53 protein-coding genes, 3 tRNA genes and 2 pseudogenes (1 of these 58 running past the window's edge) are annotated in these 57,671 nt (G+C 38.0%); 19 read left to right on the top strand and 39 right to left on the bottom strand.

Annotated elements, in window-relative coordinates:
* The 7 genes and pseudogenes from A0F92_RS10060 to A0F92_RS10095 all read right to left on the bottom strand — a co-directional run.
* Positions 1-501: pseudogene (locus tag A0F92_RS10060) on the bottom strand (amidohydrolase); the annotation flags it as partial.
* A gap of 54 nt (positions 502-555) precedes the next feature.
* Entirely contained in the window at positions 556-1,374 is an 819-nt protein-coding gene (locus tag A0F92_RS10065) for an SDR family oxidoreductase (RefSeq protein ID WP_068245209.1), read from the bottom strand.
* Positions 1,375-1,482: 108 nt separating this feature from the next.
* Positions 1,483-2,058, bottom strand: coding sequence for a guanylate kinase (gene gmk, locus A0F92_RS10070; protein ID WP_068245212.1), 576 nt, complete (start codon positions 2,056-2,058; stop codon positions 1,483-1,485).
* 146 nt (positions 2,059-2,204) lie between these two features.
* Positions 2,205-2,396 (bottom strand): hypothetical protein, encoded by a 192-nt coding sequence (locus tag A0F92_RS10075; protein WP_068245215.1) that lies wholly within the window; start codon positions 2,394-2,396, stop codon positions 2,205-2,207.
* Between the two features lie 24 nt (positions 2,397-2,420).
* Positions 2,421-2,972 carry a hypothetical protein gene (locus A0F92_RS10080; RefSeq protein ID WP_167517007.1) on the bottom strand — a complete coding sequence of 184 codons (552 nt, stop codon included), beginning with the start codon at positions 2,970-2,972 and terminating at the stop codon, positions 2,421-2,423.
* Positions 2,973-3,095: 123 nt separating this feature from the next.
* Entirely contained in the window at positions 3,096-3,335 is a 240-nt protein-coding gene (locus A0F92_RS15620; RefSeq protein ID WP_167517008.1) for a cyclic nucleotide-binding domain-containing protein, read from the bottom strand.
* A 644-nt stretch (positions 3,336-3,979) separates the two neighbouring features.
* On the bottom strand, positions 3,980-4,951 hold the full coding sequence (locus A0F92_RS10095; protein ID WP_068245225.1) for a phytanoyl-CoA dioxygenase family protein: 972 nt from the start codon (positions 4,949-4,951) through the stop codon (positions 3,980-3,982).
* 199 nt (positions 4,952-5,150) lie between these two features.
* Here A0F92_RS10095 and A0F92_RS10100 point away from each other — a divergent pair, with 199 nt between their 5' ends.
* A complete protein-coding gene (locus tag A0F92_RS10100) occupies positions 5,151-5,999 on the top strand; it encodes an AraC family transcriptional regulator (RefSeq protein ID WP_068245228.1) in 849 nt (282 codons plus the stop codon).
* A 36-nt stretch (positions 6,000-6,035) separates the two neighbouring features.
* Here the strand turns inward: A0F92_RS10100 and moaCB are convergent, their stop codons facing one another.
* The 18 genes from moaCB to A0F92_RS10190 form a co-directional block, all read right to left on the bottom strand.
* Positions 6,036-6,944, bottom strand: coding sequence for a bifunctional molybdenum cofactor biosynthesis protein MoaC/MoaB (gene moaCB / locus A0F92_RS10105; RefSeq protein WP_068245230.1), 909 nt, complete (start codon positions 6,942-6,944; stop codon positions 6,036-6,038).
* Position 6,945: 1 nt separating this feature from the next.
* Entirely contained in the window at positions 6,946-7,389 is a 444-nt protein-coding gene (locus tag A0F92_RS10110; RefSeq protein ID WP_068245233.1) for a molybdenum cofactor biosynthesis protein MoaE, read from the bottom strand.
* A 3-nt stretch (positions 7,390-7,392) separates the two neighbouring features.
* Positions 7,393-8,478 carry a HesA/MoeB/ThiF family protein gene (locus A0F92_RS10115; protein WP_068245235.1) on the bottom strand — a complete coding sequence of 362 codons (1,086 nt, stop codon included), beginning with the start codon at positions 8,476-8,478 and terminating at the stop codon, positions 7,393-7,395.
* A gap of 2 nt (positions 8,479-8,480) precedes the next feature.
* Positions 8,481-8,708: a MoaD/ThiS family protein gene (locus A0F92_RS10120; protein WP_068245237.1), complete on the bottom strand. Its 228-nt coding sequence runs from the start codon at positions 8,706-8,708 to the stop codon at positions 8,481-8,483.
* A 15-nt stretch (positions 8,709-8,723) separates the two neighbouring features.
* The gene (locus tag A0F92_RS10125) at positions 8,724-9,449 is read right to left on the bottom strand and encodes a sulfite exporter TauE/SafE family protein (protein WP_068245240.1); all 726 of its coding nucleotides are present in this window, start codon (positions 9,447-9,449) and stop codon (positions 8,724-8,726) included.
* A 12-nt stretch (positions 9,450-9,461) separates the two neighbouring features.
* Positions 9,462-10,637, bottom strand: a complete 1,176-nt coding sequence (locus tag A0F92_RS10130) for a molybdopterin molybdotransferase MoeA (protein ID WP_068245243.1) — start codon at positions 10,635-10,637, stop codon at positions 9,462-9,464.
* Positions 10,638-10,648: 11 nt separating this feature from the next.
* On the bottom strand, positions 10,649-11,638 hold the full coding sequence (gene moaA, locus A0F92_RS10135) for a GTP 3',8-cyclase MoaA (protein WP_253810345.1): 990 nt from the start codon (positions 11,636-11,638) through the stop codon (positions 10,649-10,651).
* Complete coding sequence (locus A0F92_RS10140; RefSeq protein WP_068245245.1) at positions 11,619-12,230, bottom strand: nucleotidyltransferase family protein; 612 nt, start codon at positions 12,228-12,230, stop codon at positions 11,619-11,621. Before A0F92_RS10140 ends, moaA begins: the two co-directional genes overlap by 20 nt.
* Positions 12,227-13,330, bottom strand: a complete 1,104-nt coding sequence (locus tag A0F92_RS10145; RefSeq protein ID WP_068245248.1) for an XdhC family protein — start codon at positions 13,328-13,330, stop codon at positions 12,227-12,229. Before A0F92_RS10145 ends, A0F92_RS10140 begins: the two co-directional genes overlap by 4 nt.
* A 17-nt stretch (positions 13,331-13,347) precedes the next feature.
* Entirely contained in the window at positions 13,348-13,755 is a 408-nt protein-coding gene (locus A0F92_RS10150; protein ID WP_068245378.1) for a c-type cytochrome, read from the bottom strand.
* Positions 13,756-13,867: 112 nt separating this feature from the next.
* Entirely contained in the window at positions 13,868-16,069 is a 2,202-nt protein-coding gene (locus A0F92_RS10155; RefSeq protein WP_068245251.1) for a xanthine dehydrogenase family protein molybdopterin-binding subunit, read from the bottom strand.
* A gap of 19 nt (positions 16,070-16,088) precedes the next feature.
* On the bottom strand, positions 16,089-16,550 hold the full coding sequence (locus A0F92_RS10160) for a (2Fe-2S)-binding protein (RefSeq protein WP_068245254.1): 462 nt from the start codon (positions 16,548-16,550) through the stop codon (positions 16,089-16,091).
* 844 nt (positions 16,551-17,394) lie between these two features.
* On the bottom strand, positions 17,395-17,889 hold the full coding sequence (locus tag A0F92_RS10165; protein WP_167517009.1) for a hypothetical protein: 495 nt from the start codon (positions 17,887-17,889) through the stop codon (positions 17,395-17,397).
* A 53-nt stretch (positions 17,890-17,942) separates the two neighbouring features.
* Complete coding sequence (locus A0F92_RS10170) at positions 17,943-18,473, bottom strand: GNAT family N-acetyltransferase (RefSeq protein ID WP_068245261.1); 531 nt, start codon at positions 18,471-18,473, stop codon at positions 17,943-17,945.
* A 142-nt stretch (positions 18,474-18,615) separates the two neighbouring features.
* A tRNA-Asn gene (locus A0F92_RS10175) sits at positions 18,616-18,689 on the bottom strand.
* A gap of 86 nt (positions 18,690-18,775) precedes the next feature.
* Positions 18,776-19,111, bottom strand: a complete 336-nt coding sequence (locus A0F92_RS10180; protein WP_068245263.1) for a Rieske (2Fe-2S) protein — start codon at positions 19,109-19,111, stop codon at positions 18,776-18,778.
* 3 nt (positions 19,112-19,114) lie between these two features.
* Positions 19,115-20,302: a GTPase HflX gene (gene hflX, locus A0F92_RS10185; protein WP_068245266.1), complete on the bottom strand. Its 1,188-nt coding sequence runs from the start codon at positions 20,300-20,302 to the stop codon at positions 19,115-19,117.
* Between the two features lie 108 nt (positions 20,303-20,410).
* Positions 20,411-21,217: an outer membrane beta-barrel protein gene (locus tag A0F92_RS10190; RefSeq protein WP_167517010.1), complete on the bottom strand. Its 807-nt coding sequence runs from the start codon at positions 21,215-21,217 to the stop codon at positions 20,411-20,413.
* A 243-nt stretch (positions 21,218-21,460) separates the two neighbouring features.
* Here A0F92_RS10190 and A0F92_RS10195 point away from each other — a divergent pair.
* A tRNA-Ile gene (locus tag A0F92_RS10195) sits at positions 21,461-21,534 on the top strand.
* A gap of 322 nt (positions 21,535-21,856) precedes the next feature.
* On the opposite strand, the gene A0F92_RS15840 is transcribed toward A0F92_RS10195, so the two are convergent.
* Positions 21,857-22,015 (bottom strand): transposase, encoded by a 159-nt coding sequence (locus tag A0F92_RS15840; protein ID WP_253810347.1) that lies wholly within the window; start codon positions 22,013-22,015, stop codon positions 21,857-21,859.
* A 485-nt stretch (positions 22,016-22,500) separates the two neighbouring features.
* On the opposite strand from A0F92_RS15840, the gene A0F92_RS15625 reads away from it, so the two are divergent.
* Entirely contained in the window at positions 22,501-22,677 is a 177-nt protein-coding gene (locus tag A0F92_RS15625) for a hypothetical protein (protein WP_167517011.1), read from the top strand.
* Between the two features lie 371 nt (positions 22,678-23,048).
* On the opposite strand, the gene rho is transcribed toward A0F92_RS15625, so the two are convergent.
* Positions 23,049-24,785, bottom strand: a complete 1,737-nt coding sequence (rho, locus tag A0F92_RS10205; RefSeq protein ID WP_068245271.1) for a transcription termination factor Rho — start codon at positions 24,783-24,785, stop codon at positions 23,049-23,051.
* Positions 24,786-25,127: 342 nt separating this feature from the next.
* On the opposite strand from rho, the gene asnS reads away from it, so the two are divergent.
* Positions 25,128-26,576: an asparagine--tRNA ligase gene (gene asnS, locus A0F92_RS10215; protein ID WP_068245381.1), complete on the top strand. Its 1,449-nt coding sequence runs from the start codon at positions 25,128-25,130 to the stop codon at positions 26,574-26,576.
* A 125-nt stretch (positions 26,577-26,701) separates the two neighbouring features.
* Positions 26,702-26,777 (top strand) — tRNA-Phe (locus A0F92_RS10220).
* 94 nt (positions 26,778-26,871) lie between these two features.
* Here A0F92_RS10220 and A0F92_RS10225 read toward each other — a convergent pair.
* Positions 26,872-28,677 (bottom strand): hypothetical protein, encoded by a 1,806-nt coding sequence (locus tag A0F92_RS10225; RefSeq protein WP_167517012.1) that lies wholly within the window; start codon positions 28,675-28,677, stop codon positions 26,872-26,874.
* A 131-nt stretch (positions 28,678-28,808) separates the two neighbouring features.
* Positions 28,809-29,183, bottom strand: a complete 375-nt coding sequence (locus A0F92_RS10230; protein WP_068245276.1) for an acyl-CoA thioesterase — start codon at positions 29,181-29,183, stop codon at positions 28,809-28,811.
* A gap of 101 nt (positions 29,184-29,284) precedes the next feature.
* Here A0F92_RS10230 and A0F92_RS10235 point away from each other — a divergent pair, with 101 nt between their 5' ends.
* On the top strand, positions 29,285-29,761 hold the full coding sequence (locus A0F92_RS10235) for a 6-pyruvoyl trahydropterin synthase family protein (protein ID WP_167517013.1): 477 nt from the start codon (positions 29,285-29,287) through the stop codon (positions 29,759-29,761).
* A 38-nt stretch (positions 29,762-29,799) separates the two neighbouring features.
* Here the strand turns inward: A0F92_RS10235 and ggpS are convergent, their stop codons facing one another.
* From ggpS to A0F92_RS10275, 8 genes are all read right to left on the bottom strand, one after another.
* Positions 29,800-32,028, bottom strand: a complete 2,229-nt coding sequence (gene ggpS / locus A0F92_RS10240; protein ID WP_068245279.1) for a glucosylglycerol-phosphate synthase — start codon at positions 32,026-32,028, stop codon at positions 29,800-29,802.
* Between the two features lie 13 nt (positions 32,029-32,041).
* Positions 32,042-33,031, bottom strand: a complete 990-nt coding sequence (locus A0F92_RS10245; RefSeq protein ID WP_068245282.1) for an NAD(P)H-dependent glycerol-3-phosphate dehydrogenase — start codon at positions 33,029-33,031, stop codon at positions 32,042-32,044.
* 151 nt (positions 33,032-33,182) lie between these two features.
* Complete coding sequence (locus A0F92_RS10250; RefSeq protein ID WP_068245284.1) at positions 33,183-34,496, bottom strand: gluconate:H+ symporter; 1,314 nt, start codon at positions 34,494-34,496, stop codon at positions 33,183-33,185.
* Between the two features lie 23 nt (positions 34,497-34,519).
* Positions 34,520-35,503 (bottom strand): glycosyltransferase, encoded by a 984-nt coding sequence (locus tag A0F92_RS10255; RefSeq protein ID WP_068245287.1) that lies wholly within the window; start codon positions 35,501-35,503, stop codon positions 34,520-34,522.
* A gap of 157 nt (positions 35,504-35,660) precedes the next feature.
* Positions 35,661-36,386: a sulfite exporter TauE/SafE family protein gene (locus A0F92_RS10260; protein WP_068245290.1), complete on the bottom strand. Its 726-nt coding sequence runs from the start codon at positions 36,384-36,386 to the stop codon at positions 35,661-35,663.
* 80 nt (positions 36,387-36,466) lie between these two features.
* The gene (locus A0F92_RS10265) at positions 36,467-37,849 is read right to left on the bottom strand and encodes an HAD-IB family phosphatase (RefSeq protein WP_068245294.1); all 1,383 of its coding nucleotides are present in this window, start codon (positions 37,847-37,849) and stop codon (positions 36,467-36,469) included.
* 188 nt (positions 37,850-38,037) lie between these two features.
* On the bottom strand, positions 38,038-39,120 hold the full coding sequence (locus tag A0F92_RS10270) for a mannose-1-phosphate guanylyltransferase (protein WP_068245297.1): 1,083 nt from the start codon (positions 39,118-39,120) through the stop codon (positions 38,038-38,040).
* An 18-nt stretch (positions 39,121-39,138) separates the two neighbouring features.
* Positions 39,139-40,101, bottom strand: coding sequence for a KpsF/GutQ family sugar-phosphate isomerase (locus A0F92_RS10275; protein WP_068245300.1), 963 nt, complete (start codon positions 40,099-40,101; stop codon positions 39,139-39,141).
* 190 nt (positions 40,102-40,291) lie between these two features.
* Here A0F92_RS10275 and recQ point away from each other — a divergent pair, with 190 nt between their 5' ends.
* Complete coding sequence (gene recQ / locus A0F92_RS10280) at positions 40,292-42,592, top strand: DNA helicase RecQ (RefSeq protein ID WP_167517014.1); 2,301 nt, start codon at positions 40,292-40,294, stop codon at positions 42,590-42,592.
* 412 nt (positions 42,593-43,004) lie between these two features.
* Here the strand turns inward: recQ and A0F92_RS10290 are convergent, their stop codons facing one another.
* A complete protein-coding gene (locus tag A0F92_RS10290; protein WP_167517015.1) occupies positions 43,005-43,988 on the bottom strand; it encodes a DUF3089 domain-containing protein in 984 nt (327 codons plus the stop codon).
* A 252-nt stretch (positions 43,989-44,240) separates the two neighbouring features.
* On the opposite strand from A0F92_RS10290, the gene chrA reads away from it, so the two are divergent.
* The 11 genes and pseudogenes from chrA (at position 44,241) to A0F92_RS10340 (ending at position 56,089) form a co-directional block, all read left to right on the top strand.
* Positions 44,241-45,500 (top strand): chromate efflux transporter, encoded by a 1,260-nt coding sequence (gene chrA, locus A0F92_RS10295; protein ID WP_068245310.1) that lies wholly within the window; start codon positions 44,241-44,243, stop codon positions 45,498-45,500.
* Between the two features lie 168 nt (positions 45,501-45,668).
* Positions 45,669-47,588 (top strand): beta-N-acetylhexosaminidase, encoded by a 1,920-nt coding sequence (locus tag A0F92_RS10300; RefSeq protein WP_068245313.1) that lies wholly within the window; start codon positions 45,669-45,671, stop codon positions 47,586-47,588.
* Positions 47,589-47,743: 155 nt separating this feature from the next.
* Positions 47,744-47,954, top strand: a pseudogene (locus A0F92_RS16075) (type I restriction enzyme endonuclease domain-containing protein).
* Positions 47,955-48,107: 153 nt separating this feature from the next.
* Positions 48,108-48,806: an SIMPL domain-containing protein gene (locus A0F92_RS10305; protein ID WP_068245316.1), complete on the top strand. Its 699-nt coding sequence runs from the start codon at positions 48,108-48,110 to the stop codon at positions 48,804-48,806.
* Between the two features lie 71 nt (positions 48,807-48,877).
* A complete protein-coding gene (locus A0F92_RS10310; RefSeq protein WP_167517016.1) occupies positions 48,878-49,147 on the top strand; it encodes a hypothetical protein in 270 nt (89 codons plus the stop codon).
* Between the two features lie 136 nt (positions 49,148-49,283).
* A complete protein-coding gene (locus A0F92_RS10315) occupies positions 49,284-49,718 on the top strand; it encodes a PepSY-like domain-containing protein (protein WP_167517017.1) in 435 nt (144 codons plus the stop codon).
* 138 nt (positions 49,719-49,856) lie between these two features.
* Positions 49,857-50,240, top strand: coding sequence for a RidA family protein (locus tag A0F92_RS10320; protein WP_068245322.1), 384 nt, complete (start codon positions 49,857-49,859; stop codon positions 50,238-50,240).
* Positions 50,241-50,333: 93 nt separating this feature from the next.
* A complete protein-coding gene (locus tag A0F92_RS10325) occupies positions 50,334-51,182 on the top strand; it encodes a 3-keto-disaccharide hydrolase (protein WP_068245325.1) in 849 nt (282 codons plus the stop codon).
* A 203-nt stretch (positions 51,183-51,385) separates the two neighbouring features.
* Positions 51,386-54,031, top strand: coding sequence for an alkaline phosphatase family protein (locus tag A0F92_RS10330; RefSeq protein ID WP_068245395.1), 2,646 nt, complete (start codon positions 51,386-51,388; stop codon positions 54,029-54,031).
* 144 nt (positions 54,032-54,175) lie between these two features.
* Positions 54,176-55,009 (top strand): 4,5-DOPA-extradiol-dioxygenase, encoded by an 834-nt coding sequence (ygiD, locus tag A0F92_RS10335; RefSeq protein ID WP_068245328.1) that lies wholly within the window; start codon positions 54,176-54,178, stop codon positions 55,007-55,009.
* 399 nt (positions 55,010-55,408) lie between these two features.
* Positions 55,409-56,089, top strand: a complete 681-nt coding sequence (locus tag A0F92_RS10340; RefSeq protein WP_068245331.1) for an NAD-dependent epimerase/dehydratase family protein — start codon at positions 55,409-55,411, stop codon at positions 56,087-56,089.
* Positions 56,090-56,175: 86 nt separating this feature from the next.
* Here A0F92_RS10340 and purN read toward each other — a convergent pair whose 3' ends face one another.
* Entirely contained in the window at positions 56,176-56,781 is a 606-nt protein-coding gene (purN, locus tag A0F92_RS10345) for a phosphoribosylglycinamide formyltransferase (protein ID WP_068245334.1), read from the bottom strand.
* 308 nt (positions 56,782-57,089) lie between these two features.
* On the opposite strand from purN, the gene A0F92_RS10350 reads away from it, so the two are divergent.
* Positions 57,090-57,671: the 5' end (the start) of a c-type cytochrome gene (locus A0F92_RS10350; RefSeq protein WP_253810351.1), read on the top strand. The gene runs 654 nt beyond the window's last position; the window shows 582 of its 1,236 coding nt (coding positions 1-582); its start codon is at positions 57,090-57,092; its stop codon lies off the right edge, out of view.

Below are 57,671 nucleotides of genomic sequence, written 5' to 3' on the forward strand. Positions count from 1 at the left end.
ACCATATACTTTTATAGTTCCTTTTAATTGGTTGGAGGCTATTAATTTTTGTATTTCTATTCCGGCAGCTACTGAGGCCGTGCCAAATAAATGATGCCCGCAGCCATGCCCCGCTGCCTGTCCGGCAACCGGCTCTTTTTCAGGAACAGCCTGTTGAGATAAACCGGGTAAGGCATCAAATTCAGCCAATATACCAATCACCGGCTGACCGCTACCATAGGTAGCCACAAAAGCAGTGGGAATATCGGCCACTCCGTTTTCAACAGAAAAGCCTGCATTTTTAAGTTGTTCTTGCAGCAGTGCTGAACTCTTTACTTCTTTATAGCCAACTTCTGCAAAGTTCCAAATTTGTAAGGCTACATTTTTGTAGGTGTTGTACTGGCTTTGCAAATCGGCCATGGCAGTTTGTTTGAGTGCATTGGGTTTTTGCGGTGTTTGAGCAAATGGAGCAGACAGCCATAGCAGGCTGTTAGCAAGCAACAGAACAATAAATTTTCTCATAAGTAGTTGGTTTTGGTTGTAAAAAAATGGAAATGTGCTAATAAAAATATCGATTTATACAAATAAATCGTTGAAAAGTGTGGCACCTGGTACCACAGCATATTTATCTAAATTAGTGATGCCTTCTGCTGCCAATACTGCTTCATCAATAAAGGTATTGCCTGTGCAGTCGTTTGATTTTTTTTGCAGGATGATAGCAGCAGCATCGGCCAGGATTTGTGGCGTTCGGCTTTGGTTAGCCAACGCAACGCCGCCCAATAAATTACGTACCGCAGCCGTATCGATGGTGGTTCTTGGCCACAAAGCATTGGATGCAATACCCAGCTCTTTAAACTCATGTGCCCAAGCAATGGCCATCATACTCATATTGTATTTGGTAATTGTGTAGGCAATATGGGGGGCCAACCATTTGGGTTGCATATTCAATGGTGGCGATAAGGTTAAGATATGCGGATTAGACGCTTTTGTTAAATAAGGAACACAGGCCTGTGTAACTAAAAAAGTGCCCCTTACATTAATGCTGTGCATTAAGTCGAAGCGCTTGGGTTCGGTGGAAAGTGTATCTGTTAATTGGATGGCAGAAGCATTATTGATCAGAATATCAATACCACCAAATGCATCCACCGCTTTTTGTACAGCCACTTGAATTTGTTCTTCAAAACGAATATCGGTTTGCACCGGCATTGCCTTAGCTCCAACAGCTTCCACTTCTTGTGCGGCAGAAAAAATGGTACCTCCTAATTTTGGATTTTCTTCCGTGCTTTTCGCGGCAATTACAATATTGGCGCCTTGTTTTGCCAGTTCTAACGCTATGGCCTTGCCGATGCCTCTGCTGGCACCGGTAATGAATACGGTTTTATTTTGAAATAGCATATCCTGTTCATTTAATCAAACAAGATAGCATAATTGCAGGAAGAAAAAAGAAGGAAGACCAATAATTTTATCCCTGATGTTTCAAGAAGATTCAGGTATTACAGCCTATTACCAGCCCAAAAATTGCCGGATGGCTGTTTCTGCTTGCAAACAGGCCTGCTCTAATTCTCTGTTTACAATTTCTATATTAAAATGGTGCTTAAAAGAAATTTCGTAACTGGCTTTACTCATACGGGTAGCAATACTTTCCGGGGTTTCTGTTCCCCGGCTTTCTAATCTTTTTTTCAATTCATCCAAACTGGGCGCTTCAATAAAAATGGACAAGGTATTGTTGGGGTATTGCTGTTGTACATGAATGGCGCCTTTCACATCAATATCCAAAACCGGCACTTTACCTTCCTGCCAAATTCTTTCTATTTCAGCGTGCAGGGTGCCATAATATTTTCCTTCATATACCATTTCCCATTCAATAAATTCATTTGCTTTTATTTTTTCCTGAAAATCGTTGATAGAAATAAAATAATAATCTTTTCCGTCCTGCTCATTGCTTCGAGGGGAACGGGTAGTAGCGGAAATAGAAAATGCTAACTTGGGATATTTTGCTAAAAGATATCGGGTAATAGAAGTTTTACCTGCACCTGATGGCGCCGTGATGATGATGATTTTTTTTTCCGTTGATTCCATTTGCAAATAAAAGAAGAAAAAATGGAGTGGCGTAATTCAGATTTGATGCATTTCGGTAGAAACCATAAGTTTCCATTTATCGGTTGATAAATACGATAGCTTACCAGCATTACATTAAAAAAACATATCGCGTCGGCCATTTCTGTTCAAATCAATAGTAACCCCGATTTATTGGCCTGAATGGAATAGTCCTGTAATGAGAAATACTGCATGGTGGGTGCAGCAGGAGAGGAGGGTGCAGGTGGCACGGGAGAAACGGGTTTTTTCTGACTTGCGGTGGGAAATACCATCAAAAATAACCCAACAAAAAGGCTTTTGTTGTTGTTTAAATTGCTCATTTGAAAAATTTGAAGATTTGTAGATTATATGCCGGCAACAACAGCAGTATCCGCTTGTTTGCTGATAGCAAAACGGTGTGAAATGATTTGTTCATTGGCATGGTCTTCCGTTAACTCTATCCAGCCATCATATTTTTTATTGTCTTTCATTATCTGAAAAGGCAAATACTTTTTATTGACATTCAACCAATTGCTTTCCCAATAATCAGGAATGGCCATGCTAACAACTTTTTGTATCCATACAACATTGGAGGCGCCATACCATTGATATCCGGCAAAGCCCTCTCTTATAATAATGGTTGCTCTGTCAGCAACCGGCGTTGTTTCGTTTGTATCAACCAGTAATGCCGTATATATATCCGTAACAGCCATAAACTGCCACTTGTTTTGTTGTTGTATTGGATCGCTTAACAACATTACGTTAAATGCAATGTCTATTCTTCCGGCCATATTCAAATCATATACCAATGCAGGCTGTTGAGCTTTCACCACAGCATTATTTAGGTTAACATAGTTCATTGGTGAATGGTAACGGCTTGCTGCAGGCAACAAATAGCATTGCTGTAATTGCGGCATACATTAATTTATGGAAAATAATTATTATTTTTGTTGTATGCTTTGTTCATTTCATTTTTAAAATGATACTGATTGCAAAGCTGCCACTTGAACGGACTATAAATGTTGGTATTTGCCATGATTTTAAATTTTGTAGCCGTTCAATATTTTACTGAAATTGGTAGCATCCATGCCCAGATAAGAAGCCAGATATTTATGTGGAGCATAATTTAACAAATGTGCATTTCTCTCCATTAAGGCTTTAAACTTTTCTTCGTTACTATAGCATTGTAATTCTACTTGCCGAAATAAAGTATCATGTAAAGCCTTTGACTTTGTTAACAACTGCTGTATACATGGGTATTTTGCAATTAACTGCTGCACACGCTCATGATGTATGCGTAAAAAATGACTGGCAGTAATGGTTTCAAAAAAATAATAACCGGGATTTTGAAATAAAAAAGCTATCGGCCATTCCGCTAAAAGAAAATGGGTAACTAACTACAGTGTACTTTCTTTACCAGACTCTGTTAAATAACATATTCTTTGTAAGCCTTCCGTAACAAAATACAGGTAACACTCCGTTTTGCCTGCAACCGTAAGCATGGTTTTGCACCTAACACTAATTGGCTGAAATGCCTCTGCGAAAGCATGCAAGGCCGATTCATGTAAATAATGAAGGAAGGCCTGTATATGAATAATAAATGTTGCATTGCAGGGTTCAACATAGCTATGAATGAAAAAAATTATTGCAAGTGCAAAATTCATCAGCGTTAAACAATATGCAAATCACAACATTGTTGAACGGTAAAATTCAATATATCTGAAGTATTTGAATGTATTAAAAACTAAATATATGAATTGTTTCCATTTTTATTAACATTTACTAATACTGTAGTGTGAAGGTTCTTATAAAAAAGTGTATCATTTCCGAACACTTTGTATATATCATAAAAAACAGCGCAACAAATTGCTGCGCCGGTGTGGGGGATAAAAAGAACAATTTATATTCAGTTAGAAACGCATAACTACCATTTTTCTAAACCCAATAATTTTTTTCCCAATGCATTTAATTGTGCTGTTCCATAACGGGTTTGTTCCCATTTTCGCGGATCACCTGGAAAAGCATATCCCTCCGGAGCAATGCGATTTTTCCAGGAATCAACACGCCAGTTTTTTAATGCTTCATTTTCTTCTTCGGCAGGCATCATGGAAATATATTGTGCGATGCGCACTTTATTTTTACTATTATTGGGCCTGATGCCATGCGGTTGCAAGCTGTTAAAGATGAGCAAATCACCTGCCCCCATTTTTACCTTCACCAATTCAAATCCCGTTATATCCGGTTTAAAATGATCACGGTTGGCTGGTTGTGTGGTTTTCCAGGTATCATAAGTTCTAAATAATTCCGGAACACATTGAAAACCACCCATCTCTTCATCTGTTTGATCGGCCAATGCCAGTACACCCTGCACATTTACCGGTTTTGTTTCCGGATCATAATCCCAATGAATAAAGCCTTTGTATTCAAAACCTGGCCTAATGGGGAAATTTAAATTCGCCCGATCAATGGTTACCCATAATTTTTCCGTTCCCCAAATATCTACAAATGCATCATATACACGCTGTGTCATACGGTTATTCCATAAATGTTGGTGGTTATATACTTCCACCATACCGGTATTAATGAGTTCTTTCATTTGCATGTCGGCGCGGGGTGCCGAATACCAGGTTGCAGGGTTATTGGGATCTTTTTCTTCAAACTCCCATAAAAACTGAGCTGTTGCTAAAGCCTGTTCTCGCGGTACGGCATTTTTAATAACAATATAACCATTGCTTATCCAAAACTGCCAGTCTTCCTCACTAAGTACGCGTAATGATTTACCATTGCTTCTGTCGTTCAGTTTATGTTGACTTGATTTTGTTACAGAAGGGTTCCCGGGAATATCTTTATGTGCGTTTGTGGGCACCATTACTGCTGCCATTGTTTTTTCCTGCATACGTAAAAAATTTTTACAATGAATGAATCATTTTTTAAGTGAATAAACGGTATAAAGTAGTAAACCCCTCAGCAACCGTTATTTTCATGCAATAAAAGTACAAGTGCAGAAGTAGGGTTACAAATAGCCCATTGGCCAATTTATATGCTATATTGATATTTTTTTTGATAAATTACAGTTTGTTTACAAATACAGCACCATGCGGGCTAAAAGAGAAAACTGCGAACCCGGCCCTGACAGTTCATTCCGGATTTTGCAGAATCCTAATTTAAATGATATTTTTTACTGGCATTTTCATCCGGAATATGAAATTGTATATGTAGAATCACCTAAGGGTTTAAGGCATATAGGTAATCATATTTCCAATTATGAAGGCAGTGACCTGGCATTGATTGGTCCCAATATACCACACCTCAATTTTGATTATGGTGTTAAAAACAAAGTAGAAACCGTTGTTATTCAAATGCGGGAAGATTTTTTGGGGAATGGAATAATTTCTATTTCGGAATTTGGTGCTATTAGAACTCTGCTTGAGCTGGCAAAGGAAGGTCTGGTTTTTTATGGCGATACAAAATTGAAGGCAGGAACGCTTTTAAAAGAAATACGAACATTACCAAATTTTGAAAAATTAATCCGGTTATTGCAGGTACTTCAACTTTTAGCAAATAGTGATGAAAAAGAAACGCTGAATGTAAAACCCGTATCTGTTTCAGTATTACAAAAAGAAAATGAACGCTTGCAGCAGGTTTATCAATTTATTGAATTACACTATCAGCAATCGATTGACGTAAAGGATGTAGCCAGGCTGTGTAGTTTAACTACTGCAGCGTTTTGCAGATATTTTAAAAAAGCAACACATTTCACTTTTACTGAATTTCTTAACCAATACCGCATCAATCAGGCAAAAAAATTATTGCTGTATCATCAAAATATTACCAATGTTTGTTTTGAGTGTGGCTTTGGCAATATTTCACATTTCAATAAAACCTTCAAAGCAGTTACCGGAGTAACCCCTTCTGTTTTCAGAAAGCATTATTTAAACAGCTAACATTAAAGCAAGCACTACATTTAATAATGCTGCAAATTAATGTGGCTGATTGTTTTTTATTTCCAAAGCATGCAATACTGCCGGAAACAAAGCTTCCATGTATTCTGTTGCACCTCCGGTAGAGCCGGGTAGTGTTAATACCAAAGTGTTTTTAATAAAACCGGCAACACTTCTCGACAGCATGGCATAAGGCATTCGTTCCTGACCATAACGGCGGGCTTCTTCCATAATGCCCGGCAGTTCCATATCTAATAATGGACGAACAGCATCAGGTGTTATATCTCTTTCTGAAACACCGGTGCCTCCAACAAAAAACAATAATTGAATTTCATCAATGGCATACCGTTGTATTTGTTCCTGAATGTATGAATGCTCATCGGGAATAATACCATAATGCACCGTTTGTATATTGTAAGACTTTAGTATTTCTACCACTGCCAAACCGGCCTTATCTGTTGCTTTTTGCTGAAAGATACTGTCAGAGCAAACAATAACTACTGCTTGTAGGGTTGGGGTATCCAAATTTTTCCGATCAGATTTTCCACCTTTTTTTGAAAGCAGGCGTATGTTTTGAATTTCAATATGTGAATCAATTGGCTTAAGCATATCATACAAAGTTAATGCAGCAACAGAAGCGCCATGCATGGCTTCTACTTCAACACCGGTTTTATAAATGGTATGCACTTCAACAATGATTTCTACCGATAATTCCCGGATAGTAAAACGAACATCGGCAAATTCAACTGGTAATGGATGGCAATCCGGAATTACCTCGCTGGTTTTTTTGATAGCAAATAATGCGGCTACTTTGGCGAATGAAAACACATCTCCCTTGGGCACTCTTTTTTCCTGAATGGCTACGATGGTTTCAGGAGCAGATGTTTTTACGTTTGCAACAGCAATGGCTGTACGTAAGCTGTTTGATTTATGGGTGATGTTGACCATATTAATGATTTTCTTTCCAAACAGTATTTTGATTATTCAAAATTTCTTTACCCCAAATAGGTAATTGAAATTTAATGGCTTCAACCAATTCTTCACAGGCTGCAATAGATGCTTTACGATGTGTTGATGAAACAAATACAAATAAACTGATTTTGCCTGCCGGAACTACGCCTAAACTGTGATACACGTGCATACATGTAAGTTCGTATTTTTTAAATAACTCTTCTCTTATATCATGCATTTGCTGCAGAGCCATTTCTTTGTAAGTGGTATATTCTATTGCCTGCACCCTTCCTCCTTCTTTTTCATCGGCCCGTACCTGACCTAAAAATATGCTGTGTGCGCCAATATTTTTTTGGGTGGCGTGTTGTGCAATGCTATTGGCAATTTTTTGCGGAGCAATGGCGCCTTCCACAAATATATTTTTAATACTTTTTGTTTTCATATACTACTGATTAAAATAGGCAGTTAATCCACCTTTTAAACTATATACTTTTTGTTGGGTGTGCTGTTGTAACTGTGCTGCTGCATACACGCTTCTAATTCCATGCTGACAAATTACACAAATATCTTTATGTAAGGGTAGTTCATAATTGGCGGAAGCGAGTTGAGACGCCGGCAACTGCAAGTCAGCAAAATGAATAGCGGGTTCTTCATGATATTCACGAACATCAATTACAAAAAGTTGATTTTCTTTTTGCCTTTTTTTAAATTCAGGAATACTGATTTCAGGAATAGCTGTTTCAGTGGCACAATGCAATGCATAATCCATGGCTTCAAAAGTAGAACGGTCAATTACAGTAAGCGCCTTATTTTTCAACAATTCAATTTCATAAACCACAGCATTCAAAACATGGTAGGTAAATAATCTGCCATCTAACAAACTGCCTAATTCTGTTATTAATTTAACAGCTTCTGTAGCCTGCATGGTACCAATCATTCCCGGCAACATACCCAGTACTCCGGCTTCTTCGCAGGATTTAATTTCATCTGCTGCCGGTGGCACAGGAAAAACATCCCGATACTGAATATTTTTCCCATTATTTTTTGTGTAATTGAAAACCGTCAACTGCCCTTCATACACGGAAACAGCACCGTATATCAAAGGAATATTTAAAAGAGCACAGGCATCATTCAACATATATTTTGCAGAAAAATTATCGGTAGCATCTATCACTATATCATACCCTGTCAGGATTTGTAGTGCATTGTGATTATTGATGTGAAAGGGGTATACCGTTATGTGTGTTTCAGGGTTCAATGCCTGCATTTTTGCTGCTGCAACGGTTACCTTTTTTTCACCCACTTCAGAAGTATTAAATAAAGTTTGACGATGCAGATTATGCAATTGTATGGTATCCCCATCTATGATACCTATTTCTCCAACACCTGCGCCCACCAGATATTGCAAGGCAGGACAACCCAATGCACCGATTCCCACAATCAAGATTTTTGCCTGATACAGCTTTTGTTGTGCTGCCAAGCCAAAACCAGGCAATATCATTTGCCTGCTATATCGTTTTTGTTCAAACATATTTATCCTCCTGAAAATGGTGGCATCAATGCTACCGTATCTCCCTGGTTTAAAATTGTATTTTCCTGCACCATTTTACCATTTACCGCTATAAAATATTTTGCTGTTTGCAATGGCTGGTATTTTTTTTCCAGCAACTGTTTTAATGTTGCTGTATCAGCAACGCCCTCTATCAATTCTTTAGGCTGCCGGGTAATATCGATGAGATTGCCAAAAAATAGTATTTCCATTTTTTAATCTATTGATTATACAAATAACAGTTTGATGGAAGCCATGATTAAAACTACTGCCAGCATGTACTTCATACTTTTTTCATTGAGTTTTTTTGAGCCTGTATAGGCGCCCAGCCAGCCACCCAATAATACTATCATAACAATATAAATAATTTGAGTACTGAGTGGAAATCCTGTTTTAATTTGACCGATCATGCCCGATACAGAATTTAAAAATATAAAGATAGCACAGATGGCGGCTGTTTGTTTTTGTGTAGACCATCCCATCAGCAACAAAACCGGAGCCAATAATATTCCTCCGCCCATACCAATCATTCCAGAAACCAACCCGATAATGGCACCTATTACAAACAATACATACCATTTGGGCGACGGATTTAAAGGCTTATCAGAATTTTGATACAAAAGCCGAATAATAGAAATGAGTAATACTACCCCTAATAGCTTTTTATAAATTGAATCTGAAACTGGCATTATACTGCCAATAAACGCAAGTGGAATAGAGGCCGCTATTAATGGCCATAACAATTTAGATTTGAAATGACCGGCTCGATAAAATGAAACAAAGGCAATGAACGATACCAATGTGTTGAGCAATAATGATGTGGGCTTCATTACAGCCGGACTAAAACTTAACAAGGCCATTACAGCCAAATAACCACTTGCACCACCATGCCCAATACTGGAATAAAAAAACGCTACCAAAAAAAACAATAGGTACAACCAAATTTCATGCATACAATAATAGTTCTATATAAATAAATATATTTTTACTTCCTGCTGTGCGGCAATGAATGTCCACTCTTCATCCAGCTCTATCCAACAGTTCGCCTTTCCCAATGCACTTAACTGATAAGAAGCCTGTGCTGGCAAAACAGTTACTTCTCCTGATTCATAGTATCCTTTCAGGAATTGTGTAAGTGGAATGGTTTTTTTGAAGGGCGCTTTCAAACGAGCGGTTGCCGAACGAATAGTCTGTGTTCCACTCATTTGTTCAATAGTAGGCAGTACATACTGATATAAACAGGAAAGCACTGCTGCCGGATTACCGGGTAAGCCAAAAACCAATCTGTTTTCGCGAGTACCAAAAAACAAGGGTTTCCCCGGCCTTTGTTTTACTTTATGAAAATGTGGTGTTATACCGGCTTTCTCGCAAGCAGCAGGTACAAAATCAAAATCGCCTACACTTACCCCGCCGGTTAATATCAATACATCAAATTGTGTTACCAGTGCAGCAATTTTTGTAAACGTTTCGTTTAAGTTATCGTTTACATATTGCACAGTTATATTTACAATACCCAATTGTTGCAAATGTGCCTGAATGGAGAAGGCATTAGAATCGTATACCTTCCCAAAGGTTAAGGGCATGCCGGGTTGTACCAACTCATTCCCCGTAATTAGGATAGCCACCGACGGTTTTTGAATAACCGGTACTTGGGTAATGCCTGCACTGGCCAACAAACCAATATGTGCCGGACGCAGAACAGTTCCTGCTTCAATTAAAACTGTATTTTTTTCTAAATCGGAGCCTTTTTCCCGAATGTGATCGCCCAACTGAACTATACGATCGGATTGTATTTGAATAGATTGGTTAATTAGATTTACATATTCTTTTTGTACAACGCAATCGGCACCATCCGGTATAGGGCCTCCGGTATAAACGCGAATGGCCATTCCGTTTTCTAACGTCAATTGTTGTGAAGTTCCGGCAGGTAATGCATCCTGAATGAGCAATGTTTTTTCTTTTTCAACATAATAAATAGCATAACCATCCATAGAGGATTGACGAAATGCAGGAAACTGAATCGGGCTTACGATGGTTTGCGCCAATGCATAGCCTAGTGCCTGAAGAATAGGACGCTCTATTGTTGACAATGTTTTAGAATGACTGTTGATAATTTGTTTTGCTGTTGCTACTGAAATCATATTGCTAGTTATTAACCGCCAATGGCAATCATACTTCTGTTGTGTAATGTATTGGCATCAATTAAATTGAATTGCTTAGAAAATTGTCCGCCCAGCGCTTTGTGTTTGGATAAAAGATTCTGCTGTATAAGTGGTAACACATCCTGCTGATTGCGAAGTGGTGTTAATAAATCAGTTTCCTGTTCTGCAAACAAGCAGTTTTTCATTTTGCCATCTGCAGTTAAACGAATACGATTACATCCTTCACAGAATGGTGCACTCATGGTGCTAATTACGGCAAAAGTACCGGCATAATTTTCAATACAGTATTGTTTACTGGTATCGTGTACATCATTTTGTATGGGGATGATGGTATGTTTTTTTTGAATGGTTTCCACCATTTGTGCCCAGGTAACCAATTTATCGCTTTTCCATTGATTTCCATCAAAAGGCATGAATTCTATAAATCGAACGTCAATGGGGGTATGTTGTGTCCATGCCACAAAATCCAATAGCTCATTGTCATTTACTCCTTTTACCACTACTGCATTTACTTTTACTTTAAAGTTGTGCTGTAACAATGCATCAATATTTGCTTTTACCCGTTTAAATTCATCGCGGCGGGTAAGTTGTTGAAATTTTTCTTTTTGCAAAGTATCTAAACTAATATTTACAGATGAAATGCCAGCCCCTTTAAAACTTTCTATAAATTCATGTACCCGAACACCATTGGTAGTAATGGTTAATGTTACCGGCAGGCTGCTCAACAATTCAATAATTTTTGGAGCATCTTTTCGAACCAGCGGTTCGCCACCCGTTAATCTTATTTTGGTGATGCCTTCATTCACAAAAATTTTGGCCAGTTCTAAAATTTCATTCGGCTGCATTAATTTGGCCGATGGCATAAAAGTATAATCAGCTGCCGGCATACAATAAAAACAACGAAGGTTGCAATTATCGGTCAACGAAATACGTAAATAAGTATGTTTGCGTTGATGGGTATCATTTAGCATTATTTTCATTATTAAGGAGGCAAAATTTTTCATAATCCTCCGGTGTATCAATATCAATTCCCCCTAAAGGAAAAGCAATAGTAGCCAGATCTTTTCGGTATTGATGTATTATTTTTCTGGCACCCATATCTCCTTTCAATTCTAATAACTTTGCAAAATAATGTTCTGCAAATAAAACGGGCGTTCCAAGAATGCCATCATATTCCGCTGCTACAATGCCTTTTTGTGTATGTTGTTGCAAGGTTAACATGTTTTGTAAAAGGATACTATTCAAAAAAGGCTGATCACTTACCAGCAAAAACAAATGTGTGGCGGGTAATGGTGTTAGCATAACGTGCTCAATCCCTTTTTGAATAGAAGTAGCCATCCCCTTTTGCCAGTTTTCATTGTACACAATATCCACATCCTTTTGCCAATTCATTTGTTCCAGAATAAGTTGGTGATAAAAACCGGTAACAATCAGCAAATGTTGCGGCTGTATTTGTTTCACCTCTTGAACCAAATGCAGTAACAGGTTGGTGGATTGATACGGCAGTAACATTTTTGCTCGTCCTATTCGGGTTGCTGCCCCTGCCGCCAGTATGATTACACCGGTACTCATATTGTGGCAGCATGAATGGGGAATGACTTCTCTCTTAAATGAATGGGTGATTGTTGATGCATCACCGACATAATTTCTGCAGCAATGGAGAGTGCAATTTCTGCTGCAGTTTCTGCACCCAAATCCAGCCCCGTTGGTCCATAAATAGTTTGTAGCTGCTTTTCGTTGTAGTGAATACCCTGCAGTTCTAAATCATGTAACATTCTGTTTCTTTTTGTGACTGGCCCCAATAAACCAATATAAGATAATGGTGTGGATTGCAAGGTTGAGAGCACGGCCAAATCATAATTATAATTATGCGTCATTAAAGCAACGGCAGTTTTGGCATCTGTCTGTAATTTTCCTGCTACTTCTTCAGGTTTACTTATCAAGATTTGATTTGCCATAGGGAAGCGTTGATGGGTTGCATGTGTTTTTCTTCCATCAGCTATTACCACATCCCATCCCAGCGTTGCTGCTATCTGCGCCAATGGCATCGCGTCATTGCCAGCACCCACAATTACCAATTGAATGGAGGGCTGTACCCATTGAATAAAAAATTGGTGTTTTTTTCCCTCCCAAGCAACCATCACATGATCCGATTTTTCTGTTGCAATAACCGAGGCAATCGGTTCTGCTAACTGTTGTTGCAATGAAAGTGGCAGAAATTCAGCAGTAGTAGTACCGAAATGCTGATCATTTTCCAGTGCATAACTGCATATCAGTTGCGCAGGTTTTCTGTTGGCCACGGCTTTGCGTAATAGCTGAATAGGGGCATGTTCATTGGTATCGTTGATGCGTAAGGGTTCAAACAATATTGAAACAATGCCATTGCAACCTAACTGAATGCCCAGTTTAGCATCATCTTCATCGGTAGTATCATACACCACTATTTTCTTTTTATCCTGATGCATGGCCAACAATGCTTTTTTCAAAGCATCACCTTCCAAACATCCGCCGCTGATGGCACCGGTTAATTCGCCCGTTTCATTCACCAACATCCTGGCACCGGGCCTTCTGTAAGAAGAACCATCCACATGCACCACAGTGGCCAGTGCTGTTTGTTGTTGCAAACGGCAGGCCGCATCATACGCTGCAATAATATCTTTTATTTCTTTCATGCGGCAGTCTGTTCTGATTATTCACGCAAATGATTCACCTGTTCCGGCGTTACCAATCCTTTTAAGCGATTGCCCCAGGCATTTCTGGTGTAGTTTAAAATATCGGCAATTTGTTCGCTGGTTAAATAATCCTGTGCCGGCATAATATTGTTATACGATACACCATTCACGGTAATTGCACTGGTTTGCCCTTTTAATACCACATTAATTAATTCAGCTATCGGCTTTTGCATAAAATCTGATTTGGCCAAAGGCGGAAAAACGCCCTCCTGTCCCTTGCCATTTTCCATGTGGCAATTTTGGCAATACATGCCGTATGCTTCCTTACCTCTTGCTATGCTTTCTTTCAATGCCTTGTCCTGTTGAAAAGAAACAGCCAAAACGCCAAGCGTTAATAATGCCATGCTACTGATTAGTTTTTTCATGTGTACATTTTTATGTTTCCATTGGTAATTTGAAATAGCAGAATAATTCATCCGGTTAATTTATAACCTTCCACGGAGCAATTTCATGCATAATTGATTTATACTTGAATGCTTAAACAATATGGTTGATATCAAAAGGCAATTTGCGAATTCTTATTCCGGTGGCTGCATAAATAGCATTACAGAGTGCCGGAGCAAAAGGTGGTAAACCCGGTTCGCCCACGCCTTTTATTTTAGGACCGCCATTGGCCATAATGTGCACTTCAACCGGTGGCATTTCATTGATGCGTATCAATGGATTGTTGTTGAAATTACTTTGAACCGTTTGACCATTGTTGAAGGTTATACCATTTTTAATAGCAGCACTCAAGGCCATTACAGCGGCTCCTTGCACTTGCCCTTCTACCGTATCGGGATTTACCACTGTTCCCAAATCAATTACAGCGTATGCTTTTTCTATTTGAATGCCATTGCCTTTTTTTGAAACCTCTACCACATAACCGGCCAATCCTGCAAAAAACTCCCATTGCGCCACACCCCTGCCCCAGCCAGCCGGTAATGGCGTATCCCATTTTGACACTTCTTTTAATTTTTGCATCAGGGTTTTGGTATCTGTGTTCTTGGTCAGCATACTCAACCGAAATGCCATCGGATCTTTTTTAGCAGCTACCGCCATTTCATCTAAAAAGCATTCATGTGCAAAAGCCAGCGTAGTACTGGTAACGGCACGCCAGGCAGCAGTAGGTACGGGTATATAGTGAAATACATACAAATTCTTCATGTTCGGAATCTCATACTTCTGTTCACTGATGCCTTCGGTCATTGTACCATTCGTCTTTGTTTTATCATAATTTTTATTACCATCTAAAGTAGGGGCAATCACTTTGTGTTGAAAAGCTACCGGTTTGCCATCAGCAGTCAGTGCACCTTTAAAAGCAGAAAAAGTCATAGGTCGGAAGGGGCCCATTTTGGTATCATCCTCTCTTGTCCATAATGATTTAACGGGTTTGCCAATTTTTTTACTGAGCTCAATTGCTTCTTCTACATAGTCGGGATACAATCTTCTGCCGAAACCTCCTCCACTAAACAGCACATGGATGGTAATATTTTCTTCTGGAATATTGTATTTTTTGGTAAACTGTTCCATTATTCTACCCGGCACCTGCGTAGATGCCCAAATTTCAATTTTATTGTCATCATACCAATTACATACACAGTTCATAGGTTCAATGGGGGAATGTGACACCACCGGTGTTTCATAAAATGCTTCTAATTTAACTGGTGCTTCGGCAAATGCTTTATCAAAATCGCCGGATTGATGGTCAACGGCTCCTTCTTCTTTGGCCGATTGGCGTAAACTTTCTGCAAAATCTTTTGAATTGAACGATTCATTCCCATCATAATCCCATGTTACCTTCAAGGCTTTTCTTCCCTGAAGGGCAGCCCAGTAATTTTCAGCCAATACGGCCACACCCACAGAATGGTGGCCATTAATGTCGCGTTCACAGGTTTCAACCCCAATTACCCCTTTCACCTTTTTCGTGGCCGTATCATCATACTTCACCAATTTTCCACCAAATACAGGGCAACGTTCAATAGAAGCATACACCATGCCCGGCACTTTTGCATCAATACCAAACATGGCTTTGCCGGTTGACTTTAATGGAACATCGGGACGAGGATACCGTTTGCCCAGTATTTTAAAGTCTTTCGGCTCTTTTAACGTTGGACTTTTGGGTACATCTAATTTGGCTGCAGCTGCCGCTACATCACCATAACCCAAGGTTTTGCCGGATGGGCGATGGATAATTTTAGCATTATCGGCATAACATTCACTTACCGGAACGCCCCATTGCTGGGCAGCAGCCATCAATAACATTTCTTTGGCGGCAGCTCCTATTTGGCGCATTTGTATATAACTGGTTCTTACCGATGCACTCCCTCCGGCAAACTGTCCGTTACCATATTTTTTTTGCCCACCGGTTTGTTGAATAGTTACGCCCTCTAATGGTACCTCTAATTCTTCCGCAATTAATGAAGGCACCGATTGATAAACACCCTGTCCAATTTCGGGACGGGGATTCATGAGGGTAATTTGCCCGGTTGGTTCAATGATGACAAATGGCGATAAATCGTAACCTGTTCCGGTTAGTTCTTGTAGTGTATGTTGCTTTTCTAAATAGGAGTTGGTAATTTTTTCAATTACCGATTCTCCATTTGCTTTTAAAGAAAGGCCAATCATAAGGCCGGTACCGGTAAATCCTGATAATTTCAGGAAATTACGGCGATTTATGGTTGATGTTGACTCTGACATATTCTGATCATTTTATAGATTAAGCATGCATGATTTCTGAGGCACGATGGATGGCAGAACGGATGCGCTGATAGGTACCGCATCTGCAAAGATTTCCCTGCATGGCAGCATCAATATCGGCATCGGTAGGTTTGGGTTTATTTTTTAGCAATGCAGTAGCACTCATAATCTGGCCCGACTGGCAGTAGCCGCATTGTGGAACCTGCAATTCAATCCAGGCCTTTTGTACTGCCTGTCCAATTTGGTTTTCTTCCAACCCTTCAATAGTAGTAATATTTTTACCGGCTGCAGCGGCAACAGGAAAACTACAGGACCTAACGGGACTACCATTTACATGTACAGTACATGCGCCGCATTGCGCAATGCCGCAGCCAAATTTGGTGCCTGTTAAATCAACATAATCTCTAATGGCCCATAATAATGGCATGTCAGGTGCCGCATCAATTGTATAGGTTTTATTGTTTACGGTTAAAGTAATCATGATTTACTTTTTTTATAGATTGAAATATTTTTTACAGAACAATAGCATTGAAACGACTTCATAAAACATGGAATGCTATAATCTCCAAACAAAACGAACATACCGGCCATGTAATAATCAAAGTTTAAATTTAAGCAACAAAACAATAGCTCAAACAAAACATTTGTACTAGCGTTTGAATTTTAACAGAAAAAATTAGACGGAGATAAAATAGTATGCAATGCTTCGTGGGTGAAGACGAACCACTGTTATTTGATGAAACGATTTTTTTTCATGAAAGGTTACAGCATTTGTTCAATTCTTCTTTTATAACCATTAGCCAAAAATAGGTTTCAACTATAACTATACAATTTAGTTATTCAACACCCGTTTTCTTTACAATTGCTTTAGATACTTTATGGGTAAGACCATTTTGCTGCTGTTTCTTTACAAATTAAAGTTTTTATACCCTAAACCCGGTGACAAATTGAAACCCAATATTAAATATTATATTAAATTAGATGTTTAATTTTTTATTACAAAACCATATATTTTAGATATAAATTTACAATTTTTAGTTTTAATTTTTGAATTTTACCTAAAAATAAACTAAAAATTTAAATATTTATTTTAATAATTTATTTTGGAAATCATATAATAATATTTATAAGTAATTGATTAACAAATATTTATAATTATTTTTTTACTTTGGACATCATAAATAGTTATAAATATTTGTTTGTTTATAATAAAAAATACTTACAATTTTACTTAACAGAGGGAACAAGAGAGAAAATATTTTTAAGATTTTTCATATGGCAAGCAATCGTTAGAGGCTATTCTGTTTCTACAGAATGGCCCTTTTTTAATTTAATGTAAAGCCAATTTGTAAATTACCTCCAACTGAAACCGGCACATTATTACCAAAACGTGTTGGAATGGAAACCGAAAACCAATAATCTACATCTTTTGTCTTTAAATATACTTTATTAAATACAGGAGTAAACCCATATCTACCTTGAGTTTCAAAGGCTAAACGCGGAACAAAATTAAATCCATTTTTTCCTCTGAATATTATTCCCGGATCAAATAGTAAATTATTGGTTCTACTAAAAGCTGTTCCACCGGTGGGATGATACCATTGCACCAATGGAGTAATTTCATAACTAACCCCAAACTTTTTGCTATAGTAAACATTTAAACCAATTGGAAACCCTATTGTTGTAAATTTTTGAAACTCTGCAGTGGTTCCATCTTTCGAGAAGGTTACCCACGGAATAATAAAACTAAAATAGCCTTTTACCTCATGATTCGCAGTGGCGGGCTTTTCTATTGTTTGCCCATTTATGGATTCTAACATTATTAATAATATGGCAAACACAACATAAAAACGGTAACTTTTCATTTTTCGGGTCATTTGTTGTTAGATGATATGCTGTACAGCACATGTTCACTTAAATAATGGTGCAAGGGTAGGTTGGGGTGCCGAAAAATTCCCTCTTTCTGCATACCTAATTTCAACATTACTTTTTCGGATGCGCTGTTATGAATAGAGGTAAACGCATAAACTTTTTTCAGTTGTAGTTTTGTAAATGCTTCCAGTAAACACAGCTTTGTTGCTTCTGTTGTATAACCCTTCCCCCAAAATTGTTTTCTTAGTCGCCAGCCTATTTCTACGCAGGGAGTAAAATATGCCTTATAGGAAGGAACCATTAATCCGCTAAAACCAATGAATGTTCCAGATGCTTTTTCTTGCACTGCATATAGGCCAAAACCATTTTGCTGAAAATGAAGTTGTATTCGTTGATATAAGGCCTTAGTTTGTTCTGCATTTAAAATATCGGGAAAATATTGCATCACATCCCTGTCTTCATTCATTTCAATGAATGCTTCCATATCATTATTCTTCCAATTGCGCAGTAGCAGTCGTGGAGTTGTTAACATGCCAGTTAAAAATAGAAAAATTAATTGGAAATAACCTTTAAACAACCTATTTAACCAAACCCTATGCGCTAAATGTATATATAGTATTAACCTTACAAACCGCAATAAAAAAGGTCGTCTTGAACTGACAACCTTTTCTTCGCTCCCGAAACTGGACTTGAACCAGTGACCCTCTGATTAACAGTCAGATGCTCTAACCAACTGAGCTATTCGGGAATACCTTCCGCATTCGCGGAGCGCAAAAATAGGGAAAAATGTATTTCAGCAAAATATCCTTTTAAAAATTATTCGTTTATTGTCGGTTACATTCCTATCCACAACTCAATCCCATCTGTTTTTACAGGATAGGTTTTTAAATAATACCCTTCTCCACTTATATTCCGGCCGGTTTCCATATTAAACTTATAATGATGTAATGGACAAGCAATGCAACCGGAGGCATCTATATAACCACTGGCAAGTATGCCGCCTGCATGCGGACACTTTTTGGCAAATGCAAAATGCCTTCCGTTCCATTGTGCCAGTGTAATATTTTTGCCCCGCACCTCCACCGGCTTCAATGCATTTTTGCCGGGTTCAAAAAATTGGAGTATGGGACCTGCTAATATCCATTGAGGTTCTTTTTCGTGCCCCCACATCTGCTAAAAATGAATGGTTTTATAGGGATATCTTACCCGGTACATTTGCCTTACTTTATCTAATATTTCTGTCCTCAGTTGCTCCACATTCCTTTTTTCTAATGCTGCAATAAATACACAGTTGCCCTCGGTAAGGTGTTGCCATTTATCATACAGTTCGCGTAAAATATCTTCCTTTACTTCCGGTGCCAGCCATTCATCAAAATATTTAGATTCATACAAATCCATTTTATTAAAAATGGTGAGCATGGGTTTATCAAATGCTTTTAAATCCTGCAGGGTTTTTTGAACAGTACCCATTTGTTCTTCAAAACCAGGGTGCGATATATCGACCACATGCAATAAAATATCGGCTTCCCGTACTTCATCTAATGTACTTTTAAAACTTTCTACCAAATGGTGAGGCAGCTTTCTGATAAAGCCCACAGTATCGCTTAACAAAAAAGGGGTATTTTCAAATACTACTTTACGGGTAGTGGTATCTAATGTGGCAAATAATTTATTTTCTGCAAATACCTCACTTTTACTTAACAGGTTCATGATGGTACTTTTGCCCACATTGGTATAGCCCACCAGAGAAACCCGAATCAGTTCACCTCTTTCTTTGCGTTGGGTAAAGGCTTGTTTATCTATTTCCTGCAATCTTTTACGCAGTAAAGCAATTTTATCTTTTACTATACGACGGTCGGTTTCTATTTCTGTTTCACCGGGGCCGCGTGTACCAATACCACCGCCCTGACGTTCTAAATGCTTCCACATACCTTTTAAGCGAGGTAATAAATATTGGTATTGTGCCAGCTCTACCTGAACTTTGGCCTGGGCTGTTCTGGCCCTTCGGGCAAAAATGTCTAAAATTAAATCACTTCTGTCAATGGTTCGAATGCCGAGTGCATCTTCCATATTCGAAATTTGTGAGCCGCTGAGTTCATCATCTACAATGGCTAAATTTACCCCTTTCGACTGTACATAGGCTTTAATTTCTTCTAATTTTCCTTTTCCTAAAAAAGTGCGACTATCGGGATGCGGCAAGCGCTGCACAAAACGTTTTAAGGTAATGGCACCGGCTGTTTCGGCCAAAAAGGCCAACTCATCTAAATATTCTTCTATTTGCTCGGGGGTATCTTCTTTGGTTACTAATCCAATTAACACCACTTTTTCTTCTGTGGCTATTTTCTGGTTCTTATCTATCAACGATACTTTGTTTTAGACAAAGGTATTGCAAATACCCTGCTTTACAAGAAAAGCTCCATCGAGGCCCTGAACCGGGATGGGGCTGATGATTGAAATATATAGCTTGTTTTACAATCCGCTAATTGTAAGTCCAATAGATAGTGTATTCATAACAGGACCTGCATTTTGTTTTAGCACACCCAGTACGGAATAGTCTACATTGAGTGAGATGTTCCCATATCCCGCTCGGGCCGTTGCTGCGAGAAAGGTACCGTTAAAGAATTTTTTATTGCTTTCTTTCTGCACATATTGGGTACCATACAAACTATTGTTGTTAATATCTAACAGATTTTTCCCTTTAAAGTATGCTTTTAATAAAGTGCCCACTTTTACACCGGCAGCAAATTTCCAGGAATGTTGCGGATCGCCAGGGTTGGAATAATAACGCAACTCAATAGGTGCCTGTAAATAAATGGTCGTTACTTTCGATTTTTTAAACCGGGTGGTACTATCGAATGGTAGGGTTGGTCCGGGTGCCCACACTTTTACGTACCGGTGGTCAAAGAAAATATTGCTGGTACCCACGCCTAAGCCATACGCCACACTGAAACGCGGATCGGTTTTAAAGGGCTTGTTCAGCATTACATAAAAATTAAAATGGCGGCTAAACCCTTTGGTACCAATGGTATCGGGATTGGGGCGGCCGGTCCATGTATCGCTTCCAAACTGAATTAAAAAATGGTCTGATGGAACTTTGGTGAGGTCTACTTTACTCCAGTCTTTTTTTACTTTCGGCAGCACCAGCTTTTTTTCTTTAGGTGCTTTGTGGTGTGCAGTAGAATCTGTTTTGTCTTTTTTATGAAACAAGGTAGATAATTGCGCATGAGCCACGGCCATGGTACATACACTAAGCAGTAGTAGGATCGATTTTTTCATTATGTATAAATGCAGGTGGTTTAACCTTTTTTTTAGAATGGAACAAAAATAACAGAATTGCAGCCACCAAAAGGGTTAAAAATTAGCAAAAGCTTAGAAATAGTGAAAATTGTTGCATGAAAAGAAACCGGACAGAGCAGTTTCCATAAAATCTAATGATGAATAGAAGGTATTACTATTTTGAATCGTATTTGGAAAATAGTGGGATTTGGTTATTTTTGCGCCTCTTGAGCCCAAAGCTCAGGGCCTATAGCTCAGCTGGTTAGAGCACCTGACTCATAATCAGGGGGTCCCTGGTTCAAGCCCAGGTGGGCCCACATTGAAAAGTAACCACTTATGTCTCCAATGATATAAGTGGTTTTTCTTTTACGCCAGGTGCAAGCCGGGTTTTGTTTTTTTGTTCAATACAATTGAGTTGAAAATTGTACATTTCCCAACAAAGGCTTTTTTGTGGAGCCTTTCGTTTACAACCTGCCCTTTTTGCCACTTTTCAACCATACTGTTTTTGGGGGAGCTTACAGTTAATGATTTTTTTTTAAAAGTTCATCTTTAAATTCTATCTCTAAGGCCTGCTTAGCTATAATCCTTTTTAAACGCTCATTCTCCTGTTCTAATCCACGAACAGTAGGATCAACGGTTTTATACCGGGGCTTTAATCCATTCATGCCTTCGCCATTTATGAAAAAGCAATTGAGATAAATTGTACTTGCGTAGCCTTTCTTGCAACCCATTCATCTCTACTTCCTGGATGATTTGCAACTTCTGTGCTTCACTCCATTTTCTTTTGGTGGTACTCATATTTTTTAAATTTAGTGACTTTTTAATCAGTCAATCTATTTCTATAAATATCTCCAGCCTTTTAGGGGGCTAATACACAAATAGAATACATTATAATTAATTTTAAATTTTACAATTCAGAATGCCCAGATTTCGAAATTGAAATGAATGACATTTCAATTGGAGTAGAAGTAACAAAATACTTTAGTGATTTTAAAAAGAATGGATCTGAGAAACAAAAGAATTTTTCAAATTGGATAAAAGAAGCTAAGTGTTTTCGAGAGATTCTAAAACAGAAAGATCAAAAATACCTAAATTGTTAAGGTACCTTTCATTTTATAAATCCTAAATGCAATTTCAAAAAGGAAATATTAAAAAATCAGAAACTTTTTGACGAACTTTTATCATTAATTGATGAAACAATCAAAAATAAAAAGATAAACTGGCTATATAAAATTGAAAGAAATAAGTTTCCTACATTAGGAGAAAAATTTGAAAAATTTTTTTTGAGTTATACTGCAAATGACACTTTAGTATGGTGGAGTTCACAGCTTCAATCGGGTGAAGTTATATTTAGCGCTGAAGAACCTATAAAAAAAATAGTTGCTGAAAAAAATTTAAAAGCTAAGAAATATCGAAATGACTATAACCAAAAATGGCTATTGATTTATGCGGATGATTAAGTTTATCAGATATATTTGTAATCCCGGATTTAAATGTTACTAAAATAAAGAGACTTGGGAAGGAGATATATTTTGAACTTATTAGTGAACCGAATGGTAACTTTATAACATCTGATAATAAATTTAATGTAGAAATCTATTCTGACTACTTTACTCATATTTTTATTTGGGACAAGTTTTTTGAAAATTTTTTATGATATATCCCTATCATAAAAAAATTTTTGATGTTGCTGAAGGTAAAATTTGGGTAAACCATTTGCCATTAAAAACGACTTAAATAAGTGGTCTCTATGCTCTAAAAAAACCACCAACCATTTTTCAGTACATTACCTAAAAAATGGATGCGGGTTTTACAACAATATTCAAAAGCATTAACGGTTCATGCTGGCTAAAAACTCTTCATTGTTTTTGGTGCCGCGCATTCTTTTTAATAATTCCGTCATGGCTTCTTCGGTATTCATATCATTCAGGAATAGGCGAAGAATGTTCATCCGTTGCAAGGTTTCTTTATCCAACAGCAAATCATCGCGGCGGGTGGAAGAACCCACCAAATCAATTGCCGGGTAAATACGACGGTTGGCTAATTTGCGATCTAATACCAATTCCATATTACCGGTTCCTTTAAATTCTTCAAAAATTACTTCATCCATTTTGCTGCCAGTATCAATTAAAGCGGTTGCCAGAATAGTGAGTGAACCACCATGTTCAATTTTACGGGCTGCACCAAAAAATTGTTTGGGTTTTTGCATGGCATTGGCTTCCACACCACCACTCAATACTTTACCGCTGGAAGGTGCAACGGTATTGTGTGCCCTTGCCAAACGGGTAATACTATCCAACAAAATCACTACATCATGGCCACATTCCACCAATCGTTTTGCTTTTTGAAGGGCAATGGTAGAAACTTTTACATGTTTTTCTGCAGGTTCATCAAATGTTGAGGCAATTACTTCTGCCCGCACACTGCGTTCCATATCGGTAACCTCTTCAGGCCTTTCATCAATTAAAACCACCATTAAATAGCATTCCGGATGGTTGGCGGCTATGGCATTGGCCACGGCCTTTAACAACATGGTTTTACCCACTTTAGGTTGTGCCACAATTAAACCACGCTGGCCTTTACCAATGGGCGTAAATAAATCCATGATGCGGGTGCTGTAATCGTTGGCAGAAGTAAATAAGTTTAATTTTTCGAAAGGGAATAAAGGGGTAAGATAATCAAAAGGCACACGGTCTCTTACTTCGTCAGGACGCTTGCCGTTAATGGCATCTACTTTCAATAGTGCAAAATACTTCTCTCCTTCTTTAGGCGGACGAACGGAACCGGAAACCGTATCGCCGGTTTTTAAACCAAATAATTTTATTTGAGAAGGAGAAACATACACATCATCGGGTGAGCTGAGGTAATTATAATCGCTGCTTCTCAAAAAGCCATAGCCGTCGGGCATCATTTCTAATACGCCTTCTCCACCAATTACACCATCAAACTCAATATTAAAGACCTGCTGACGCTGATGTGGTCGCTGATGTGGTACCGAAGGTTCGGTTTGCGGATTTTGATTTTCTTCCGAATTTTCTTTTGCTTCTTCACTGCTTTCTGTTCTGGCAGTATTGTCGTTGGTATTTTTTGGAGCCGGGTGATGGTGTTCCCTTGCTGCTTTTTTCTCTCTTGCTGCTTTTTCTTCAGTAGCCTGCAACATTTGTTGTGCCAATAAAGCGGTCTTCTCGTCTAAGCTGCCGGGTTCCTGTACTTTTTCAACAAGTGCTTCTTCCGTTTTTTTGGATTTGCGATGACGCATAATGGGCCTGTTACTGCCTGCATTGTCTGTTTCTGTTTCTTCAGTTTCGGGTTCATCCTGCATTACAATGGCTTCTTCAGTAGTATTGCCGGTGGTGGCTTTTACAGTTGCAGCTTTTTTGGGTTTGCCGGTTGATTTTTTTGCAACCTTTTTATCTTGTTTTTCACTCGCTTCCACAGCCTGATTGTCCAGAATCTTATAAATCAAATCCTGTTTATCTAATTTTTTGGCGTTGGTAATTTTTAAATTTTCGGCAATGTCCAGTAGTTCTGGAACCAGCATGTCGTTCAGTTGTAGGATGTCGTACATAGAATGTGTTAAATAGAAAAATTTTCTTTAGCGTTCTCGATGTGTTTTCAATAATGCAATTGAGACTTGAAAATGATTGGTATTTGCGGAAAAGAGGTAAACTGATATGTCTGCGGGATTGGCGTTCGTGTCAAACCAGTTTGTTTCCGCTGCAATGTTACTGTAAAATGTTCAAAATAAAGAAATATTTCTTTGAAACAGGTATAAAAATAGTGAATTATCATGAAAAGCAGGCAGGATTTTGTTTGAAATTGCAGGTGTAAAGCCATTTGCATTGCCATGAATGGCTGTATCTTTGCAGCCCTGTATTTTTCCGAATACGGATCATTTAAAAGCAACCAAATGTTGAATCAACGCATTAAAATTAAGGCCTTATTGCAACAAGCGCCAATTGGTACCGAAGTAACTGTAATGGGTTGGGTACGTACTTTTAGAAATAACCAGTTTATTGCCTTAAATGATGGCAGTACCAATAATAATCTTCAGGTTGTTGTAAATCTTGGCATGTTGCCCGAACAAACTTTAAAACGCATTACTACCGGGGCATCTTTAAAAGTACAGGGTACTATTGCAGCCAGTGTTGGTAAGGGACAGTCTATCGAACTTCCGGCTTCCTCAATTGAGATATTGGGTGATAGCGATCCGGAAAAATACCCGCTTCAACCCAAAAAACACAGTCTGGAATTTTTGAGAGAAATTGCACACCTGCGTTTTAGAACCAATACTTTTGGTGCTGTTTTCAGAATCAGACATTCACTTGCTTTTGCTGTACACCGTTTTTTTAATGAAAGAGGGTTTCTTTATTTACATACGCCCATTATTACTGCCAGCGATGCGGAAGGAGCCGGCGAAATGTTTCGTGTTACCACCTTGCCTTTTGATGGAACGCCCAGAAATGAAGACGGTACGGTAAATTTTAAAGAAGACTTTTTTGGAAAATCTACCAATTTAACAGTAAGTGGGCAATTAGAAGGCGAGCTGGGTGCCATGGCCTTTAGTGAAATATATACATTCGGTCCCACTTTTAGAGCCGAAAACTCAAATACCACCCGCCATTTGGCTGAGTTTTGGATGATTGAGCCGGAAATGGCTTTTTATGATTTAGAAGACAATATGAACCTGGCCGAATCATTTATTCAATACCTGATTCGTTACGTAATGGAGCACAATAGTGATGATGTGCAGTTTTTAGACCAGCGCCTGGCAGAAGAAGAAAAACAAAAACCTGCCAATGAAAGAAGTGAACTGGGGTTATTGGATAAATTGAATTTTGTTGTGAATAACCAGTTTGAAAGAATTACCTATACAGAAGCCATTCAAATATTATTAGACAGCCCTGCCTATAAGAAAAAGAAATTTAAATATGAAGTAAGCTGGGGGATAGATATGCAAAGCGAGCATGAACGGTATTTGGTAGAAAAACATTTTAAGAAACCGGTGATTGTTACTGGGTACCCCGCCGCCATTAAAGCTTTTTATATGCGGATGAATGATGGATGCGAACCGGGTAAGGAAACCGTTGCCGCCATGGATATTTTAGCACCGGGTATTGGTGAAATTGTTGGCGGTTCACAAAGAGAGGAGCGTTTGGAAGTTTTGCAAAAAAGAATGGAATCGATGCATATACCTATTGAAGAAATGAGCTGGTATTTAGATACCCGCCGCTTTGGAACGGTGCCACATGCCGGCTTTGGTTTGGGTTTTGAAAGAATGGTACAATTTGTAACAGGAATGACGAATATTCGTGATGTAATTCCTTTTGCACGTACGCCCAAAAATTGCTCTTTTTAAATATAAATATGTTGCTTGCAGGTAGAATGTTTTGCTGCAAAAATAAAATTTAGAATAATTTTTAGGGAATCTTGTAATAAAATAATTGTACTTCCCTATATTTGCTGCCCCGAAAGGGCAAGGATGGTGCGGTAGCTCAGTCGGTAGAGCAAAGGACTGAAAATCCTTGTGTCGGCGGTTCGATCCCGCCCCACACCACCAAAAAAGCTTCGAACGAACACTTCGAAGCTTTTTTTATGTGTATTCAGATATCTTCATCGTGCAAATTTTCATAATGAAAATGCAAGAGGGATTTTTACATACAAAGTATTTTCATCGTAGCAATAGCCTGTATCTCTTTTTGCGCTGTAAGCAATGCGGCTTTAAAATTTGTATCCGTGATAAGGCCGGCATTTGTCAAATTAAAATAATAATCAATGCCTTCATACAAATTGTTGATATAGCTTGTAAAATATTTGGTTCTGTTTGTACTGTTTAACTGCTCATCTTCTTCCAATTGTTCCTTTAAATAAGCAATGTATAAATGTAATTCTGCAATAAAAACATGCGGCCTGTTGTTATTGGCTAATATATTGGTTCTGCCATAAATATGGTCTACCATATTTTGCAGTGATACTATTTTTGAAAAATGAGCAATATTTGGCCCCGGGCAAATATTAATTGCTTCATAATTTTTAACAAAACTAATATTGTACACAGCGGCTGCTGCATTACTTAATCCCACACATAAACATTCTTTGTCTAACACCTCTTTTAACCGATGCTCATATTCATGATAAGGTAATTTCAGCGATTGCAATTGTGCAATTTTTAATTGCTGGTATTTAATAGAAGCAGTACAAACAGGTTCTTCCGTAAACTCTGTATTAAATGCCAAATGTTTTTCAGTACAAGGGCTGCCGGGTTTTCCATTGCTGATTCTGTTATTTTTCTCAATTTCGGCAGTGGTACCCCGTAAGTAATGAAACCGAACGCCTAAAGGAGAATTTTTGCTTAAAACTACATCTTCTTTTTTGGCATCACACAACAATTGCAAGGTTCGCTCATCAACAGTTGTGGCTTCCGGAACCAGTAAAAATGGTGTTCCCCATCCAATACTGTCCACCTTATAATATTGTTGTAAAAAACCAGCTTCAGCAGCAGTGCCAATACCACCCTGAACCGTAATTCTAATAGGCGGTGGCGTTGGATTAATTTGCTTTCCTTTTGCAACGTTGCTTTGATAATATAAATCAAAAAGCGTATTTATTAACTCTGTTTTTTTTGTTTTAAAGGTTTCTAGAATTGGGCCCATTAAATAACCTTCTGTTGCAAATGCGTGTCCACCGCAATTCAAGCCAGATTCTATTCTAAACTCGCTTACCCAAATTCCTTTTTTGGCTAAATATTTTCCCTGAATCAATGCAGAACGATAATCGCTTACTTTAATCGCTATTTTCTTTTTGAAATTCCCTTCCTCATCTGCTGCAAATTGTGGGCATTTTTCTAAATAGTTATACACTCGTGGATTCATTCCTGCAGAAAAAATAATGGTTGAATTGCTCAGGTCGCTATTGGCATAACCCCTCAATGCGGCAACCGCATCTGAACCATCTTCTAATAGTGCGCCACTTTTATCATAATTGTTTTTATCGGCCTTGGTCATGATGTTTACATCAATACTTCCGGCTGTAATTTGTTGACGCAATAGTAGTGCTGAGTTTGTTTTTTCATCCGTATCATCCGTCTGCATCAATAATTTGTACACTTGTTTCCATTTATTGTTATCGGGCAACAATTCAAAGTATTTTACAATATCTGATCCGGTTTCAAATGCTGCCTCTTTTACTTTTTCAATTTGCTGTTGTACAATTTTATTGACCAGATTTAAATAATCTGTAATTCTTTTGGCCCGATAATCTTGTTCTGTTGCAGGTATTGGGAAAAATTTTTCCTGAACGGAATGATAATAATACCGCCGCATCATTTCAATTAAATTATCTTCTACAATAGAAATAGCAGATGCAATACCAAATCTGGCTACTTTAATGGGCGAATCAATTGTATAGGCCAGGCCCATTACCGGAATATGAAAGGAGTGGGGAGCAGTATGTTGCATCATGATTAATGAATTAAAAGAGTTTAAGTGTAGCGGTTTATTTTATTGTGTGGGGAAATTGGCCATATAATGCTTTCTCTTTTCTGCTGCATGATAGGCTTCTTTTTCTTTTTTTGTTTGAATCAACAATTTGTTTACCGGCGTTTTTTTGCAATATGATCTAATGCTATAAAACAGAAATATGCTTCGCTAATTAAATAGGGCTGGCCTTCTAAAACTGAACGGGCATAGGCTTTTACAAATACTTCCATTGATGTGTTGAATGTTCGTGTAATGGTTGCATGAATGCTAATGATATTACCAACTTGCGGAGTGTTTTTAAAATCGGCTTTATAAACAGCAGCAGTAACACAAATGGTACCAGTATGTGTTTGCGCACAAATTGCACCCGCAATATCCATCCTTTCTAATAAGCGGCTGCCTTGCAATATTCCCATTGGATTGGTATCATTGGGACAAACAATTTCAGTTTTTGTTGTTGCAGATATTTTAGGAATTTTTGCTTTCACGGCTCAAAAAGAAAGTATTTCTTTTTGAAATAAAATGATTACTGTCATGTTTTAAACAAAAGCATCAAAATAGTTTTGTTGCCCTGCTTTAATAAGCAATATTGAAAGCATCAATTAACAAAACGGAAGTAATGATACAGGTAACCAAGATTTTTAAATTTGAAATGGCACATGCCATTTATGGATATGATGGCCCTTGTAAAAATATACATGGACATTCTTATGTACTGCATGTTTCTGTTACGCTTAGAAATGCTACAGATGAATATTTACTTGCTCCAGGATTTGTGATTGATTTTAAAATGTTAAAAAAAATTGTAAATGAAGCCATTGTTCAGCAATTAGATCATAGCGTGGTAGTATCTAAAGCATTTATACAGGCACATCCACAGTTAGCAGATTTAAGTAATGTTCGTATTTGGGAAATGGAACCCTCGGCTGAAAATATAATATCGTATATTCAGAAACAATTACAATTATTATTGCCCGATGCCATTCAACTTCAAAAGCTGCAATTATTTGAAACGGCCGATTCCTATGCGGAATGGATCAATACTAAAAGCCGGTTTCATGAATGATGAAGCCTGCTTTCAACATAGTAATATTATTAAATTATTTAATTCAATAAGTTATCTAAAAAATCTTTGGCCCAAAAATTAATATCATAATAGGCAACCTGTTCATATAAACGTTGTAAGCGCATTTGTGCATCACCCTCGCTCATCAGTAATGCCTGCACTAACCCTTCTTTTAATGAGCGGGCATCATATGGGTTGGTTAATACGGCATAAGGCAACTCAACTGCGGCGCCTGCAAATTCAGATAATACCAGTACCCCTTTAGCATTGGGTAGTTGTCCTTGCACAGCCACATATTCTTTGGCAACCAAATTCAAACCATCGCGTAGAGGGGTAATCCAAGCAATATCGGCAGCTGCATAATACGATATGATTTCTTCGAAAGGAAAAGAACGGAAGAACAAGCGAATGGGTACCCATTGCATGTTGGCATACTTACCATTAATTCTGCCAACAGCATGCTCCAGATCATGTTGTGTTTTTTCATAAATTTTCATGCCCTGTGCCGGTGGTGTACAAATATTTACCAATTCAACTTTGCCATGAAATTCAGGATAGTCGTGCAAAAACTGTTCAAATGCCATTACTTTTTCAAGTGGTCCTTTTACATAATCGAGCCTTTCTACACTAATAATCATTTTTTTATTGGTAAATAAGTTTTTGATTTCTTTTATTTTTTTTAGTACAGATGCCTGTTGCATTAAAGGTTTAATATATTGTACATTAATGCCCACCGGGTTAGCGCCTAATTTCACTTTTCGTTGTGTGGTATCAATCAGCGTCGTCATTTGTTGTACGCCCAGCGCAGTGCTATAAGTTAAATAGCGTGGTGCACAATTCATTTTTTCAACTTCAGTTACCGGAAACAGACTTTTGGCAACATCAACAAAATTTTCAACATAGCGTGGAATGTGAAAGCCAATGTAATCGCATTGCAATAAACTGCCAATTATTTCGCCGCGCCAGGGAAGAATATTAAAAGTATCGGCTGAGGGAAATGCAGTGTGATGAAAGAATGCGATGGTAACATCGGGCCTTAGTTCGCGTAAGAAGCCCGGCACCAACCACAAATTATAATCATGAATCCACACAATAGCATTATGATCGGCTTGTTCTGCTGCTTTTTCAGCAAATAATTTATTGATGTTTACATAATGATCCCAATGATGATGGTTGAATTTTGCTTTATCGATAAATGAAAAAATAGTTGGCCAAAATGCTTCTTTTGAAAACGATTTGTAAAATATTTCTATTTCTTTTTTGGTGAGGCCAATTCTTGCGGCCATTAAATTCGGATATTTTTCTTTGTCAATATATAAATTGCGCAGTGGTTCACTTTTTTTTGATACTTCTTCCCATGCTACCCAAACGCCAGACCGGCCATTGGCAAAAAAGCCCTGTAAAGTAGGTAAAATACCGTTTGGGCTTTTGGGTGCAACGTGCTTTTTCTGTCCGTTAACTTCAATTGTTTCATAAGGGAATCGGTGATACAGCATTAACAATTGTGGAATATTGCTGCTTTCTTTATGAATAATGATTTCGTCTAACTCGGTGATGTATTGAGACAGGTTTTCAAATTGTTCAATGGCTTCTAAAATGCCACCGGCTCCTGCTGATTTGGCATGATATATTTTTTGTAAAGATGTTGTTGCTTTAACCAGTGCCTCTTCAGCATTGCCTACCACTACGCCTTTAAAGCCACATTGGTACATGGCTAAATCGTTCAATGTATCGCCGGCTACTAATACTTTTTCTGCATCTTCATTCAGGTGTTTGATTAGTTTGGTAAGGGTGCTCCCTTTATTTACGCCTTTGGGTAAAATGTCTAAATATTTTCCTGCTGAGTGAATAATGTCGCAGTCTAATTCTTGGGCAATGATAGCAAATTGGTTTATTTCTGTTTCGTTTTGGATGAAAAAAGAACAGCGCCTTTGTTGTGGAACTTCCTGATATAGTAAACCCTCTATATGCTTCAACTGGTCTAAAATTTTCAGTTCGCCTGGCCAGATTTGTTCAATTTCGTTTTGTATAGGTTCAATAGGCTCTAACGTATATCCATTTACGATGGTAGCACCTACATCACAAATAATAAAATCGGGATTGGGTATAATAGGATCATTTAATAAAGGGATTACTGTTTCTAATCCTCGTCCAGTAACAAATACCAATTTAAAGTTGCTGTTTTTTCTAATAAGCCGGTAAAGCTTTTGTTTGTCAATACTTTTACCACCTAAAAATGTTCCATCTAAATCTGTTGCTAGTATCATAATTCAATTCATTTTATTGCAATTGTTGTTCTAATAATTTTATTTCATGATAGGGGTTAGCGTGTAAATGCAACATCCGATAAACGCTATTAATAACGGGTACGTGCAATTGTAATGGTTGGATAATGGGATGCAATTCTTTTGAAGCATAATAACCTTCTGCTACCATTTCCATAATCTGCAAGGCTTTTCTAACCTGAATGCCCCGACCTACCAATTTGCCGAGTGTTCTGTTTCTGCTAAAATCAGAATAGGCTGTCGTTAATAAATCCCCAAAATAAACAGAATCAAAATAGTCTCTTTCTTTAGGAGCGATGGTATTAACAATGTGTTGTACTTCACGCATGGCATTACTGGTTAATACTGCTCTGAAGTTATCGCCATATTGCAGGCTGTCTGCTATGCCATTGGCAATTGCAATAATGTTTTTTAAGATGGCTACATATTCTACTCCTTTTGGATCAGTGTTTGCAATAGTTTTAATATAAGGTAACTGTAAACAGTTTCGTAGTTTACTAACTTTTATTTCGTCATCACCTGCAACAGTAACGTAGGTGTATTTGTGTAATGCAATTTCTTCTGCATGGCAGGGGCCACTTAATACCATGCAATTATTTTTTAATTGCAGGTTTTCATGAATATACATGCCCGGTATTTGCCCCGAGCCGGGTACAAATCCCTTAATAGAAACAACCACCTGAACGGTTTGTAACCATTCAGGCTTTAATGATTGAACTGTAGTTTGAACATAAGCAGCGGGAACAGCAAAAATTACCCAGTCAGCACCACTCATGGCATCTTTAGCCTGAGTAGTAGGATGAATAAAATGAAGGTCTAAATCAGCCTGACTGAGGTAACGCGGGTTTCTTCCATTTGCAAGAATATAATCTGCCTGTTTTTTTGTACGAACAAGCCATGAAACAGAATTGCCGCTCTCAGCAAAAATTTTTACCAGTGCTGTTGCCCAACTGCCGCTTCCAATAACGGCAATTTTTTCCGGCATCACTCAATAAATTAATAAAATAATGTATAAGATATTTGTAAAGTTAGCTTTTTTGAGTTAAAATGCATATTAGAATTACATTAGAGAACCGAATACTGACAGGCTGCAACCCTGTATTAGCTTGTTGTGCAGAAGGAGCAGATGTAATAACTTAAACAAATACATTCAATAGTAATACACCCGCTAATCCCAAAACAGATACAATACTTTCCATTAAAGACCATGATCTAAAAGTATCTTTCATGCTAACGTTAAAGTATTCTTTAAACATCCAGAAACCGGGATCATTTACATGCGAAAAGAAGAGGCTGCCTGCACCAATTGATAAAACCATTAAATTGGTATTTACACCCTGCGCAGTAAGATAGGGTAAAAGTATTCCGGCGGTTGTTAAACCCGCTACTGTAGAAGAGCCTACGCATACCCGAATTAGCGCAGCAATCAACCATCCCAATACCAATGGGGGAATGGCAGTACCTTCTAAAATATGAGCAATTTGGTTACTGATACCACTTTGTGTTAATATTTCTTTCAATGAACCGGCCCCGCCAATAATTAACAAAATCATCACCACATCTTTCACAGCTTCACCATAACGGTTCATGGTAACTGAAATAGTTTCCTGTTCAGGCCCTTTTAAAAAAAAAGTGGCTGCTGCTAATGCAATGAGCAATGCTATGGATGGATTGCCCATAAAGCCTGATACTTGATATAGAAAACTTTCGGTATTACCCAATGATTGAATGCCGGTAGCCAAACCAATGAATAGCACAGGAATTAATGGCACAAAAAAACTAATGAATACACCCGGCAGTTTTTCCGTTTCAATTAATTGAATTTGAAAAGCCGATAAGGGTGTTGAGGCAATATTTTTTAACGAGGATGAAAACACAGGTCCAGCAATAATAACAGTAGGAATAGCAATGATGAGGCCATACAACAATGTAATACCCATATTGGCATGAAATAATGCAACCAACGCAGAAGGGGATGGATGTGGTGGTAAAAAGCCGTGTGTTACCGATAGTGCTGCCAATAAAGGCAAGCCGGTTGCCACTGCCGGCAATTGATAACGATAGGTTACTGAAAAAATTAAGGGTACCATCAACACAAAGCCTACACCGTAAAACAGTGGAATGCCCACTACAAAACCCGTAAGGGTTAAAGCCCATGCAATATATTTTTTACCAAAAGCATGCACCAATGATTGTGCTATTTGCTGTGCAGCACCACTGGCTGCTACCTGTTTACCCAACATGGCACCTAATGCAATGATAATAACGAGTGAGCCCAGCATATCGCCCATGCCCTTTTCTATAGATGTCATAATTGAAGCGGGTGGCAGGTGTAAAGCCAGCCCTGCAAATATGCAAACCACAATAAAAGCCAAAAAGGCATTTACTTTAGCCCATGTAATCAGTAATATGAGCAATACAATGGCAATGAATACAATGACAAGCGACATATTGATGAATTAGCAATGAATAATTAATTCCATGGTAAAAATTTTTCTTTTTGAATGGTTAATAACCGTGGAGGTTGGCTGTTTAATTTTTCACCATTCATTACCCTTGCATATTTTTCTAAGTAGGCTTCCGTCATTTTTTCTGCATTAAACATATCTCTGGCATATTCATGACAACGGATACGGCTATAACTTTCACTGTTTTCAATAGCTTTGGCTAATTCCACTGCACTACTACTTAAAAATCCAACATCCGGTTGGATAATTTCCGGTAAAGAACCATACGGTGTACCAAATACCGGGCAGCCAAAGTATAAGCTCTCTGTTAATGCAATGCCAAACGGCTCGTGCCAGCGAACGGGAAATACCAAACCTTTGGATTGGTTTAATAAACGATTTTTTCCCTCGCCACCTACCATTCCGTAAAAATGAATACGCGGACTGGTGGTGAAACGAAAACCCATTCTAAAATTTAATCGGTTGCCACCCAAAATCATTAATTCTTCTTTTTTGGTTAACAAAATGGAATGAATGGCCCCTTTTACATTCTTTACCCGCCATGCCGCATCGCCTAAAAAATGAAACTGTTTTCTTTGATTATTTAAATCAGGCTTTCCATAATCATCCCAATCCATACCATTGTAAACAAAAGAGTTGGAACCAAAACGTGCCGCATGGTTTTTTGAAACAAATACGGTATTGATATCCAGCAATGTTGCATCATTTACATTGCCTTGCATATTAAATATGTATGGTTTTGTTATTTCTTCTCTTGGCATTAGATTAAAGTGTACAACATCAGCACTCTCAGGAATTTGTTTATTAATGGGCTTTTCAGGATTTAAAACAATAATATCTGCAAAAGATGAGGTAGAACCGGCCGGCACCAGAAAGGTTACTTTGTTCCCCTTGGCCGCTAAAGTTTTGCCGAGATACCAAATTGCTCTTTCTGTTCCGCCATATTTTAGAACAGGAATTTTAGTGTTGTGTACAATTACAATATGCATATTGAGAAAGTTGAAAGATTTAAAAGTAATGATAAAAATATTGCCAGGTAAAAAAGGTGCTCAGAAAATAAAATAGATTTTGGCATCAAACAAAAAGTTCATTGTTTAAATGCATAAATACTATATGCCGGTTGTTGGAGAAAATTGAAACAAAAATTTATTGAATCAGCTTATACAATGTAAAGATGCCGGTTAATAAAATTAAAATAAGCACAATTTTTTTAAATTGTTTTTCTGAAACATGGTTTAAAATTTTCTTGCCAATATACGTGCCAATAATGCTAACTACTAACAGAATTGGAATTAAATACAAATCATGATTATGAACAAAACCATTGTGCCAGTATACCAAACTTCTGGAAGCATCAATGCCCAAATCAATAATGGCAGAAGTAGCAATAAACACATCTGTTTGTAAATTAAAAGCACTGAGTACCAATGCCCTGATGGCTCCGCCGGTACCTACCAATCCGGCAACAAATCCTGAAACAGTGCCGCCTGAAATGGCATTCAGCTTTGTGGGTTGTATTTTTATATTTTTGAAATACAAAAAAAACACACTAATTATAATTAAAAAAATTGATAATGTAATTTCTAATATTCGCGTAGCAATAAATTGAGTAATCCAGGCACCTACTATTACAAACAGAACCGCGGGAATACCCAAATAGATAATCAGCATGGTATTAATGCCTTTTCTAAAAAATGCTATTTTAGAAATATTGCTTGATACATGAAACAATGCTGTAATGCCTAAAACAGACTGAAAGTCTAAAAAATAGGAGGCAATAGGAACAAAGAATAAAGAAGAACCAAACCCGCCAACCGTTCCGGCTATTTCGGCCAACAGTGCTAAAAATATAAATAGATATAAGTTTCCCAAATTTTGACGATTGCCAGATGAATTTTAAATGTAGTTATTTATTCAAAATTGTTGAAATGATTATCTTATTTCTCAACAAATTATTTAGCAACTTTTAGTAATTCTTCAAATTTGGGTTCGTGAATAATGATGTCTGCATGATGACTCACTAATTCATCTTTTGAGCAAAAGGCAATACCCATTCCCGCCTCTTTAATCATACACATATCATTTAAGCTATTGCCAACAGCAATGGTGTTTTCTCTTTTAATTTGATGCTTGTCTAATATGGCCAACATTGCGTTTGTTTTGCAAACCGCATGCCTGCAAAGGCTGTTTTTTCTGCTATACCAGAAAGAAGGTATTTTTACTTCGCCGGTGCAAATGCTTTTCGAAAATTCTAATTCATTACCTAATGAAAAATGCATGCCTAATTTATTTTTAAAATAATTGGTAATGCAATCATAGCTGTATGAAACAACCCCAATCAAATAGCCTCTGCGTTTAAGTTCGTCGATAACTTCTGCTGCATCTTCTACAATCGGAATATCATCATCAGCTATTTGAATAAGTTCGCCAAATGATTTTCCCTTCAATAAAGTAGTTATTCTTTTTGTAATTGCAACAGGGTCAGTTTCGGTTGTCCGAATATCCATTATTTCTTTTTTTAAAGCATATTTTTCCGCAAAAGCATCAATAAATCTGCCTTTTAACAGGATATTATCCATGTCGAACAGAATCAGTTTTTTTGTTTCGGGCAAGTATTCTGTTAATGCAAATTCCATCTGAGAGCGAATTTCATTCATTACAGACAGCTCTTCTAAATTATAATGAGCATTTTTTGAACGGGCAGCTTTTAAAATAATGGTTTGTGCTACTTCTTTACTCATTTTGCCCAATGCATGCCAGGGTTTACTTTTATTTTCTATATAACCAATTTCAACTTCTTTCATGCGTACATGCATAAAGTGCATATCTATCAAAATGCCAATATCTACGCCATAATCATCTCTAAAATCAATTTGTTCAAATAATGCTTTTTTGCCTGCAATCATACCGCTTAAAGGTTGGCTGAAGCGCATAAGTTCAGGGAAAAAAATGCTTAATAGTGGTTTGGCAACCAGTTCTGTTACTCTGCCGGCGTTTCTGTTGAAAGATGATTTTACAAAATCAACCTCATTTTGTAAAATAGGTTGTGCAAGTAATGGTATGGTAAAATGTGGGTAAGGATCAATATCGCCATCTAAAAACAAAACAATATCATTTGCGGCACATAAAACGCCATCTTTCATTGAAGCGCCTTTGCCTAATTTGGTGCTAGTAATAACTTTGGCACCGGCTTGTTTGGCTAAGGTAACGGTATTGTCGGTTGATTTATCATCAACCACAATTACTTCTGTTACCAATGGGTCTGATTGTGCAAATTGCACCACTGCAACAATATGTTCGGCTTCGTTTAAAGTGGGTATAATTACGGTAACCATGTGTAAACGTTTACTGGTTGAAAAGAGTGTATCCAATTTCCAGACTAAACAAATGGTTGGAAAGATAATTATTAAAAATTACTGAATATAGTTAAATAATTAATAATTATATCCTGTGATTCAGTGGGTGCAATAAAAAAACCTTCGGTTTGGGTCCGAAGATGAGTACTTAAAATTTTTTGAAAATGTTACAGGTATTTATCGCCTTTGTTGCGTTTTATTTCGGCTACGTACTCTTTGATAGCCTGTTCTTTCTCTTTTTTGCAAATCAGTAAAACATCGGGGGTATCTACAATTATGCAATCATCAATACCTTGCACTACCACTAATTTTTCCCGCTCGGCACTAATCATACATTTGGTGGCATCTATTACAATTACATTATCGCTAACAACGGCATTGCCCAAATAATCTTTATCTAAATTTTCGTAAGCACTGTTCCAGGTACCTAAATCACTCCACCCAAATGCAGCCGGTAAAACATATACATTATCGGCCTTTTCCATAATCGCAAAATCGATGGATATATTGGTACAAAGGGGATAAATGCGGTGAATGGCATTTTTTTCTTCGGGAGTATTTAAATTGGTTTTTTCTGCATCAAACAATTCAAACATTTCGGGCTGGTATTTTTCAAATGTGTGTAAAACAGTGGAGACTTTCCAAACAAAAATGCCGGCATTCCATAAAAAATCGCCACTGCTTAAGAAAGTTTTGGCTAATTCTAAATTTGGCTTTTCGGTAAAAGTTTTTACTTTATAAATGCCCGATTTTATTTCATGTGCATCGTGTTGAATGTAGCCATAACCGGTATTGGGATAAGTTGGTTTAATACCCAAGGTAAGCAATGCCTGATGTTCTGTAACAAATTTTAAAGCCTTTAAAGCAATTTTTTGAAAGGTGTCGCTGTCTAAAATCATGTGATCGCTTGGCGCTACAATTAATGCAGCATCCGGATTTTCTTTTTGTAGTTTAAAGGCAATGTAGGCAATACAGGGTGCGGTATTTTTCCTGCTGGGCTCAGCAATAATATTGTCAACATTAATTTGTGGCAGTTGCGTACTTACAATGTGGGTGTACTCTTGCGAGGTAACAATAAAAATATTTTCAGCAGGAATAAAGGAAGCAAAGCGTTCATACGTCCACTGAATTAAAGTTTTGCCGGTATTTAAAATATCTAAAAACTGTTTAGGGTAAGCAGTTCTGCTTTTGGGCCAGAAACGGCTGCCAATTCCGCCGGCCATAATGGCTACATAATAATTTTTATTCACGTTAAATCATTTGCTTTTTTAAATAATACCTTCTCTCACTAAATCGTGCAGGTGAATAATGCCTAAATAGGTATTGTTTTCTGCAACAATGAGTTGGCTAATATCGTATTTTTTTAATACTTCCAATGCTTCTACTGCCAGCGTATCCGGAGCAATGGTTTTGGGTTGTGGGGTTAAAATATCTGCAGCATTAATGTTTTCGAGCGTACTGCTTTTATTCAACATTCTGCGCAAATCGCCATCCGTTATAATTCCAATAATGGTATTGTTTTTTTGTACTACGGCAGTAGCACCCAGCCTTTTTTGTGTAATTTCTACAATTACTTCTTTTAAGCTTGCGTTGGGCAGTACTTTGGGCTGCGGGTTATGTACATACACATCTGCCACTTTCAGGTACAATCGTTTACCCAAATTGCCGCCGGGATGGTATTTGGCAAAATCTTTCCCGTCAAAACCATATAAAGTCATCAGTGCAACAGCCAAAGCATCGCCCATTACCATTTGTGCAGTGGTACTGCTGGTGGGTGCCAGATTATTGGGACAAGCTTCTTTTTCAACACTGCATGGAACAATGAATTGCGCCTCTTTTGCCAAAAAACTATCTGTTGCACCTACTAATGCAATAATCGGGTTGCCGAAATTTTTTATGAAAGGTACCAGTACTTTAATTTCAGGGCTTTCACCACTCTTGCTTACAATCATTACCATATCATCTCGCTGTACCATGCCCAAATCGCCATGTATGGCATCGGCGGCATGCATAAAAAGAGCGGGTGTGCCGGTTGAGTTAAACGTGGCCACAATTTTTTGGGCTACAATGGCGCTTTTGCCAATGCCGGTAACTACAATCCGGCCTTTTGATTGGTAAATGGCCCGCACTGTGGCTTCAAATTGTTCATCTACAAAACCTGACAGCCGCTGAATAGCAGCGGCTTCAATTGCAATGGTTTCTTTGGCTTTTTGAATAATATGCTGGTTCATGCCTCGCAAAGGTAAACTTTAACAACAAACTCTTGCGTTTACAGTGTTGCTTTGTTAACTTCGCCCACCTTTTTAAAAACAGGCGCTTTTTTCTCACTGTAAAAAAATAAAATCTGCTTGATTCAGAAAAAAGTTGTACTTTAAGAATGCACTTTGCATAAAAAATTAAAAGGATAAATCTTTTCCATACATGGCAACAACAAAGAAAAAAAATGAGGCTACTGCTACTGCCAAAAAACCAGCAAAATCCAAATCTTCATCATCTGCTAAAAGTAAAACGTATAAAAAATCTGTGCCTCTTGCCGATTTGCAAGCGGCGCTTCAAAACCATTTTGGGTTTTCGGAATTTAAAGGGAAGCAATTAGATGCCATACAAAGTATTTTAAGCGGACAGGATACATTTGTAATTATGCCTACCGGTGGCGGAAAAAGTTTATGTTACCAATTACCTGCACTAATGCAGGAAGGATGTGCCATTGTGGTATCGCCTTTAATTGCTTTGATGAAAAATCAGGTAGATCTGGTGCGCAGTTACAGCGAAAAAGATGATGTGGCGCATTTCTTAAATTCATCTCTCAATAAAGGACAAATAAAAGCAGTAAAAGAAGATTTGCTGGCCGGCAAAACCAAATTATTGTATGTAGCGCCTGAAACATTAACCAAACAGGAAAATCTCGATTTTTTTTCCGATTTAAAAATCTCATTTTTTGCTGTAGATGAAGCCCACTGTATTTCAGAATGGGGGCATGATTTCAGGCCGGAATACAGGCGGTTAAGAGAAATGATGGATATCATTAATCCTGATATTCCTGTTATTGCACTCACTGCAACTGCAACGCCTAAAGTACAAAGTGATATTGTAAAAAATTTATCATTACATGAACCCAACATATTCATATCTTCTTTTAATAGGGCCAATTTGTATTATGAAGTAGTGCCAAAACTCAGCAAAGAACAAACCATTAAAAGCATTGTAAAATTTATTAGCGGCCACAAGGGTAAAAGCGGCATTATTTACACCCTTAACCGCAAAACAACAGAAGAACTGGCCGATCTGCTGGTGGCCAATAATATAAAAGCAGTGGCGTATCATGCCGGGTTAGACCAAAAATTAAGGGCCGAGCGGCAGGATAAATTTTTAAATGAAGATGTGCAGGTAATTGTTGCTACCATTGCATTTGGAATGGGTATTGATAAACCCGATATCCGGTTTGTAATACATTATAATATTCCCAAATCAATTGAAAATTATTATCAGGAAACCGGACGTGCAGGACGCGATGGGATGGAAGGGTTATGCCTGCTTTATTATTCGCATAAAGATGTGTCTAAATTAGAACATTTAATGCGCGATAAGCCCCTGAGCGAAAGAGAAGTGGGCGCACAGCTTATTAATGAAACCGTTGCTTATGTAGAAAGCAGTGTGTGTAGAAGAAAAATTTTATTGCATTATTTTGGTGAAGACTGGCCCGATGAAAATTGCCAGAATTGCGATAACTGCAAGCATCCGAAAGAAAAAATAGAAGCCAAAGAAAATGTTGTAAAGTTATTAAAAGTGGTGAAGGCTTTAGATGAGCGTTTTGTTACCGACTATGTTGTGAATGTGGTAATGGGTAAATTAACGCCGCAAATTGCTATGTTCCGCCACGAAAACCTAACAGAATTTGGTATTGGTAAAGAGCAGGATAGTCATTACTGGAATAGCCTTATTCGGCAAGCCTTGTTAGAAAATTTAATTAGAAAAGATATTGAAGAATATGGTTTGTTGAAACTGACCGAAAAGGGTTTGCAATTCTTAAAAAAACCGGTATCCTTCAAAATTGTGTTGAATCATTTATTTGAGGAAGGTACAGATGATGATGATGACAATGAAAATGCTTCACAAACAGGGGCTGCTGCTGATGATGTGTTGTTTGAAATATTGAAAGACCTGCGTCAGAAAGAGGCCAAAAAGAAAGGATTGCCACCCTTTGTTATATTCCTCGAAAACTCTTTGCAGGATATGGCCACATTGTATCCTACTACACTGGAGAAATTGGAGAAATGCCAGGGTGTTAGCAAAGGGAAAGCGTTGAAATACGGCAAACCCTTTGTTGAGCTGATTGCTAAATATGTAGAAGAAAACGATATTGTTAAGCCAGATGATTTTGTGATGAAGAGTGTGGCCAATAAAAACAATAATAAAATTTACATTATACAAAATGTTGATAAAAAAATTCCATTAGAAACCATTGCAAAAAATAAAAATCTGCAATTGCATGAGTTGTTAGAAGAAATGGAAACCATTGCAGCCAGTGGCACCAAATTAAATTTAGACTATGCTATTGATGAATGGTTAGATGAATATGAGCAGGAAGAAATATTGGATTATTTTAAGGGCTGTGAAACAGCTTCATTGCAAGTAGCACAGCAGGAGTTGAGTGAAAATGGTTTTAGCTGGGAGCAACTCAAAATTATGCGCATTAAATTTTTGAATGTGTACGGTATGTAATTTTAAAAACATACAAATATGGTGAATGCAGCTGCTTTTAAATGCGGCTGCTTTTTTCTTTTTCACTTTACATTCTTCCATTCAAATAACAGATAACAGAGCTTCTGATCTGCTGCTTGTTTTCGGCTTTGTTTTGAGTATTGTTACGCCTCATAACTTTAATAGATATTATCAATTTTGGTGTGTTATAAAAAATCATTCTTTTGGGTGAAAGCCTACGTGTAATCTTATTGAAGGCATAATTTTTTTGTATTCCATTAAACTTAACATTCTTTTTTCCATCTATCAGGCAACAAATTTTTTAAAAAGATTGTCTAATAGTTTGAAAGCAGTGCATCAACAAACAATTATTTATACTTTTTTTCAATTGGGGGTATGTATCAATAAGATGGCCTTGTTTTTTAACAGGGCCTTATTTTTGTTCTGATAGAAATGCAGCTTTTCGCAACGCAACATTTCCCCGGATATTTACATAAAAGAAATTAAAATCGGCAATATGGTAGTTTTTAGTGTGCAATAAAAAGCTGCCAAAAAAGCGGGGTTGCTGCATCCATAAAATATTCTTTTCTACAATGGCATTTACCACATGCGGTATTACCTTATTGAAGTTTTTTAGAACAGCTCCTTCATTGACAAAACGAGTGGCATCAGGTTCGTCGGCCTTCCAGGTTAGCGGATTGGTAACAATGGCTTTAAACGGTTCTCTGTTTACATAAACAGGTGTATAGCCTTCTTTAAAGCTGCGCCAGCTGCATATACAACCTGTTTGTTGCGGTGTTGAACAGGCATTCAGTGCTTTAAATTGACATTGGGCAACCGGCATTCCCACCACATAAGCTACTACCAATTGTTGTTGCAGGGGTTTATCATCAAAAAATTCTTTTAATAACTGAATGGCATGGGTAGAACCCTGACTATGCGATACAATAATAATGGGCCTTCCATGATTCCAGTGTTGTAAATAATATTCAAAAGCTGCTTTTATATCGGTATAAGCTTCTTGAAAAGCTGCCATGGCGTGCAAGCTGTCTGCCCTGTTTTTGGGAAAGTATGCACTTAAATGAGCCTGCCTGTAACGGGGTGCAAAAATTCTACCCGCAGCGTTAAAAATGCTGGCCTGGTAAAGTATGGTGCTGTAATCTGTTTTAGCATTCAGTTTGGCATTGTTAATGAGGGCATTCCATCCAAAGCTTTTTTCTTTTTCGGTATAGGTGGTTGGATGAATAAAAAACACATCAGCGGTTGAGTCGAGTTGATAATTTGCACTTAACGGCTTGGGCACACTATCGGCCGGATCTTTTTTGTAAGGATGGGCAGCCCAATCGTTTAAATTAGAATAATCAGGATTAGCATTGGAACTAAAATAAGCCTCACCGGAAGGATAATTTTTTGCCATTTTGTAATAAGGCCGGTTACATGCAAACAACAATGTAAGGAAACCGATTATCAGAAAACGCATGTTTTATTTTTGAAATAAAATTAAGCAATTAGTTTACGCCTAATGCTTTTGTGTTTTTTTATTAGTAGAAAAGATTTACTTATAAGTATCATTTGTGTAGTTAAAGAAATGCCTACATTGCTTCTTCTTAATAACTGTGCGTAAATTTGCTTAATTTATACCCTTAATTTAACACCCCTAACACAACACATGTTTTTATTACGGCATCTGTCTTTTTTAAGAACAGTATTTTTTTATAGTGTAACTGCATTTGGTGGTCCGCAGGGTCATTATGCCATGATGCTGAAAACATTTGTTCAAAAGCGAAAAGATGTTACCGAACATGAATTATTAGATTTATTGAGTTTTTGTAACATGTTGCCTGGTGCCTCTTCTACACAAACCATTACTTTAATTGGGTACAAACGCGGTGGTATTCCATTGGCTATAATTACTTTGCTGGTTTGGATTGCGCCCGCCAGTTTTTTAATGGGCGCCTTATCATTTCTGCTCAATTATCTGGATGGGATGGGTATTAATATTGCCTTGTTTAAATTTATACGCCCAATGGCAATTGGTTTTGTGGCTTTTTCTGCGGTTAAAATGTACCATGTTGCCATTCACAATACCATTACCCGGGTAATTATGGTAGTTGCTGCCATTGCAACATATGTAGCATTTAAAACACCCTGGATTTTTCCTTCATTAATTGTATTGGGTGGCATTGTAACCAATTTCAGCGATAGAAGAATTCCACAGAAAGGTGAGCCTCCCAAACAAACCAAATGGGGTAATTTGTTGATTTTTTTATTAATTTTTGCAATTGCCGGTTATTTGTCAGAATCGGCTACACGACAAAACTGGCAATACAGAAAAGCCTTTAACCTGTTTGAAAATACTTACAGAAATGGCAGTCTGGTTTTTGGCGGAGGCGATGTGTTGATACCCATGATGTATGAGCAATATGTTACCCGTCCCGAATCGAAACAAGTATTAGAAAAAAGAAGAGATGTTTTAAAAATGAATCGGGATGAATTTTTAACTGGCTCGGGTATTGTACGTGCCATTCCTGGCCCGGTATTTTCTATCGGTGCATTTGTGGGTGGTATGGTTTTAAAAAGTGAAAACGATCCCACATTGCAGGTAGTGGGTTGCGTTTTAGGCGCTATCGGCCTTTTTGTGCCCAGTGCATTGCTGGTACTTTTTTTCTTTCCGGTATGGCATAACCTAAAAAAATATGCGGTTATTTATCGTTCGTTAGAGGGTATTAACGCTTCGGTAGTAGGTATTATAGCAGGTGCTACTTTTTACTTAATTAAAGATATTTTGTTTGTGGAATTATGGAACCTGCAAATGAATGGATTTTTAGATATTGGTGTAGTTATTGCAACATTTCTTATTTTATATTACACCAAAATTCCGCCGCCTGTTATTGTGGTGATTTGTTTGTTATTGGGCTGGATGCTCTGAAAGCATAAAAATTCAACATTGATTTTTATCAAATAATCTCCTTTCTATCAGTCATTTTCATGCATGAAATTACAGACATCTTTTTATTTTGATAAATTGTGCAATACTTTGCGGATACGCATTATAAAACAATATTCATTTTAGTTATTTCCATCAAAACTTGCCTTCATGAAAAAAATGCTTGTTTCTATCACATTATGGTGTTTTGCATCAATTGCCATTGCCCAACATCATGAAAGTACAAAAGGAATCAATATTATTCCTATTCCTGTTTCAGTGCAGGAAGGTATGGGCAGCTTTACTTTATTGCCCACTGCTACCATTAGTTACACCCCCACTGCTGCCGTTAAAGAAATTGCCCAACAAATGCAACAAAAAATTGCCTGTGCTACCGGATTTTCTTTGGCAGAAAGCAAAGGCCTTTCAAATGCAACCATTCAATTACAAATATTGACTAAACGCGATACTGTTTTGGGTAATGAAGGGTATCGTTTACAGGTTACCCCTACCGCAGTAATCATCAAAGCAAACGAACCCGCCGGTTTATTTTATGGGGTACAATCTTTATGGCAGTTGTTGCCTGCTGCCATTGAAAGCAAAACAATAGTGAATCACATAAACTGGAAAATTCCGGAGGTAAGTATTCTGGATTATCCGCGTTTTGTATGGAGAGGTTTAATGTTTGATGTAGCCCGGCATTTTTTTACCAAACAACAGGTAGAAGATTATATTGATGAAATGGCAAAGTACAAATTTAATATTTTGCACTTACACCTAACCGATGATGAGGGCTGGCGCATTGAAATAAAAGGATTGCCCCGTTTAACCGAAGTAGGCGCATGGAATGTAAAAAAGGTAGGTTATTTTGGCACATTTACCCCTCCCAAACCTGATGATCCCAGAAATTACGGCGGTTTTTATACCCAGGATGATATTAAAGAGATGGTAGCATATGCGCAGAAAAAATTTGTAAATATTTTGCCTGAAATAGATGTACCCGGGCATAGCTTGTCGGCCATTGTTTCTTATCCCGATTTATCTTGCACGCCAGGTGCCGATACGTACCATGTTCGCTCAGGCGAGGAAATTATGGATTGGTCGCATGGAGCCCCTCCTATTGCACTGATTGATAATACACTTTGCCCTGCCAATTCCAAAGTATATACTTTTTTAGATACTGTATTTACACAGATAGCTAAGTTGTTTCCCTTTCCTTACATACACGTTGGTGGCGATGAGTGTCCTAAAAACTTTTGGGAAAAAAGCCCTGCCATTCATCAACTGATGCAGAAAGAAGGGTTAAAAACCATGGAAGAAGTGCAAAGCTATTTTGAAAAAAGAATTGAAAAAATTGTTGAATCGAAAGGAAAGAAATTGATGGGTTGGGATGAAATTTTGGAAGGTGGATTGGCACCCAATGCTGTAGTAATGAGCTGGCGTGGCATGAAGGGTGGCATTGAAGCCGCTAAAATGAAACATCAGGTAGTTATGAGCCCAACCACTTTTGCATATTTGGATTATATGCAGGGCGATTCAATTATTGAGCCAAGAGTGTATGCTACTTTGCGTTTAAATAAAGCGTACTCATTTGAGCCTGTTCCCGATAGTGTAGACAGTAAATATATTTTAGGTGGTCAGGCCAATTTATGGACAGAGCAGGTGTACAATACCCGGCATTTGCAATACATGACCTGGCCCAGAGCTTTTGCAGTATCTGAAACAGTATGGTCGCCAAAAGCCAATAAAAACTGGCTCGATTTTGTAAACAGGGTAGAACACCAGTTTAAAAGATTGGATATTGAACAGGTAAAATATGCACCCAGTATGTATGATCCCATCTTCACTGCCACTAAAAATGCAGCAGGTGGTTTGCAAATTGAATTGGCAACCGAAGTGCCCAACCTGCAAATACATTATAGTTTTGATAATTCATTCCCAGATCAGTTTTATCCGGTTTATTCCTCCCCATTAACGCCACCTGAAGATGCGGTGATGTTAAAAGTAATTACTTACCGTGGTAATAAAGTAATGGGAAGAATGATAGCCATGCCCATCAAAGAGTTAAAAAAACGGGCGGGTATTCAATAAAATTTCTGCAACACCAAACATTTCGTAAACAAAAAGCGCCGTTTTCTTTTAAAAGTTAAACGGCGCTTTTTTATGAATACAGGGATAATAAGGAGAAAGGGTTAATAAAAGTTGCTGATAAGCGGGCAGAAAAAATGGGCTTGAGTGAGGACGAAATGGCTTTTTACAATACGTTGGAAGTAAATGATACAGCCGTTCAGGTTTTAGGTGATGACCAACTCGGAATGATTGCCAGAGAGATTGCAGAGAAGGTAAAAGCCAATGCAACTATTTGATTGGACAATAAGGGAAAGTGCAAGGGCAAAGCTGAAAGTAGTGGTGAGAAGAACTTTAAAGAAATACGGCTATGCTTCGGATAAAGAGTAAAAAGCCATTGATATGGTAATACAACAGGCAGAGGTATTGGCCAATACTTACACCTCCTCCCTGTAACCTTTCTTCCCTTCATACGTTTCACTAATAACATTTGTTGAAAGTAATGTTTGTTTTATGTATTAACTTGTATAAAAATAATATTATATGAAGCAAGTATGGATTGTATTGGGATTATTGTTAGTGGGCATATATGCCAAGGCGCAACCCAAAAATTTTATTGACCAGCCCTATCTGGAAGTAAACGGTACGGCCGATAGCTTAGTAACACCCAATGAAATTTTTATCCGGTTTACCATTAATGAAAAAGATACCAAAAACAAAGTATCGTTGGAAGATCAGGAAAAAGCCCTGTTCCAGGCTTTACAACAGTTGGGCATTGACGCAGCCAAAAATTTAACGGTGAATGATATGGCCAGCAATTTTCAATACTATTTTCTCCGCGGAAAAGATGTTGTAAAATCAAGGAATTATTTGTTGAAGGTAACCACTGTTATGGAAGCAGGTAATGTATTTGTAACATTGGAACAATTGGGTATTGCCAATGCAGGTATTGACCATGTAGATCATTCCGGATTGGAATCCATTCGCAATGCCATGCGCATCAAAGCAGTACAAAATGCACACCAAAGGGCTATTGCATTAACGGCACCATTGCACCAAAGCCCTGGCCCCGCTATTTATATTGGTGATGAAGAACGCTATGTGCAACCCTATGACAAGCAGGCACCCCGCCTGATGCTGGCCAATGTAATGGAAAAAACTGCCGATTCGCAGCCCGAAATCAGCTTTGAAAAAATAAAAGTTTCGGCCAATATTATGGTGCGTTTTGTGCTGAACAAATAAAGGTAAGGGGTAATCCGTTTACCGATTTTTATATAGAGGTTTTACCTATTCTACCTACTACATAAATGTTTATGGCAAATATTTGGGTATATGAAGAAGGCAGGGAATGCCAAGCCCTTACCATAGGATTGGTGTGTAACGAGCGTGGCGGACTGGCCACCAGTTTAAACATAATAGCTATGCAGTTGCCGCAATTGGCCGGGCCCACACTTTCTGGTGGTTATTCAGTTCAGGTAATCTTGGTTTACTCTTTTATGCCGGCGGGGGTTTGCCAGGCTATTTATTTGGTGTTGTACAGCCGGTTTTTCAGGAAACAAAATAAGCCCGGAGCTAAGGAATGAGCCATGATTGTACATCGGCAGTATACATTTTTGTTAATACACTGTTAAATTAGAACATGGTTGTTTGGAGGATAAAAGACTTCAAATTTCCGCCAGATTGAGGAGATAGTTTTACGCTTCAACAAAATAAAACAGTATGAAAACGTATGTAATGTCAGTAGCATTTTTAGTGTTTACTGCAGTAAGTTGTTTGGCTCAGGATTTAAAAAAATCGGAAGTACCTCAGCAGGTACAAAATGCTTGTGCCCAAAAGTTTTCCGAATCAAGCCATGCAAAAATTGCATGGGAAAAAGAAAAAGGCAATTATGAAGCCAACTGGGGTGGTCGCTCTGGCGAAGACAACTCGGCGCTGTTTACTCCGGCCGGTGTGTTTATTGAAATTGTAAAAGCCATACCGGTAAGTCAGTTGCCCGCTGGCGTTACTCAGTACGTGCAGGCACATGAACATGGTGCAAAGATTAAAGAAGCCGGTTTGGTTACCGATGCTAAGGGTGTGGTAACTTATGAAGCAGAGATTCGGGGAAAAGATTTGATTTTTGACAAGTCAGGAAAGTTTATCAAGGCTGATTAGCTCTGCCGTTTAAAAGTTGAAATCATCATTGAACCGTCTGTACCTTTTTTTACAGGCGGTTTTGTTTGGCGGGATTGGTTAATTTCGATATTGGTGAAACTTATAGTATTTTTTTCTATCATTAAATAATTGCCGTTTATGTCCAAAAAATTAATCAGTTCCGGCTCGCTATATGAAGCACAAATGAGCTATTCCAGAGCCGTAGTGGCAGCACCTTTTATTTTTGTATCGGGCACCACTGGTTTTAATTATGCTACCATGACTATTGCCGATGATATTGTTGCCCAAACAGAACAAACTTTTTTGAATATTGAAAATGCCCTGCAACAGGCCGGTGCCTCATTGCAGGATGTAGTGCAGGTACGGTATATATTACCCGATGCCGCTTTGTTTACATTGTGCCAACCGGTATTGCAAAAATATTTTGGCAATGTAAAACCTGCTGCCACACTAATGCAAGCCGGTTTATTAGATCAGCGTATGCTGATAGAAATTGAAGTGGTGGCGGCTATTCCTGTATAATTTGAAGCAATGACAGAAATAACCGTTTCAGCTTAATTTAAATAAAACCCTTTTAGAATTGTAGTAACTTACCCGCATATTTAAAACGATTGTATGAAATTTGTTCAACTTTTTTTTGTTGCAATTGCCTTGTTATTAACGCATATTTTTATTGCGTGGATGCCACATAACAGTGGATGGCATGTTTTATTTAATGGTAAAAATTTGGATGGATGGGATACTTATATTGCCCCGCCGATTAATTCGGATGGTAAACTTTTAAGCAGTGTGCCCGTTGGCCTGAACCATGACCCGCAACAGGTATTTTCAGTAGTGCCTATGGATGGCGAAAAGGTAATTCGTATATCAGGTCAACAATGGGGTGCTGTTATTACCCAAAAAGAATACAGCAATTTTCATTTGCAATTGAAATTTAAATGGGGGCATTTATTATGGGGGCAGAAACGTGGAAAGAAAATGGATAGTGGTATTTTGTATTTTTCAGTAGGCGAAAATGGTGCGGATGCAGGTGCCTGGATGCGCTCTCAGGAGTTTCAGGTAGAACAGGGTAATTGTGGCGATTACTGGGGAGTGGCCGGCGCTGCTGAAAGTATTCCTGTTACTAAAATGAATGACAGTGTGTATGTGTATAATCCGAAAGGGCAAATACTGACATTTAGTGCCAACAGTAAAAATGGCCGGCATTGTGTAAAGCGAAGTGATGCGGAAAATAAAACAGGCGAATGGAATACTCTCGATTTATATTGCCATGGCGATACAAGTGTGCATGTGGTGAACGGAAAGGTAATGATGGTTTTATACCATTCTGCACAAAACAACAATGGACAAATGCTTCCCCTTACAAAAGGCAAAATTCAAATACAATCTGAAGGCGCTGAAATATATTATAAAGATATTTGGATTAAATCGATTGCATCATTACCGGAACGACTGTTACAATAATCCCTTTTTCGGCATTTAAATTCTATGGTTTGAGTGTTTACAATACATAATATTTTTTACATTTTTTGTTATGGAAAAGTAATGTGTTATATTTTAATGCAGGAACTTCCTTTGTAATATAAATGAAATTTATATGTAATGTATTTAACGGTTTATTTCTGCCCGAATCTCCTTATTATAAGATAAGTAAATCTTTGTGCAAAATGCATAAAATTATTCTTGGTATTTTACCTTCCATCTTGTTTTCCTCATGTCTGTTCGCACAGGCTGCTACACATCGTTTGCCTTTTGAAGATAGCACACTGCATCATCAGGCCAATTATACAGTAATGCCGTATAACCGGTTAATTCAATCTGCAGGTAAAGTCATCACCTATGGCGATCCCAATTTAGAGAACCATACATTAGATTTGTGTGCACTGCCCGAGAAGCAGCATGTTGTAATAGAAGATCGGTATGGCATAGCGGTGATGGATTTACGTAGCCATACAATAGTAGCACGTTTTAGCTTTACTGCTGAAAAAGAATGGCAACCTTTTGTAAGTACTTACTCAGGCATTACTGCCTATACGCTGAATGGTAAAACCATGATAAGCTGGGGAGCTGCATCGCCCGATACGCATGCCTCTGTCATTATGTTGGCAGAATGGGATGGGAAGAACCTGCAAAATATTTCGGGTATTACTATACCCGCCATTGCACCTGCTGCCATGGCATTACCCAATCAAATAGTAACGAATGAAGAGCAGGGTAACCTGTATTTTTATGTAGTATTAAATGGCAACAATCAATTATTAAAAATCAATGCCACCACGCGGCAAATTGTATGGGCTGCCAACACGGGTGTTGCACCTTATGGGGTATGTATTATAAACAATAAAGCCTATGTTACCAATTGGGCCGGCCCGTTGGTAACCGATACTACCCGTGAAACCGCAAGTACACCCTGGGGTAGTGCCTACACCAATCCTGTTACCGGAGCAACGGCCAATGGCAGCTTGTCGGTTCTTAACCTGCAAGATGGTAGCCTGCAAAACGAAATATTATTAGGCCTGCATCCCAATGCCATTATTAAAAGTCCTGATAGTCAATGGCTGTACGTTGCCAATGCCAATAGCGATGCTATCAGCGTGGTAAATGTAGCAACTGAAAAAGTAGTGAATACCATTGCCACCGGATTATTCAAGCAGTACTTTGGCAGCAGTCCTATTGCATTGTGTACAGATGCATCAGGCAAAACCTTGTATGTAGCCAATGCCATGGATAATGCCATTGCTGTTATTCACTTAAATGCAAATGAGGGCAAATTTGTAAAAGCAAATATAGTTGGGTACATTCCCACGGAGGCTTATCCTTCCGGCATATTGTTGATGAATCATCAGTTATATGTTACCAATTTAGAAGCCAAAGGCGCAAATGTTTTATCGCCCGCCAAATCACTTAAACAGTCCGATGGTTTCGTTCCACAGGCGTTTACCATTCACAAACAGTTGGCATCATTCAGTATTATTCCATTACCCAATACAGTCCAACTCAATACTTATACCCAAAAAGTAAAGCAACTCAATTTAATAAACCGCACTATGCAAGCTTATGGTACTCCACGAAAAAATAGAACACCGGCACCCGTTCCGGAAAGAATGGGAGAGCCATCGGTTTTTAAACATGTGGTGTACATTATTAAAGAAAACAAAACCTACGATCAGGTAATGGGTGATGTGGCTAAAGGCCGTGGCGATGAGCAGCTATGTATTTATGGAAAAGAGATAACCCCTAATCAGCATCAACTGGCGAATGATTTTTGTTTATTGGATAATTATTATGCATCCGGCAAATCATCGGCAGAAGGGCATCAATGGACGGATGCAGGCATGGTATCTGATTATGTAGAACGCAATGTCAGAGCCTGGTTTAGAAGTTATCCGCACAGGCAGGATGATGCTTTGGTGTACAATAAAAATGGTTTTATCTGGAATGTGGCCTTAGATCACGGGAAAAAAGTACGGGTATATGGGGAAGCCTGCTTAAGCCATTATAATACCCAACTAAACTGGTTTGATATTTATGAACAATATAAAAAAGAAGGAAAGTTTACCGTTATCAATACCACCACCATTGGCAGGTTAAGGCCCATTATTGCCCCGGATTATCCGGATTGCGATAATATTAGTTTAACCGACCAAATACGGGCCGATGTATTTATAAAAGAATGGAAAGCATTTGAAGCAGAACTCGGCGACCAACTGCCCGATTTAACGGTACTCTCTCTTCCGAATAATCATACCGCCGGTTTGCATAGTAATTATCCAACACCCAGAGCCATGGTAGCCGATAATGATTGGGCATTGGGCCGCATCATTGAAACCATTACCCATAGCCGTTTTTGGGATTCAACCGTTGTATTTGTAACAGAAGATGATTCGCAATCGGGATGGGATCATATTTCCTCTTACAGAACTGTTTGCCAGGTGATTAGTCCGTATTCGGTTACCGGCAAAACCATTCATACACAATACAATCAAACCGCTATGCTGCGCACGATTGAACAAATTTTAGGTTTACCACCCATGAATGTGATAGATGCTACCGCATTACCCATGTTTGATTGCTTTACACCAGTAAAAAAAGCCTATCAATATACTGTCATCCCCAATAAAATACCTTTAGATGAGCGAAATAAACCGGTTGCGCAATTAAAAGGGCCGGCTAAACACTATGCCCAATTATCAGAAAAAGTGTTTTATGATGTAGATGGGGGTGATGATGCCCTAATGAATAAAATTTTATGGTTTGATGCAAAGGGGTTGGCACCTTATCCTGCATCAAATACACCGAAGTTGCAACAATAAGAGTATAGTGCATAAATGAAACAGGCAAATACTTTTCTGGATTTGTGATAACATAAGGGCATTGATTTTTATCAAGCTTCTTTCTTATCCATTGTCAATATACAGGCGTTCTTGTTTCAGTAATTTTGTGTATTCATTTTTCATATGACAACTTATACTACCTTTCAACACATGCTGCAAACCTTTCCGGAACAGGAATCCTTGATGCCGGTATTCTTTATAGGCCATGGTTCGCCCATGAATGGCATTGAAACCAATATATTCAGCCAAAATTGGGCTGATATGGCAAAGCATATTCCCTTACCTAAAGCCATCATCGTTATATCTGCCCACTGGCAAACAAAAGGAACTCAAATTACGGCAATGGATTTTCCACCCACCATACACGATTTTGGTGGTTTTCCTGAAGCATTGTATCAGGTGCAATATCCAGCACCCGGTCAAACACAGTTGGCAGAAGTTACCAAACATCTTGTAAAAAGTACCGAAATTGGCTTAGACCATGAATGGGGTTTAGACCATGGGGCATGGACGGTGCTGCGGCACATGTATCCGCAGGCCAATATTCCCGTGCTACAGTTAAGTATTGATTACACTAAAGATGCCCGATATCATTTTGAATTAGCGAAAGAATTACAAGCATTACGCAAAAGAGGTGTATTAATGATAGGCAGCGGCAATATGGTACATAACCTGCGTATGGTAAACTGGCAAAAGTTGAATGAGCCGGGTTTTGCCTATGACTGGGCAACAGAAATAAATGAAACTTTTAAAACACTGATTTTACAAAACAATGCATCCGTATTAATTCATTATGAACAATTGGGAACAGCTGCGCGATTAGCCATACCTACACCCGAACATTATATTCCGCTGATGTATACCATGGGTTTACGCAATGATAATGATGCCACCATGCTTTTCAATGACCAGGCTATTGGCGGCTCATTAACCATGACTTCCGTAAAATTGGGGTAATATTTTCTTTTGCAATTGGAATAACATTGGTTTATTCGGAAGTCCAATCTTCCAATTCAATTTTCTCCAATCGTTCAAAGTCACTTCCAATTAAGTTAATATTGATATCAGCAGGTTTCATAATTCTATGGATGTTTTACTTACAAATGTAACTAAAATGTACCTGTAAGTATATGTTTCCTGAATCCTCTTTATTGTGCTGCAATCTTGTTTTAAAATTGCCGATTTATTAAAAAAAGCATCCTTTTGTGTTCGATTACCTTTCAATGAACCTAGTTTAACAAACTGAGAAATTCACAAAAAAAATTTGAAAACACATGTTAAATGTTGTATATTTAATATTCAACGTCAAATCGGTATCTCATTATTTAAGTTTCATTGGTTTAGTAATTTTACAATATGCATCAACCTATAAAAGTTATTATCACCGGAGCAACAGGTATGGTGGGTGAAGGTGTATTACACGAGTGTTTACAATCTGAGGCAGTTACATCAGTACTTATTATTAATAGGCGCCCAAGTGGTAGGGTGCATTCTAAATTAACCGAAATAGTGCATGAAAATTTTATGGATGTAACACCCTTAATGCAGGCAGTAAGCGGATATGATGCCTGCTTTTTCTGTTTAGGTGTTTCATCGATGGGTAAGAAAGAAACCCAATACTATAGACTTACCTATAATTTAACCATTGGCTTTGCCCGTTTACTCAGTGCTCAAAATCCGGGTATAACATTCTGCTATGTTTCCGGCGCAGGTACCGATAGCTCAGAAAAAGGCAGGTTGATGTGGGCCCGAGTAAAAGGCAAAACAGAAAATGCTTTGTTGCAAATGCCGTTTAAAGCCGTGTTTTTATTTCGCCCGGCTATTATTACACCAACAAAGGGATTAAAAAACACGTTAAAGCTGTACCATTATTTCGGCTGGTTAATACCCATATTTAGATGGCTCATGCCCAACAGTATTTGTTCGTTGAGTGCCATAGGCCGGGCCATGATTCAGGTGGCAATAGCCGGCAATGAAAAAAAGGTATTAGAGGTAAGGGATATTAAACAATTAGCAGCATCATATCATAAAACTTAGTACCATTTATTCTACGTTGCCTTTCTTAATATTAGGCAAGCACAACTGAGAAGGAGAAGCAGATCAGTACAGTTCAATTTGAATCATTAAGTTGATTTGGTTTTCAAATGTTGCAAAATGGTATCCTCAATCACTTTGGGGAAATGGGCATATTCTAAAGCATGTACTTTTTGTGCAATTTGTTCGGGAGTATCTGTAGGCGCCACTGAACAGGTAGTCTGGAAAATGGGAGGACCATCATCATAATGTTCATTCACAAAATGAATGGTAATACCGGTTACCGATTCGCCTGCCTCGGCAATAGCTTGGTGTACTTTAATGCCATACATGCCTTTACCCCCATATTTGGGTAACAAGGCAGGGTGAATGTTGATGATGCGATGGGGAAAAGCTTCAATCAGCCGAAGCGGCACTTTCCATAAAAAACCGGCTAAAATAATCCAGTGGATGCCATAGGCTTGTATTTCAGAAACATAGCCATCTGTTTTTTGGAATCTTTCTTTTTCAATCAATAAAACAGGAATTTGGTGTTGACGGGCAATTTGAATAACACCGGCATTGGGATTATTGGTAACAATTAATTGTATGGTAATAAAAGGGTGCTGCTGAAAATAGTGTATTAAATTAGCCGTATTGGAACCTGTACCTGAGGCAAAAATAGCCAGTTTCTGTTGAGGGTAAGATAGGGTCATTATGGGTTGAAAGTTTTAATGATGATTTGAATAGGGTAAAATAAGTTGTAGGGTATGGGGTATAAGATGGCAAAAATCTGATTAATTTTTTAAATAGAAGCAGCCTTGTTGGGTACACAAATTTGTTGATGAAAGGATGTATTAAAAAGAAATAAAAATGGAACAATTCTTTGAAAGCCGCGCCATTACTGACTAAAATTTTTTTTTAAACATTGAGTTTTTGTCAGCCCCGTGTCATATTTTTGCACTCGTTTAAGGATATTTTTCCACATTAGACCAATCAGATTGTGAATATGATACCTCATCGCATGATAATCCGAACTGTTGTCGCAGGAATTTTTGTTGTTTTTTTGTTTGCATTCGGCGGTAATTTAAAAGCCCAGGATGGAAAATCACTATTTAGCCAAAATTGCGCATCCTGCCATGCCATTGATAAAAAGTTAGTAGGTCCTGCACTGATGGGTGTAGAAGACAGGTGGCCTAATAAGAAACACTTATACGAGTGGATTCGGAACAATCAGGCCTTCTTAAAAACAGGTGATCCTTATGCCAACAAGTTGTATAATGAATACAACAAAACAGCCATGAACCTGTTTCCGCAATTAACAGATGCTGAAATTGGGGCTATTTTAAAATATATATCTGATTATAAACCTGCTACCCCGCAAGCTGCAGGGGGTACAGCTACACAACCGGCTGCCGATAGCGATAATACCTTATTATTTGGTATTTTAACCCTGATATTGGCTGTTATTGCCTTCACCTTAATGCAAGTAAACAGCAACCTCAAAAAATTAACCGACAATAAAGAAGGTATTGAATCGCCAGAGCCGGTCCCTTTCTGGAAAAACAGAACTTATATTGCTTTTGTAACCATCTTACTTTTTTTG

The sequence above is a fragment of the Hydrotalea flava genome, assembly GCF_001623405.1.
Taxonomy (GTDB): Bacteria; Bacteroidota; Bacteroidia; order Chitinophagales; family Chitinophagaceae; genus Hydrotalea; species Hydrotalea flava.

Excerpts from the sequence above, each read along its gene's own strand:
- A0F92_RS10065 (WP_068245209.1), bottom strand. The coding sequence starts at position 1,374 with ATGCTATTTCAAAATAAAACCGTATTCATTACCGGTGCCAGCAGAGGC.
- gmk (WP_068245212.1), bottom strand. The coding sequence starts at position 2,058 with ATGGAATCAACGGAAAAAAAAATCATCATCATCACGGCGCCATCAGGT.
- A0F92_RS10075 (WP_068245215.1), bottom strand. The coding sequence starts at position 2,396 with ATGAGCAATTTAAACAACAACAAAAGCCTTTTTGTTGGGTTATTTTTG.
- A0F92_RS10080 (WP_167517007.1), bottom strand. The coding sequence starts at position 2,972 with ATGCCGCAATTACAGCAATGCTATTTGTTGCCTGCAGCAAGCCGTTAC.
- A0F92_RS10095 (WP_068245225.1), bottom strand. The coding sequence starts at position 4,951 with ATGCAGGAAAAAACAATGGCAGCAGTAATGGTGCCCACAAACGCACAT.
- A0F92_RS10100 (WP_068245228.1), top strand. The coding sequence starts at position 5,151 with ATGCGGGCTAAAAGAGAAAACTGCGAACCCGGCCCTGACAGTTCATTC.
- moaCB (WP_068245230.1), bottom strand. The coding sequence starts at position 6,944 with ATGGTCAACATCACCCATAAATCAAACAGCTTACGTACAGCCATTGCT.
- A0F92_RS10110 (WP_068245233.1), bottom strand. The coding sequence starts at position 7,389 with ATGAAAACAAAAAGTATTAAAAATATATTTGTGGAAGGCGCCATTGCT.
- A0F92_RS10115 (WP_068245235.1), bottom strand. The coding sequence starts at position 8,478 with ATGTTTGAACAAAAACGATATAGCAGGCAAATGATATTGCCTGGTTTT.
- A0F92_RS10120 (WP_068245237.1), bottom strand. The coding sequence starts at position 8,708 with ATGGAAATACTATTTTTTGGCAATCTCATCGATATTACCCGGCAGCCT.
- A0F92_RS10125 (WP_068245240.1), bottom strand. The coding sequence starts at position 9,449 with ATGCATGAAATTTGGTTGTACCTATTGTTTTTTTTGGTAGCGTTTTTT.
- A0F92_RS10130 (WP_068245243.1), bottom strand. The coding sequence starts at position 10,637 with ATGATTTCAGTAGCAACAGCAAAACAAATTATCAACAGTCATTCTAAA.
- moaA (WP_253810345.1), bottom strand. The coding sequence starts at position 11,638 with ATGAAAATAATGCTAAATGATACCCATCAACGCAAACATACTTATTTA.
- A0F92_RS10140 (WP_068245245.1), bottom strand. The coding sequence starts at position 12,230 with ATGAGTACCGGTGTAATCATACTGGCGGCAGGGGCAGCAACCCGAATA.
- A0F92_RS10145 (WP_068245248.1), bottom strand. The coding sequence starts at position 13,330 with ATGAAAGAAATAAAAGATATTATTGCAGCGTATGATGCGGCCTGCCGT.
- A0F92_RS10150 (WP_068245378.1), bottom strand. The coding sequence starts at position 13,755 with ATGAAAAAACTAATCAGTAGCATGGCATTATTAACGCTTGGCGTTTTG.
- A0F92_RS10155 (WP_068245251.1), bottom strand. The coding sequence starts at position 16,069 with ATGTCAGAGTCAACATCAACCATAAATCGCCGTAATTTCCTGAAATTA.
- A0F92_RS10160 (WP_068245254.1), bottom strand. The coding sequence starts at position 16,550 with ATGATTACTTTAACCGTAAACAATAAAACCTATACAATTGATGCGGCA.
- A0F92_RS10165 (WP_167517009.1), bottom strand. The coding sequence starts at position 17,889 with ATGTTAGAATCCATAAATGGGCAAACAATAGAAAAGCCCGCCACTGCG.
- A0F92_RS10170 (WP_068245261.1), bottom strand. The coding sequence starts at position 18,473 with ATGTTAACAACTCCACGACTGCTACTGCGCAATTGGAAGAATAATGAT.
- A0F92_RS10180 (WP_068245263.1), bottom strand. The coding sequence starts at position 19,111 with ATGTGGGGGCACGAAAAAGAACCTCAATGGATATTAGCAGGTCCCATA.
- A0F92_RS10190 (WP_167517010.1), bottom strand. The coding sequence starts at position 21,217 with ATGAAAAAATCGATCCTACTACTGCTTAGTGTATGTACCATGGCCGTG.
- A0F92_RS15840 (WP_253810347.1), bottom strand. The coding sequence starts at position 22,015 with ATGAGTACCACCAAAAGAAAATGGAGTGAAGCACAGAAGTTGCAAATC.
- rho (WP_068245271.1), bottom strand. The coding sequence starts at position 24,785 with ATGTACGACATCCTACAACTGAACGACATGCTGGTTCCAGAACTACTG.
- asnS (WP_068245381.1), top strand. The coding sequence starts at position 25,128 with ATGTTGAATCAACGCATTAAAATTAAGGCCTTATTGCAACAAGCGCCA.
- A0F92_RS10225 (WP_167517012.1), bottom strand. The coding sequence starts at position 28,677 with ATGATGCAACATACTGCTCCCCACTCCTTTCATATTCCGGTAATGGGC.
- ggpS (WP_068245279.1), bottom strand. The coding sequence starts at position 32,028 with ATGATACTAGCAACAGATTTAGATGGAACATTTTTAGGTGGTAAAAGT.
- A0F92_RS10245 (WP_068245282.1), bottom strand. The coding sequence starts at position 33,031 with ATGCCGGAAAAAATTGCCGTTATTGGAAGCGGCAGTTGGGCAACAGCA.
- A0F92_RS10250 (WP_068245284.1), bottom strand. The coding sequence starts at position 34,496 with ATGTCGCTTGTCATTGTATTCATTGCCATTGTATTGCTCATATTACTG.
- A0F92_RS10255 (WP_068245287.1), bottom strand. The coding sequence starts at position 35,503 with ATGCATATTGTAATTGTACACAACACTAAAATTCCTGTTCTAAAATAT.
- A0F92_RS10265 (WP_068245294.1), bottom strand. The coding sequence starts at position 37,849 with ATGGTTACCGTAATTATACCCACTTTAAACGAAGCCGAACATATTGTT.
- A0F92_RS10275 (WP_068245300.1), bottom strand. The coding sequence starts at position 40,101 with ATGAACCAGCATATTATTCAAAAAGCCAAAGAAACCATTGCAATTGAA.
- recQ (WP_167517014.1), top strand. The coding sequence starts at position 40,292 with ATGGCAACAACAAAGAAAAAAAATGAGGCTACTGCTACTGCCAAAAAA.
- A0F92_RS10290 (WP_167517015.1), bottom strand. The coding sequence starts at position 43,988 with ATGGCAAAAAATTATCCTTCCGGTGAGGCTTATTTTAGTTCCAATGCT.
- chrA (WP_068245310.1), top strand. The coding sequence starts at position 44,241 with ATGTTTTTATTACGGCATCTGTCTTTTTTAAGAACAGTATTTTTTTAT.
- A0F92_RS10300 (WP_068245313.1), top strand. The coding sequence starts at position 45,669 with ATGAAAAAAATGCTTGTTTCTATCACATTATGGTGTTTTGCATCAATT.
- A0F92_RS10305 (WP_068245316.1), top strand. The coding sequence starts at position 48,108 with ATGAAGCAAGTATGGATTGTATTGGGATTATTGTTAGTGGGCATATAT.
- A0F92_RS10310 (WP_167517016.1), top strand. The coding sequence starts at position 48,878 with ATGGCAAATATTTGGGTATATGAAGAAGGCAGGGAATGCCAAGCCCTT.
- A0F92_RS10315 (WP_167517017.1), top strand. The coding sequence starts at position 49,284 with ATGAAAACGTATGTAATGTCAGTAGCATTTTTAGTGTTTACTGCAGTA.
- A0F92_RS10320 (WP_068245322.1), top strand. The coding sequence starts at position 49,857 with ATGTCCAAAAAATTAATCAGTTCCGGCTCGCTATATGAAGCACAAATG.
- A0F92_RS10325 (WP_068245325.1), top strand. The coding sequence starts at position 50,334 with ATGAAATTTGTTCAACTTTTTTTTGTTGCAATTGCCTTGTTATTAACG.
- A0F92_RS10330 (WP_068245395.1), top strand. The coding sequence starts at position 51,386 with ATGCATAAAATTATTCTTGGTATTTTACCTTCCATCTTGTTTTCCTCA.
- ygiD (WP_068245328.1), top strand. The coding sequence starts at position 54,176 with ATGACAACTTATACTACCTTTCAACACATGCTGCAAACCTTTCCGGAA.
- A0F92_RS10340 (WP_068245331.1), top strand. The coding sequence starts at position 55,409 with ATGCATCAACCTATAAAAGTTATTATCACCGGAGCAACAGGTATGGTG.
- purN (WP_068245334.1), bottom strand. The coding sequence starts at position 56,781 with ATGACCCTATCTTACCCTCAACAGAAACTGGCTATTTTTGCCTCAGGT.